Source organism: Verrucomicrobiia bacterium, from assembly GCA_035765895.1.
Taxonomy (GTDB): Bacteria; Verrucomicrobiota; Verrucomicrobiia; order Limisphaerales; family DSYF01; genus DSYF01.
On the sequence record DASTWL010000065.1, the window covers coordinates 1 to 45204 of the forward strand.

General features: G+C 63.2%; 34 protein-coding genes, 2 tRNA genes and 1 other RNA gene. 19 read left to right on the forward strand and 18 right to left on the reverse strand.

Annotated features, from left to right (window positions below; all coding sequences use genetic code 11):
- From VFV96_13180 to VFV96_13220, 9 genes are all read right to left on the reverse strand, one after another.
- Positions 1-1242: glycoside hydrolase family 2 TIM barrel-domain containing protein (locus tag VFV96_13180; GenBank protein HEU5071352.1), on the reverse strand; the 1242-nt coding region annotated here is incomplete at its 3' end.
- Between the two features lie 177 nt (positions 1243-1419).
- Positions 1420-3999 carry a beta-galactosidase GalB gene (gene galB, locus VFV96_13185; protein HEU5071353.1) on the reverse strand — a complete coding sequence of 860 codons (2580 nt, stop codon included), beginning with the start codon at positions 3997-3999 and terminating at the stop codon, positions 1420-1422.
- A gap of 153 nt (positions 4000-4152) precedes the next feature.
- Positions 4153-6384, reverse strand: a complete 2232-nt coding sequence (locus tag VFV96_13190; protein HEU5071354.1) for a hypothetical protein — start codon at positions 6382-6384, stop codon at positions 4153-4155.
- 134 nt (positions 6385-6518) lie between these two features.
- A complete protein-coding gene (locus tag VFV96_13195; GenBank protein HEU5071355.1) occupies positions 6519-6992 on the reverse strand; it encodes a hypothetical protein in 474 nt (157 codons plus the stop codon).
- 282 nt (positions 6993-7274) lie between these two features.
- Entirely contained in the window at positions 7275-10370 is a 3096-nt protein-coding gene (locus tag VFV96_13200) for a rhamnogalacturonan lyase B N-terminal domain-containing protein (protein HEU5071356.1), read from the reverse strand.
- A gap of 27 nt (positions 10371-10397) precedes the next feature.
- Complete coding sequence (locus tag VFV96_13205) at positions 10398-11759, reverse strand: glycoside hydrolase family 28 protein (protein HEU5071357.1); 1362 nt, start codon at positions 11757-11759, stop codon at positions 10398-10400.
- A 29-nt stretch (positions 11760-11788) separates the two neighbouring features.
- Complete coding sequence (locus tag VFV96_13210) at positions 11789-13003, reverse strand: oligogalacturonate lyase family protein (GenBank protein HEU5071358.1); 1215 nt, start codon at positions 13001-13003, stop codon at positions 11789-11791.
- The gene (locus VFV96_13215) at positions 13000-14487 is read right to left on the reverse strand and encodes a sialate O-acetylesterase (protein ID HEU5071359.1); all 1488 of its coding nucleotides are present in this window, start codon (positions 14485-14487) and stop codon (positions 13000-13002) included. The genes VFV96_13210 and VFV96_13215 overlap by 4 nt, the downstream gene beginning before the upstream one ends.
- Before the next feature lie 329 nt (positions 14488-14816).
- Positions 14817-16226, reverse strand: a complete 1410-nt coding sequence (locus tag VFV96_13220; protein ID HEU5071360.1) for a Gfo/Idh/MocA family oxidoreductase — start codon at positions 16224-16226, stop codon at positions 14817-14819.
- A 123-nt stretch (positions 16227-16349) separates the two neighbouring features.
- On the opposite strand from VFV96_13220, the gene metG reads away from it, so the two are divergent.
- Both metG and VFV96_13230 read left to right on the forward strand, forming a co-directional pair.
- Positions 16350-17906 carry a methionine--tRNA ligase gene (gene metG / locus VFV96_13225; GenBank protein ID HEU5071361.1) on the forward strand — a complete coding sequence of 519 codons (1557 nt, stop codon included), beginning with the start codon at positions 16350-16352 and terminating at the stop codon, positions 17904-17906.
- A 6-nt stretch (positions 17907-17912) separates the two neighbouring features.
- The gene (locus VFV96_13230; GenBank protein HEU5071362.1) at positions 17913-19622 is read left to right on the forward strand and encodes a hypothetical protein; all 1710 of its coding nucleotides are present in this window, start codon (positions 17913-17915) and stop codon (positions 19620-19622) included.
- A 92-nt stretch (positions 19623-19714) separates the two neighbouring features.
- Here VFV96_13230 and VFV96_13235 read toward each other — a convergent pair whose 3' ends face one another.
- Positions 19715-20239 carry an ACT domain-containing protein gene (locus VFV96_13235; GenBank protein ID HEU5071363.1) on the reverse strand — a complete coding sequence of 175 codons (525 nt, stop codon included), beginning with the start codon at positions 20237-20239 and terminating at the stop codon, positions 19715-19717.
- Between the two features lie 96 nt (positions 20240-20335).
- On the opposite strand from VFV96_13235, the gene VFV96_13240 reads away from it, so the two are divergent.
- The 3 genes from VFV96_13240 to VFV96_13250 all read left to right on the forward strand — a co-directional run bounded on the left by VFV96_13240 (position 20336) and on the right by VFV96_13250 (position 22461).
- A complete protein-coding gene (locus tag VFV96_13240) occupies positions 20336-21946 on the forward strand; it encodes an oligopeptide:H+ symporter (GenBank protein ID HEU5071364.1) in 1611 nt (536 codons plus the stop codon).
- A 49-nt stretch (positions 21947-21995) separates the two neighbouring features.
- A tRNA-Leu gene (locus VFV96_13245) sits at positions 21996-22083 on the forward strand.
- A 135-nt stretch (positions 22084-22218) separates the two neighbouring features.
- On the forward strand, positions 22219-22461 hold the full coding sequence (locus VFV96_13250) for a hypothetical protein (GenBank protein ID HEU5071365.1): 243 nt from the start codon (positions 22219-22221) through the stop codon (positions 22459-22461).
- A gap of 91 nt (positions 22462-22552) precedes the next feature.
- Here VFV96_13250 and smc read toward each other — a convergent pair whose 3' ends face one another.
- A complete protein-coding gene (gene smc, locus VFV96_13255; protein HEU5071366.1) occupies positions 22553-26323 on the reverse strand; it encodes a chromosome segregation protein SMC in 3771 nt (1256 codons plus the stop codon).
- A 169-nt stretch (positions 26324-26492) separates the two neighbouring features.
- Between smc and VFV96_13260 the strand changes: the two genes are divergently transcribed.
- Positions 26493-28070, forward strand: coding sequence for a family 10 glycosylhydrolase (locus VFV96_13260; GenBank protein ID HEU5071367.1), 1578 nt, complete (start codon positions 26493-26495; stop codon positions 28068-28070).
- A 17-nt stretch (positions 28071-28087) separates the two neighbouring features.
- Here the strand turns inward: VFV96_13260 and rnpB are convergent.
- Positions 28088-28478: RNase P RNA component class A (gene rnpB, locus VFV96_13265), an RNA gene on the reverse strand.
- Positions 28479-28601: 123 nt separating this feature from the next.
- Between rnpB and rpsT the strand changes: the two genes are divergently transcribed.
- The 5 genes from rpsT (at position 28602) to VFV96_13290 (ending at position 32151) form a co-directional block, all read left to right on the forward strand.
- Positions 28602-28865, forward strand: a complete 264-nt coding sequence (gene rpsT, locus VFV96_13270) for a 30S ribosomal protein S20 (GenBank protein HEU5071368.1) — start codon at positions 28602-28604, stop codon at positions 28863-28865.
- A gap of 114 nt (positions 28866-28979) precedes the next feature.
- Positions 28980-29285, forward strand: coding sequence for a FeoA family protein (locus VFV96_13275; protein ID HEU5071369.1), 306 nt, complete (start codon positions 28980-28982; stop codon positions 29283-29285).
- A 3-nt stretch (positions 29286-29288) separates the two neighbouring features.
- Entirely contained in the window at positions 29289-29531 is a 243-nt protein-coding gene (locus tag VFV96_13280) for a ferrous iron transport protein A (GenBank protein ID HEU5071370.1), read from the forward strand.
- 23 nt (positions 29532-29554) lie between these two features.
- On the forward strand, positions 29555-31969 hold the full coding sequence (gene feoB / locus VFV96_13285; protein ID HEU5071371.1) for a ferrous iron transport protein B: 2415 nt from the start codon (positions 29555-29557) through the stop codon (positions 31967-31969).
- Between the two features lie 107 nt (positions 31970-32076).
- A tRNA-Glu gene (locus tag VFV96_13290) sits at positions 32077-32151 on the forward strand.
- A 144-nt stretch (positions 32152-32295) separates the two neighbouring features.
- Here VFV96_13290 and VFV96_13295 read toward each other — a convergent pair.
- Together VFV96_13295 and VFV96_13300 are read right to left on the reverse strand one after the other, a co-directional pair.
- Positions 32296-32625: a hypothetical protein gene (locus VFV96_13295; protein ID HEU5071372.1), complete on the reverse strand. Its 330-nt coding sequence runs from the start codon at positions 32623-32625 to the stop codon at positions 32296-32298.
- A gap of 25 nt (positions 32626-32650) precedes the next feature.
- The gene (locus tag VFV96_13300) at positions 32651-33067 is read right to left on the reverse strand and encodes a PEGA domain-containing protein (protein HEU5071373.1); all 417 of its coding nucleotides are present in this window, start codon (positions 33065-33067) and stop codon (positions 32651-32653) included.
- A gap of 229 nt (positions 33068-33296) precedes the next feature.
- On the opposite strand from VFV96_13300, the gene VFV96_13305 reads away from it, so the two are divergent.
- The 5 genes from VFV96_13305 (at position 33297) to VFV96_13325 (ending at position 39545) form a co-directional block, all read left to right on the forward strand.
- Complete coding sequence (locus tag VFV96_13305) at positions 33297-34601, forward strand: NAD(P)/FAD-dependent oxidoreductase (protein HEU5071374.1); 1305 nt, start codon at positions 33297-33299, stop codon at positions 34599-34601.
- Positions 34602-34610: 9 nt separating this feature from the next.
- Positions 34611-35078, forward strand: a complete 468-nt coding sequence (locus VFV96_13310) for a hypothetical protein (protein HEU5071375.1) — start codon at positions 34611-34613, stop codon at positions 35076-35078.
- Positions 35075-38368: an MMPL family transporter gene (locus VFV96_13315; protein HEU5071376.1), complete on the forward strand. Its 3294-nt coding sequence runs from the start codon at positions 35075-35077 to the stop codon at positions 38366-38368. The genes VFV96_13310 and VFV96_13315 overlap by 4 nt, the downstream gene beginning before the upstream one ends.
- Before the next feature lie 68 nt (positions 38369-38436).
- The gene (locus VFV96_13320; protein HEU5071377.1) at positions 38437-39111 is read left to right on the forward strand and encodes an outer membrane lipoprotein carrier protein LolA; all 675 of its coding nucleotides are present in this window, start codon (positions 38437-38439) and stop codon (positions 39109-39111) included.
- On the forward strand, positions 39108-39545 hold the full coding sequence (locus VFV96_13325; GenBank protein ID HEU5071378.1) for a 3-hydroxyacyl-ACP dehydratase FabZ family protein: 438 nt from the start codon (positions 39108-39110) through the stop codon (positions 39543-39545). Before VFV96_13320 ends, VFV96_13325 begins: the two co-directional genes overlap by 4 nt.
- A gap of 139 nt (positions 39546-39684) precedes the next feature.
- Here the strand turns inward: VFV96_13325 and VFV96_13330 are convergent, their stop codons facing one another.
- On the reverse strand, positions 39685-40938 hold the full coding sequence (locus VFV96_13330; GenBank protein ID HEU5071379.1) for a class I adenylate-forming enzyme family protein: 1254 nt from the start codon (positions 40936-40938) through the stop codon (positions 39685-39687).
- 45 nt (positions 40939-40983) lie between these two features.
- On the opposite strand from VFV96_13330, the gene VFV96_13335 reads away from it, so the two are divergent.
- Positions 40984-41754, forward strand: coding sequence for a hypothetical protein (locus VFV96_13335; GenBank protein HEU5071380.1), 771 nt, complete (start codon positions 40984-40986; stop codon positions 41752-41754).
- Here VFV96_13335 and VFV96_13340 read toward each other — a convergent pair.
- Positions 41733-42125: a hypothetical protein gene (locus VFV96_13340; GenBank protein HEU5071381.1), complete on the reverse strand. Its 393-nt coding sequence runs from the start codon at positions 42123-42125 to the stop codon at positions 41733-41735. The genes VFV96_13335 and VFV96_13340 overlap by 22 nt on opposite strands.
- 20 nt (positions 42126-42145) lie before the next feature.
- Here VFV96_13340 and VFV96_13345 point away from each other — a divergent pair, with 20 nt between their 5' ends.
- A complete protein-coding gene (locus tag VFV96_13345) occupies positions 42146-42826 on the forward strand; it encodes a methyltransferase domain-containing protein (GenBank protein ID HEU5071382.1) in 681 nt (226 codons plus the stop codon).
- Here the strand turns inward: VFV96_13345 and VFV96_13350 are convergent.
- Positions 42804-43559 carry a glycosyltransferase family 2 protein gene (locus VFV96_13350; GenBank protein ID HEU5071383.1) on the reverse strand — a complete coding sequence of 252 codons (756 nt, stop codon included), beginning with the start codon at positions 43557-43559 and terminating at the stop codon, positions 42804-42806. The genes VFV96_13345 and VFV96_13350 overlap by 23 nt on opposite strands.
- Before the next feature lie 10 nt (positions 43560-43569).
- On the reverse strand, positions 43570-44160 hold the full coding sequence (locus tag VFV96_13355) for a hypothetical protein (GenBank protein HEU5071384.1): 591 nt from the start codon (positions 44158-44160) through the stop codon (positions 43570-43572).
- A 100-nt stretch (positions 44161-44260) separates the two neighbouring features.
- On the opposite strand from VFV96_13355, the gene VFV96_13360 reads away from it, so the two are divergent.
- Positions 44261-45204 (forward strand): radical SAM protein (locus tag VFV96_13360; GenBank protein ID HEU5071385.1); only part of this gene is annotated, 944 nt, incomplete at its 3' end.

Here is a 45204-nt window from a genome sequence, read left to right on the forward strand (position 1 = left end):
CTTGCCCACGGTCCAGCAATCGAAGAACTCGTCCATCACCAGCAAGCCCAGCCGGTCGCACAGGTCGAGAAACTCGGGCGCCACCGGATTGTGGCTGGTCCGAATGGCATTCACCCCCAGCTCCTGCAGCCCCTTCAGCCGCCGCTCCCAGACGCTCAACGGCACGGCGGCCCCCAGCGCGCCGCCGTCGTGATGCAGGCAGACGCCCTTGAGCAGCACCTTGCGACCGTTCAGGACAAAGCCTTGCTCCGCGGTAAACTTCGCGTCGCGGATGCCGAAGGCCAGCGTTTCTTCATCGAGCGTCTGACCCGCTGTGTTTACCTGCACCACGGCCGTATGCAAATCCGGATGCGTGACATCCCAAAGCTGCGGCGCCCAAGGCAGCGTCACGTCGAACGACACATCAGCCGTTTTCCCGGCGCGAACCGTCACCAAACCAGAATCACCCGAACACGCGTAACGCCCGTCCGGCGCCGAATGCGGCGGTCCCTGAATCCGGGCGCGAACCGTGATTTCCCGGTCCTGGCCCGACGTGTTGCACACGGTGGTTTGCACCCGGATGACGGCCCGGTTGGTTTCAATGACCGGCGTGGAAATGAACGTGGCGTGATCATCAAAATGCACCGGGTCCGTGGTCACCAATCGCACATGCCGGTAGATGCCCGCGCCGGAATACCAGCGGGAAGCCGGCTGCGCCGACGTGTCGGCGCGCACCGCGAGCAGGTTCGTGGCACCCGCCTCAAACTTGAGCTGCGGCGTGAGTTCGTAGCGAAAACTGACGTAACCGTTGGGACGATGGCCAAGCCGGTGGCCGTTGATCCACACGTCGCTGTTCGCCATGATGCCATCAAACTCGACGAACACACACTGCTTTGCCGCACTGGCCGGCAGGGTGAACGCCTTGCGATACCAACCCACTCCCGAGGGCAGAAAGGCCCCCGCCCCGCCCGTTTTGTTCGTCTTCGCAAACGGGCCTTCGATGCTCCAATCATGCGGCAGATCCAGCGTGCGCCAGGCGGAGTCATCGAACACGGCCGCTTCCGCGCCCTTTGCGTCGCCTTTGAAGAAGCGCCAGCCGGGATCGAAACTCAGGCTGGTGCGCGGCATCGTGGCCGCCGCGACGGCCGCGGATGTTTCGGGCGCCATGTCGTAACCGGAGCCATTCCCGCCGTCGGCCATCGGATTGCGGTTCGTCTGCGCTCTGGCCGCCAGCAGTCCCAGTGAGACGAGCAGCGCCGTCAAAATCCGGCAGTGCAACCGGAATCCCAACCGATTGGGGAAGGACGAAAATCGCCATGTGCCCGGCCCGAGTGGTGTCATTTGCTTCAGAGCCTCGCCACAAAACGCGGGGCTGTCTTGTCACCACTTCTGGCGACAGCGACAAAAGATTTTGCCCGAGCCGGGTCGCAAGCGCTCGCCTCACGGCTTCACGCCACGCAGCGTCACTGTAGCCGGCTTGAGCCCCGCTGATTCCGCAATCAACGTGATCTTGCCGGGCTGGCCAGCCTTGGCGCGCACGATGACGAGCGCGAGCCCGTTGAAAGCCTTGCGCTGCGGTGCCTGGAAGGATTCAAAGCTCGTCGCGTCGCCGTTGTCGGTGGCGACAATCTCACCCGGTCCCTCGACGCGGAAATGGATTTCATTGTTCGCGCGCGGCACCATGAGTCCGGCCTTGTCGGCCACCTTCACCGTGACGAACGACAAATCCCGGCCGTCCGCCGTCAGCTTCGCGCGGTCGGGCGACAGGAGGAGCTTCGTCGCCGGCCCGGTTGTTTTCATCACGTCGGTCGCCCACTTTTTGCCGTTCTTGTAGGCGACAACCTTGAGTTCGCCGGGTTGATAGACGACGTCGTCCCACCGCAGGCGGTATTCGAGCGGCCCCTTCTTTTTCCGGCCGAGCGATTTGCCGTTGAGGAACAGCTCCGCCTCGTCGCCGCTGGTGTAAACGTGGACGGGCGTCACCTGCCCCACGCGTTCGGGCCAGTTCCAATGCGGCAGAATGTGCGCCATCGGGAAGTCCGGCCGCCAGTGCGCCTGATACAGGTAATAGCGATCCTTGGGGAAGCCCGCGAGATCGACGATGCCGAAATAGCTGCTGCGCGACGGCGTGCGAATCCGGCCCAGCTCCTGCAGTTCTTTTTCGGCGCGCGCCTTGTCGGCGGGATTCGAGTAGTTGTTCAGGTTGCTCAGGTCCGCGTTGTAGGGCGTGGGCTCCCCGAGATAATCGAACCCGGTCCAGACGAACTCACCCGCCACGAACGCATTCTTATCCTGCCCGCGAAACTCCGTGTCCGGCGGCATCGCCCAGGGCGGGGCATACAAGTCGTAGGAGCTGACTTGAAAATCCGCCAGGCCCTTGGACTTGTCGTTGCTGACGGGGAAAAAATATTCGCCGCGCGAGCTGACGCACGACGAGGTTTCGCTGGCAAACAGCGGAATGCCCGGATTCGCCGCGCGGAATTTTGCGTATTCGCCGGGTTTGTAGTTGTAGCCGAACACGTCCACAATCTTTTGAAAGCCGTTGTAACCGGCCTCGGTGTGGTTGCAACCCGCCGTCACGGGCCGCGTGGTGTCCTCGCTGTGGACGATTTCCGCCAGGTCGCGGGCCACGTTGAAATGGCCGGGGTTCGCCTGCTCGGGAATCTCGTTGCCGATGCTCCACAAAATCACGCACGGATGGTTGCGGTCGCGCCGGAGCCAGGCCCGCACGTCGGCTTCGTGCCAGTCGTTGTAGAGCAGGTTGTAGTCGTTGCGCTTCTTCCGCATCTGCCACGCATCGAAGGCCTCGTCCATGACGACGAAGCCCATGCGATCGCAGAGGTCCAGCAGCTCGGGCGCCGGCGGATTGTGGCTGGTGCGAATGGCGTTGCAGCCCATCGCCCGCAAAATCTCCAACTGCCGTTGCAACGCGCGGGTGTTGATGGCGGCGCCGAGCGCCCCCAGATCGTGGTGGTCGCAAACGCCGTTGAGGCGCAGCCGCTCGCCGTTGAGCAGAAACCCGTTGTCGGTCGTGAATTGAATCGTGCGAATGCCAAAGGGCGTTTCCACCTGGTCAACGACCTGGCCGCCCTGTTTGACCGTCGTCACGGCGACGTAGCGGTTCGGCTGGGCCACGCTCCACAGCCTGGGCTTGGGAATCACCATGGTTTCCTCCGCCAGCGAAGCTTCGCCCGGTGCGATTTTCAATCCGCCCATAAGCATCGTGGCCACGGCCTTGCCCGTGCGTTTGCCATCGGCGTTCAACGGGTAAAGCGCTGTTTCGACGTCAGCGTCCACGTCCTTGGCGAGGTTGTTCTGCACGTCGACCTTTACCAGCACACTGGCCGAGGCGGCGTTGACCTGCGGCGTGGTCACAAACACGCCCCAATGCCCCACATGCAGGGGCGCCGTCTTGACGAGCCAGACATTGCGATAGAGGCCGGCGCCAGGATACCAGCGGGAGGATTCCGGCGGCGTGTCGAGCCGGATGGCGATGACGTTCTCCGCGCCCGCCTTCACGAACGGCGTCAAATCCACCTGCCACGACGCATAACCGTAAGGCCAGCCGCCCACGAACTGGCCGTTCAACCACACGCTCGCGTAAGACATCGCGCCGTCCACATCGAGGTAGATTTGCTTGCCCGCGTCGGCGGCGGGCAGCGTAAAGTGCTTGCGATACCAGACCGGCCCCCACCACTTCAGCTTGCCGGTTTCACCCGGGTATTCCTGCTGGAACGGGCCTTCAATCGCCCAGTCGTGCGGCAACGTCACGGCGCGCCAGTTGGCGTCCGCAAAGTCCGGCTGCGTGTAGGCCACGTCGGCACCGACATTGCCCTCGGGACGGGTCGCGCGCTGGGCTTCATCCGCCTTGAACGGCGCCGCCGTCGGCAGCAGCCACGGCTTGAGCGTGGCGTAGCTCAGTTGGTTGGTCACGCCCGCCGGATCGTCCTTGGTGAACCGCCAGCCGTCGTCGAAGGAAAGGCGTTCCCGCCCGGCCCAGGCCGTGCACAACCCGGCCATCACACAGGCGAGACTTGGGAAGACAACCAAACGGACGAAAAGCGGGCGAAGGGGATTTGTTGGGCGTCGCATAGTTCGGCCTTTGATGCAGGAATATCGCGCCGAATTCAATGTCCAAGTGTGCTGGACGCGCATGTTCGGTTGGGATGTAGTTCAAGGCGCCCGCCGCAAGCCTTCGGCGCGCACCACCCACTGGCCATTGTCAGGAAAGCCCGGTGCGTTTCGTTGCGGCGCACCGTCCCAACCGGCGGCCATCATGGCGGTGGCGTAAAGCAGGCCACCATTGCCGGGCAGATACAGCGGCAGATTGGGACGCTGATAATTATGGCCGTTGGCCAGGAAATGGTTTTTTGGCGTGTCGAGAAACAACGCATCCAAGGCCCGCTCGGGTTCACCGACGCGCGCGGCGGTCATGGCCAGCACCGGATAATCCCAGCCCCACGTGCTGGGCCAGTCCCACGTCTGCCAAACGCGGTCGAGCGTCGCCCGCATCGTGGCCGGCTGGATCAAATCCGTCGGTGGCAGCACCCCGAGTGCGCATAACATGGACGGATGATCGTGCGTCACCGTGTAAGGCGGCGTTTCAATCGCCGCGTAAACGCCGTCGCGAATTGTAGGTTGCGCCAGGTGCGCCGCCACATCGTCCCATTTGACCTGCGGCGGCAGCCCCAGTTCCCGCCGCCACGCCCGCGCCACGTTCAGGGCCCACTGCCAGTAGGCGAGTTCGTAGGTGGGATTGAAAATCTTCGCCCGGTCCTTCCCGTAACTTTCCTGGGCCGGAATCACCGGCGGCCCGAGCACGTAACGATTCCCTGCCCGGTCCCAGACCGCGTAATCCGCCATGAAATCAGCGGTTTCAAACACGAGGTCGCGATACTTTTCCAGCGTCCGGCGGCCCGGATGCGCGCGTCGCAACAGTTCGGCGTAGAAGATGGGATGCGGCTGTTCCCAGATGAGAAACGCCGCGATGCTGCTGGGCGACTGGTCGCCGGCCGGATCAGTCATCTTCGGCCAGCGCGCGCCGACGTAGCCCTGCGAATGGGCCAGTTCGCGCGCGGCCGGGAGAATCTTCTGATACCACGGCAGGCTGCGTTCGAGCAGGGCCTCGCGTCCCCACAACGCAAAATGCGCGGCGTGCCACCAGTGCATTTCGAGATGCGGTTTGCCGAACCAACTGTTCTCCACCAACCCCGTTTCCTGCGGCGGCATCGAACCGGCGCAGTTGATGGCCGTGAGGTATTGCGACAGCACAATGCGCCGTTCCAGTTCAAACCAGCGCGCGTCCTTGCTGCCCGACAGGTCGATGGCGCCGCCGTCCTTCCAAAACTGCACCCAATGTTTTGCCGCCGCCCGTTTGACCGCGGCGAAATCCGGCAGCCCGCCAATCTTCGGCTGCGGCGAAAACGCGGCCACGAATTCCAGCGCCGTCACTCCGCCCCTGCCGGTCGCGGCTTCCGCTGAGGCGGCCAGGATGAACTCGTGCGAGCCGGCGGTTTCCAGAGTCGCGCCCCGGCTGAACGCCAGCGCGACCGAATACGTCGTCGCGTCCAACTGCCGGGCAAAATCCACGCGCCGGCCATGACGCGTCAGGCGCGTTTCATGCCGCTCCGGATGATTCCAATCGTCCGCATTCAACCAGTCGCCCGCCGCGTAGGGAAAGGCGAGACGCACGCGGAGTTGCGGCGTGGCCAGCAACGGCGACTCGATGCGGACGGCCATCAAGTCGCGCTCCGGATGGCAGACAGTCAGCACGCGCACCGGCTGGCCGTCCAACGTGAAGCGGCTTTCCAGCAAGCCGGACCACAAATCCAGCGTCTGCACCGGGGCGGCCAGGTTCGTGATGGCCACGGGCGAACCATCCGCATGCTGCAACCGCAGACCGATGCGCGCCAGATCCAGCCGGTGCGGGTTGGCCCGCAACCACTGGCTCGCCGCGTGCGCGCGCGAGGATTTCCCGGGATCACTTTCGCCGTCCACCGCGCCGTCGGCATACGGCACCGGCCGGCCGTGGGTGTCGTAATTCACCAGCACATCCTTCAGCGTAAAGTTTTCCGGGTTCGGAAAACTATGCCAGCCCCACTGCGACATCGTGGCCAGGCGCATGCCTTGTGCATGGAACTCCGGGAACGTTTGCAGGCCCGTGATGTCCGCCGTGAAGGCAAACTCGCCGTTGCCGACCGACAACGGCGTGAGCGGATCGGCGCGGGTCAGGACGATGTTGTGCCGCGTAACCAGCGCGTGCCGGTCGATGGGTTCAGCGGAGGCATTGCGGGCCGCGGCCCCGGTGTTGAGGGCGGCCAGGAGAAGAACGAAGGCACGCGTTGCACGAAACGGAAACATGCCGTCATGAGGCCGGGTGAGGCCTACTTGAAGTTTGCCGCGCATGGTTTTCAGACGCACTTAAATCCCTCGTGTTCAATTCACGTGAGACATTTTCAACAGCCTGCCTAGCAGCTCTGGCGGGAGTCTGGGCGAAGGAGCGGCCAGCGCGAGAAGGGGCGAGGGCAGGAAAATCTCAGTCACCGAAGGGGATTAACGCCCATGCTTTTAACACCTTCATCACACACTTCAATCTGAACATCGTAACTATCTATTGCGTTTACGTCCGTTGCTACAAAATGATATTCGTTGCTGACCATGTAACTGAATTTCATGTGGTCAAATACCGCAATGCGTCCGGTATTTGAGTAGGCTAAACCTGACGTAATACCAAATTCTCCGCCTGATAGCATTGTAAGACTTCTGGAGCCTGATGGCTTGCTCACTATAAAAGCGAGGCGGCGCCTGTCTGTGGAAAGAAGCAATCCAATCTTACCGTCGGGCGCCCAACACGATAAATCGAACTCACGCTTCACTTCCTTAGGAACCGACTTTGACTGGTTTGCCTCATTACGATTATTATCAATTGAATTTACTGATGTGCATCCAGAAATGATAAAGATTGCCGATAACAATGCCAACCAGACTTTATCCACCTTCACGATTGCTTTCATGTTAAAAGTATAAAAGAAAATATTCATCTTTGTAGTTATGAAACTAGCCCATTAAGAATTGCTATTGGATACCACTCACCCTGGCGATAAGACGTCTGGCCGTTCACCGCCACTGAATTGGTCACCAGCGCCATCCCCATTACATCCACGACCCCGGCCACGGTCCGATTGGTGTATTGATTGAGCAGGGTCACGGTGTAGTTATTCGTTTGCAGATTCTGACCGTTCTGGTCGCCACCCGCCCGAGTCTGCTGCCGGTTCCCGAGGTCGTCAAAAGCATATTCAATACGGCGCGCGCAGCCGGAAGAACAGGCTGCCGTGGGCGGGGTCGAATGGCAACGTGAACCGGTTCGTTTGCGTGGAGTCGGAGAGGATGAACCAGTTCGTGCCCAAGCCGGCGCCGGGCGCGTTGGTCTGCGCCTGCAAGACCCAGCCGGTATGGTCCGACGGCCAGAGCAACTGCAACTGACCGGCGTTCGCCGTCACGCCCAGTTGCGGCGGACTCGCGGACACCGGGCGGGCGGCGACGGGCGCGGAATCAGCGCTTTCGCCCGCTACGTTGAGCGCCGACACCGTGAAGTAATACAGCGTGCCGTTGGTCAGCGGCGCGCTGACCACGCTGGTTCCGGCCACGTTCGTCAGCGTGGTGTAAGGACCGGCCGGCGCCGGGGCGCGTTTCACGTGGTAACTGGCCGCGTTGGGGGCGGTGGTCCATTGCAGCTCCACCTGTGCATCGCCAGCGAGCGCCATCAGATTCGCAGGCGCGGCGGGCGGAACAGTCAGCTGGGAAATTTCCGCCGCACTCAACGCGCGGTTGTAAATGCGCAACTCATCCACCGCGCCGGCCATGCCGGGATCGCTCCACTGCGACCGGCCCAGGTAGTTCGACACGGTGTTGCCCAAGGTGGAAGGCCGCAGCGTCATCGCGCTGTTCGTTCCCACCGGCGCGCCGTCCACATAAAGGATGCCGACCGGGCCCGTAAGCGTCACCGCCACGTGATGCCAGACGCCGGTCGTCAGCACCGTCGGGCAGTTGATCTGTTCCTCGCTCCCGTTCGAGCGCCGCGTGATTGCATAGCGGACGGTGTTGCCGCCGTAGCTCGCCGGGGTCAGGAACATGTAGGTGCCCGTGCCCGAACCGAAATCGAAGACGCGCGACCACGGGACCAGCGTGTCCAGCTTGACCCACGCGGCGATGGTGAAGTCGTTCAGGTTGCTGACCACGCCCGTCGGCAGGCGCACGAAGCCATTCGCGGTGCCGTCGAGATGAACGGCGTTGCCCGACTTTCCGGCCACCCAATTCGCCCCGGAGCCGAGCGCGGCCGCGTTGGTGCCGGCATCATCCGCAGCCGTCGAGCCGTCGGTCTCATCGAACGTCCAGTGCGCGTAGAGGTCGAACGGGTGCGTGGTCACGACGGATGAATTGCCGCTTTCGCCCGCGACGTTGACCGCCGACACGACGTAGTAATACGGCACGCCGTTCGTGACGGTGGCATCGGTGTAAACGGGCGCCGGCACGCCGCTGGCAATCGTGATAAACGGTCCGCCGGCGGCACCGGAGCGTTTGACGTTGTAACTGGCCGCGGCGGGCGAACCGCTCCACGTCAGGACGACGCGCGCGTTGTCCGGCCGGGCTGCCAGTCCAATGGGCGGGGACGGCGCGTTCGCGACCGGACCGTCCAGTTCGAGGCAGTCGTAAGCCCAGCTCGCGCTCAGCCACGGGCCGAGGTCGCCCGAGCCGCTCACGGGATTGATTTGCAGTGTGTTCTGCCCCACGACGAGCGCGCTGGCCGGAATGTTGAACGTATAGAGGTAATTATTCTCCCGATACGTGCCGACGGTGATGCTGCGCGTCTTAGGCTGCGACGGCGCGCCGGAGTAGGACGAGTTCCAACTGTTGACGGTAATCTGCGGGCGGCCGCCGTTGTAGGCGCAGGTCGTGCCGAGGCGCAAGGTCAGCGGCGTGATTTGATTCGCGGCCAGGTTGAATTGGATGACGGCGGGTGAGTTCGTGCCGCGGAATTGCACGCACGGAAACTGGCTGGCGCTGTTGCTCTCGATGACGAAGGGCCACGGCGCCCAGTTGCTCATCCGCACGTCCGACGGATGCATGGTCGTGAGCCGGTCGGCGTTCAACAGGCCGGCGGGCGTGCCGTCCCATTCGCCAAGCTTCCAGATGAACGTTGGCGCGGGCGCGGTCGAAACGAGATTCAACGTGTTCGTCATCCCCGCGCTCACGCTCACCGGCGCGGTGGCCACGGCGAGTTCCTGTTTGTAAAGCGTCGCCGTATAGGTGCCCGGCAGCATCAACAGCGAAGTGAAACCGCCGTTTGTCCCGGCCACGGTCCAGTATTGCGCCTGCTCGTTCGCGAAGCCCACGACCGGCTGAAAGCCTGCGGGCACGCCAGCGACCGTGCCTTTGACGATGCCGCGGCCGGCGGCGGGAACCCATCCGACCAGGTTCAAGCCGCCGGTTTCGATCCAAGAATAATCCAGATTGGTTTCCGGTAGTCCGCCGCCGGTGAACACCAGCGCATACGGGCCGTTCAGGATGTTGGTGCGAAACGGCTCGGTCTGCCCTTCGCCGTAGTTGATGATGTAGGTGATTTCCTGGTCGGTGCCGCACTGGTTCAACAGGCTGCGATAGAAGGGCCCGCCGGAATCACCTTCGTGACTGCTCCGGTCCATGAAGACGCCGACGTTGTTGCCCGTCGCGCCGATGAAGGCCCAGTCCAGCAGGCGCATGTTGGAATAATGCTTCGAGCGCGTGGTGCCGTCGGCCATGCCGAAGATGTCGCCGGATTCGATGGCGCCGGTGTTGTTGCGGATGTCCGACGGCGGCGGACCGTTGGGCAGCAGGCTGGACGGGATGCGGACGATGAACCGGCACAATGCCTGCGCCTCCGGCTCCTGCGTGAAATGCGTGGCCATGTAGATGACCGGATCGCCGTTCCGCGCCAGGTAGTAATGGGTCAACACGCCCTGCCCGCTGGCGGGGTCGCCGCTCACGACGGTGATTTTGAGGTGGTTCGTGCCGTAAACCGTGGCGCTGACGGTCACGAGGTTGGTGTAGTTGTAAATCCAGTCGAAGCCGGAGTTGATCTGCGAGCCGCGCGACTGGTCCTGATACTCGACGCCGTTGTAAACCAGGCTCATCAGGTCGCCGGCCGACTGCGTGCTCGAACCATTGTCCGTGCGGCGGACCTTGAAGACCAAACCGGCGCCGGTATCCACCTGGTAATAATCAGCCGCCGTGGTCAGCCCAAACGCGGCTCTCACCTCCCCCGAAATCAAAAGACCGGCGGCCAGCGCGAGGACAAACAAAGCCAGCCGGCATCGCCGGATGCTTTCCTGCGCGGTTCGCCACCGTGAACTCATGAAAGCCAATGACACGACGAATGAAGGTTAGTTCACGCCGCGGGCGCTTTGCCGGGGCGATGGGTTGCTCGGGCCGGCGGCGGTGCGCACGGCGGTGTCCTCGGGCGCGCTCACCACTTCGCCATTCACCCGCACGTTGACGAACTTCAGCCCTGTCGCGTGTTCCACGGTGAAGCCGCTGGCCGCGTCGATGCTCACGTTCTCCAGCGTCACGTTGCGGAGCGGGCTTTCGGGAAGGCCCACCAGCCGGCCGGCAGACTGGCAGTGCGTCGCCCTGAGGTTGCGCACGGTGATGTCGCGAAACACCGGCGTGCCGATCTCCGGCGGCACGGGCGTGCGAAATGCCTCGGGCAGCCACGTCTTGGCCAGCGCGTTCATGTTGAAGTTGAACACGGACGCAATCCCGTCCGCCTCGATGTTCTCGTAAACGATGTCCTCCACCACGCCTCCGCGGTCCATCTTCGTCTTGAACCGCACGACTTCCTGACAGCCGTCTTCGGCCCGGCAATCCGACACGCGCACGTGGCGAATCCCGCCCGACGTCTCGCTGCCAATGACGACCAGCCCGGCGGCGTGGCCCACGCGGCAGTTTTGCACCACCACGTTCTCGGTGGGCCGGTTCACCCGCAACCCGTCGGCGTCACGGCCGGCCTTCAAACAAATCGCATCGTCGTCGCAGACAATGTCGCAGTTCGTGATGACCACGTTGCAGGTGGAATCGATGTCAATGCCGTCCGAACTGGCCGCCTTCACGCCGTCGTGGTGGGCCCGCACCTTGAGGCCATCCACCAACACGCCGTCGCAATAGGTCAGTTGCAGGTGCCAGAAGGCGGAATCCTTCATCAACACGTCGCGCACGGTGACGTTTCGCGAGCGGATGATGTGCACGAGCCGCGGCCGGCCAACCTTGAAATGCGGGTCGAGGCCGTCCGGTTCGGCGCGGCGCACGCCCCAGTATTCCTGCCACCAGCGCAGACCCGAGCCGTCGATGGTGCCCGGGCCGGACAACACCAGATTGGTGACCGAATCCGCGTTGATGAGCGCCGCGGGCCATTTCATTTCCAGCCCGGCAATGCGCGTGTTGATCCACGGATAATCGTTCGTATTTTCGGAACCCTTCAGCACGGCGTCCTGTTCCACACACAGGTTCACGCCCGGCTTCAAGAAAATCGAGCCGGTGACAAACGTTCCCTTGGGCACCACCAAGGTGGCCCCACCCGCCGCGGCGCAACGGTCAATGGCCCGTTGAATCGCGGCCGTGTTGAGCGTCCGGCCGTCGCCGACGGCGCCAAATTCGGTGATGCTGCGCCGCGCGGGCGCAGCCGGTGTGGCTCGGGTGCAGCCAGCCAGCAGTCCGCCGAGCACCAGCCCGGCCAACAATCCCTTCACGCTCACTCTGCCAATCATTGCTGCCACTTTCACTTGCTCCCGTTGCCTGCGGTTTGGGCCGGCGCCACTTCGACCGCATAGACCTGCGGCGAACCGTCGAAATTCCCGCGGAACACGATCCACTGGCCATCGGGAGTGAAATGCACATTCGGCTCCAGTTGGTAATTGTGCCCGGCCATGTTGACGAGGTGCTCGCCGCGCAACGTGCCATCGGCCTGCGGCGTGAACAGCCAGATCCATTTGCCGTCGGTCGCATGCGCCACGTTGCCGGGACCGCCGCCATCCCCGGCAAACCGGCGTTGGTCGCGGGAGATGTTGTAGTGCACCGACCATTCATCCCGCGCCAGGGGGTAACGCGTCTCGCGACCGGTGGCGAGATTCACCCCGGCGAGGAAGAACGTCTGGCCGCGCGGCATTTGCAGGTCGAACCACGCCGTCCTGCCATCCGGGCTCCAGAATTCGTGGCCGGCGATTTCCATTGGCATGGTGCGGGAGTGCATGAGGCGGAGTCCGGAACCATCCGTGCGAATCTGCCAGATGCGGTCCACCAGATGCCACGGACCTTCATGACAAAACATCAACAAGGTCGGATCGGTGGGCGAAAACTGCACGTGCCCAAGCCAGCCTTCATACCGGTAAAATGAATGCGTCCGGCCGGAACTCACATCCACCGTGAACAGTTGCTGGGGACGCTTCGCCGCGAAGATCGTGTTGAACCATTCCGATTTGGGCCGGCCGCGCGTCTCGATGCGCGGGCCGGACTCCACATAAGTCCCGGCGAGCAGGGTTTCGTCGGCGTTCAACGTCGAGATGTGCCAGCCCGGCGGCAGCGTGGCGACGACGCGGGTGGCCTTGGTGTCAATGTCGGTGGCGCAAACCTCCCGACCGCGTTGGTAATACACGCGGCGGCTATGCCGGGCTACCACGCCCTGCCCGGCACCCGCCTCAGTCAGCGATTCGAGGCGCAGCGTCTCGAGATCCACGCTGTAAAGGCGGTTGCTGGCGCCCGCCTGGGTGTTCTCAAACACCATCTTGTCCCCCGACGGCGTGAACGCCTCCTGATGAAAGTAGAAACTCTGGCTTTCACCGGGCAGGCGGGAGAGTCGGATGACCCGATGGCCTGTCGCGGGGTCAATCCAGTCATCGCGCAGTCCGGCGGTTTTGTCCGCTGCACCGGTGCGACAGCCCGTCACCGTGATGAGCGCGCTCAGTCCGGCGGCGCCGAGAACAGCGATCGTTTTCACCAGCCGCCTTTCTTCGCCCACGGATTGTCCGTGCGGAACGACGAGGCCGGCAGTCCGGCGCCATTGGCCAGGTTCGGCTGCGCCAGTTCATGCCATCCGAACCGCACCGCTTTGGGCGAGGCGACCGCCGGGCTCGACACCACAACGGAATCGCCGTCAATGCGCGCGTTGGCCGGGACAAACCGGCCGTCTGCTCCCGCGATGGTGAACGAATTCAACGGCTGTCCGTCCCGGGCAACCAGGCCGGCATCGGTCCCGCGAAACCTGACAACGATCCGGTCGGACTGGATCCGCGCGCCATCAAACAGCGGCCCGGTGCAGACGACGTTTCTTTGCCCATAAGTGCGGTTCAATGCGAGCAGTGCCAGGCGCAGGCCCACGTCCTGTTTGTCCGTGGGATGAATGTCCTTCAAATTGTTGACGGTGTCGGTGATGACCGCCATGCCGGTGTGCGGCAGTCGGAGGCAATGCGTCTGCGCTTCCCAAATTTCAGGCAACTCCTCGGGAGAGACAACGCGCGGCGTGGGGCGGTTGCTGTAATACGAGTAAGGCGCGAGTTGCACGTAGTAGAACGGAAAATCCCCCTGCCTCCAGAGTTTGCGCCAGCCGCGGATGAGCGCCTCGAACTTGGCTGCGTAGGCGTCGCCGTCATTGACATCCATGCAGTTGGATTCGCCCTGATACCAGAGCACGCCGCGCAGGGCGAATGGTTTGAGCGGCGCAATCATCCCGTTGTAGAGCACGCCGGGCATCGTGTTGACGAGCTTGTTGGTGCCGGGAGAAAACCCGGCCAGCGACGCCACCGCCGCAACGGAGCGGAAACCCTCCGGCGGCGTCCAGGGCTCCACGCGGGTGCCGCCCCAGGCAGATTCAACCAGGCCGATGGGCACTCCGAGTTCCTGGTGCAGCTTGCGCGCAAAAAAATAGGCCGCCGCCGAAAACTTCAGTGCATCGAGCGAGTTGGAACTGCACACCGTCCAGGTTCCCGCCACATCCGACGCGGGCGTCGCCGCCATGACGCGTTGCGCCTTGAAAAGACGGATGTCCGGGTAAGCATCGCCGGTTGCGAGTTCCGCCTCAAAATTTCCCACCGGCTTCTGACCGCGCTGGAGGCCGATGGGTTTTTCCATGTTGGACTGCCCCGAACAGAGCCAGACTTCGCCGACCAGCAGATTGGTCAGGGTAATGACCGAGCCGTCGCCCGAGATGGTCATTGTTGCCGGCACATTCGCGGTTGTGAGCCGCCGCAATCGCACCTGCCAGCGGCCGTTGGCATCCGCCGTGGCTCGCCGCGTCTGGCCGGCAAAGACCACTGTGACCGGCGCCCGCGGCGTGGCCCATCCCCAAATGGGCACCGGCTGGTCGCGTTGCAGGACCATGTTGCTGTTAATTACATGCGGCAGGGAGAGCGCTGCCCACGCGGAAGCCGCGAGGCCCAGAAAACACAACCACCCCACCGACCGGATCGTAAAACTTCTGCTCATGCGTTTTGATGAACCACACCCGTCGTCCGACAAAATCGCGCTTGGACCAGTGATAAGGCATATCGTGTGCGCGGCTTGGCTCGGCTGTGAAACTAACCGGAAGCGGGGGATTTCGTAGTCGCCAAAATTGGTGAGTGGGTGGGGTATCCGTTCGAGCCGCCTCACGCCCGCGACCTGGCAGCAAAAAAACGGAGCCGGTTCCATAAGAACCGGCTCCAGCATTACCCCAACCCCTGGGGCGACGCGGAGTCACCTTTGGACGCCCGCGTCCCGCCCCTGACACTATTCCTTTCGGCGGCCAAAGGGAGTCGCCAATTCTGGCGACCCGCTCAACCGAGATGCCACGGGGAACGAAATCCGCGGGACAGCAGTTTGGACGCTTCTGGATCGCCGAGAATGACTTCCTTGGCCACGCTCCAACGAATCTTCCGCCCCACCAGCATGGAGATGAGCCCCAGGTGGCCGGGGATGGTCGAGTGATGCGCCACTTCGGCCGGGGTGATCGTGGGCTTCCGGGATTTCACACTCTCGATGAAATTGCGCTGGTGGTTGGATGATTTGATGAGCTTCACCTTGCGCAGTTCGTCCGGCACGTATTTCCAATCCTTCCATTCGGGATTGGAGGCGTCGAAACCGCCGCGATCCACCCAGACCCAGCCGTCGGTGCCGATCCACTTCGTGCCGCTCCGGATGTCCGCGTGTCCGCCGGCCATCGTCATGGTGATGTTCTGCGGGTATTGCAGCTCGATGCGATACTTGGTGCAGGTGTTCCAAACCGCCTTGGGATCGGGAAATTCACCGTGGCCTTCGATCTCGGAGGGCCCGTTGTAATCGAAGCCCATGCCCCAGTGCGCAATGTCGCAATGATGGCCGACCCAGTCCATCAACTGGCCGCCACCCGTGTTGTAATTCCAGCGCCAGTTCATGTGAACGCGCGCCTGGATGTAATCCTCCATCTGCGACGGGCCGATCCAGAAATCGTAGTCCAGTTCCGGCGGCGGCGTGCTGGCGGAAAGCTTCCACGCATCGGTGCCGGGCAGCACCTGCGCCGGGCTCGTGATTTTCTCCGGCAACCCGGACAGCTTTTGCAGGAACGCCGGCTCCGTGCCGGCAAAATCATGGTGCCCCGCGGGCAGACCGACCTCCACGTGCGTGACCTTGCCGATCATGCCGTTGCGGACGATTTCCGCCGCCTTGTGGAAATTGGCGACCGAACGCTGCCACGACCCCGTCTGCCAGATGACCTTGTGCTTGTGCACGGCGCGCACGATGGCCTGCTGTTCGGCAATTGTCTTGGCGAGCGGCTTCTCGCCGTAGATGTCCTTGCCGTGCTTGGCCGCCTCAACAGCCACCAGCGCGTGCCAGTGATCGGGCACGGCGAGCATCACGGCATCGATGTCGCGGCGGGCCATCAACTCGCGGAAGTCATGATACGCGGCGCAATCCTGATTGCCGTAGTGCTGGTTGATCGTGTTGACGGCGCCAGCGAGATGGTTCTTGTCGAGGTCGCAGGCCGCAACCACCTGGCAGTCCGGCAGGTCAAGGAATGCGTGCGTGTTGCTCGGGCCCATCATGCCCCAGCCCACCACGCCCAAGGTGATGCGCTCGGACGGGGCACGGCGGCGTCCGCCCGCGCTGGCGCAACCGGTGAGAATGGTCGGTGCGGCGAGGGCGGCGAGACCGGTGGTGGCGATGAAATGACGACGGCTGAGCTGCTTCCGGGGAGGGAGGTGTTTCATGGTTGCGACATGACGCCCCAAACCCGCCGTTAATTCGAGCAAAAAAATACACGCGCCCGGCGAAGCCACCCCGGCGATTTGCAAATTGGAAATTCCCAATCCGCGCCCTACACTCCGGGCCACATGAACAAGCGGTTTTATTTGACCACGGCGATTGACTACGTGAACGGCGCGCCGCACCTCGGCCACGCCTACGAAAAAGTCATCACCGACGTGATTGCCCGGTCCCGGCGCAGCCTGGGACAGGACGTTTTTTTTCTGACCGGCATCGATGAGCACGGCCAGAAGGTGCAGCAAGCCGCGCAGGCCGAGGGCAAGTCGGCCCAGGCCTACTGCGACGAGCTGGCGGTGATCTGGCGGAGCTTCGCCGGCAAACTCGGCCTGGCCAACGACGATTTTGTCCGCACCACGGAAGCCCGGCACAAACACGTCGTCAGCGCCATTCTCACCAAACTTCATCAACAGGGTGACCTCTACAAGGAAGCTTACCGCGGCTTTTATTCGGTGAAGGAAGAGACGTTCCTGACTGAAAAGGACCGCAATCCGGACGGCACGTGGCATCCCCAATGGGGCCAGGTGAACGAACTGGTTGAGGAAAACTGGTATTTCAAAATGGGCCAGCATCAGCAATGGCTGATTGACTACATCGAGGCCAATCCGCAGTTCGTGCAGCCCGATTACCGGCGCAACGAAGTGCTCGGCTTCTTGAAATCCGAGACGCTCGAAGACTTGTGCATCACGCGGCCGGCCTCGCGGTTGAGCTGGGGCATTCCCCTGCCCTTCGACCCGGAATACGTCACCTATGTCTGGTTCGATGCGCTCACCAATTACATCACCGTTCCCGCTTCGCTCGGCGACCCGGCAATCTGCGGTCCGCTCAACCTGACGCCCAGTCCGGGCCTCGTGCCCGCCTCGCTCTGGCCGGCCGACATTCACGTCATCGGCAAGGACATCCTCAAATTCCACGCCGTCTATTGGCCCATCATGCTCAAGGCCGCAGGACTGGCACTGCCCGGGCAAATCCTCGCGCACGGCTGGTGGCAGAAGGAAGGCGCCAAGATCAGCAAGAGCACGGGCAACATCGTGGATCCCCTCGCCGTCATTGATGAATGGGGGCTCGATGCATTTCGCTTTTACGTGCTGCGCGAGCTGGCCATCGGTCCGGACGGCAACTGGACCGACGCCGGTTTTCGCGCCCGCTATCAGGCAGAACTGGCCAACGGCCTTGGCAATCTCGTCAACCGCTCGCTTTCCATGCTCAAGCGCTATCGCAATGGTGTGGTGCCCGCGCCAGCCGGCGACCTGGCCGCCGACGCAACCAAGGCCGTGGCCGACGTCCGCGCACAATTGCAACAGCACGAATTGCAGGCGGCCCTGCAAAGCATCTGGGGGTTCATCACCCGCGCCAACCAATACGTGGACCAGACGGCGCCTTTCAAACTCGCGAAGGATCCCGCCCAAGCCCGGCGCCTCGACGAAGTGCTCTACAACCTCGCCGAAGCCTGCCGCGTTATTGCCGTGTTGCTGTGGCCGTTCCTGCCCGCCACCGCGACCCGGATTTACGAGCAGCTTGGGCTGGCCGGCGAGCCCAACCAGCTCGCCGCCGCGGCCTGGGGCGTCTTGTCAGGCGGTCACGCCATCGGCGCCCCCGCCCCGCTCTTTCCGCGGAAGGAAGTTTGACCCGGCATGAACGGGTTGCTGGCCATCGCCGTTGCTGCGCTGCTCGCGTGGCCGGCGGCGGCACAACCCGCTCCTCACCTGAACCTCCCGCCACGGCCAGCCGGGGCATTGGGAGGAGTGGAGCTGGCCAATGAAGTCCGCGATCTGGACTTGCCGCAACGCGAAGCCCGGCTCTTTCAGGAAATCACGTCCGGCAACGTGCCCAATGTTTTGCGCACGCTGCAACCAGTGACATTGACCAATGAAACGCGCGGCATCCGGCACGTGCTCACCTGCTGGGTGACGCCGGATTACCTCGCCGTGGGCGACGACACCAACTTTCTGCGCGTGCCATTGACGCCCATGACCGCCCAGCAAATCGCCGACGCACTGGACTGTTCGTTGCCGACGTCCGCGATCGTGGACGCCATCTGGCGCACCGCTGCGGTGAAGCTCGAACCGCAGCCGCTGGCGCCCGGCCCGGCCATGACCACGGTGGCCGCGTTCATCGAGCATCAGGCGCAGATCCAGGCGCAGTTGGGCACCCGCCGTGGCCTCATTGCCGGTCAAAAAAAGGACGTCGTGCTCGCGCCGCATGATCCCAACCGGGTTGCGATTTATGGCTGGCACCGCTTGAACGGTCAGCCCATCCAGCCGCTTTTCACCAAACATGCCGCCACGTGGGCGGATTACAGCCACGGCATCCGGCTCGTGGCGAAGGCAGCCCTGCTCGACGGCCTGCCGGTGCGTTTGCCTGACGTGCTGACGAATGCGCCCCGCTACGCCACCACCTGGCCGCCGGGCACGAAGCCGAATGCCACTAGCACCAACGCACCGACCGTCACAACAACCAATCGTTTTGGTGAACGCGAAAGCGAGTTCACTCTCGATCCGGAGGTGCGTGTCCGTCTCAATGTGCCCGCCGATGCCGCTCCGGCCACGAATGAGTTGCTGGTCCTGTTTGCGCTGCCGAACGGCAACACCATCGAGCAAACTGCGGGCCGCCGGACGCACGACACCAACGAATGGCGTTATGACATTCAACACATCGCGGCGCAGACGCGCTTTGTCCGGGCGACGTTGCCCGGAACGCGCCTGGGCGTGGCTTACCTCGAAGCCGGGGGACTGAGCTGGCCCGCGTGGCGCAAACGACACGGCAACGCAGCGCTCCCCGGCATCGTCCAAGCCGTGCGTTCGGCGTTTTCATCCAACGATGACGGGTTCGTGCTCAGCGCACACAGCGGCGGCGGCAGTTTCATCTTTGGCTATCTCGAATCGGTTGCCAGCCTGCCTCCCGAACTTCACCGCATCGCCTGGCTCGATGCCAACTACGCCTACGACACAACCAAACATCGGGATAAAATTGTCAACTGGTTGCAGGCCGACGCGGACCGCCGGCTGCTGGTATTTGCCTACGAGGATTCCGCGGCGCTGCTCAACGGCAAACCGTTTGTCAGTGCGGCGGGCGGCACGTGGGGACGCAGTGCGGCAATGCGCGAGGATTTCGGCCGCCAATTTGGCTTCATCAGCCGGACCAACGACAGCCAGCGCACGGAATCAACCGCCGATGGCCGCATCGCATTTTATCTGCGCACGAATCCCGAGCGGAAGATCTGGCACACGGTATTGGTGGAACGCAACGGCTTCATCCACGCGCTGTTGGCCGGCACGACGGAGGAGAATCAGGGCTACGCCTACCTCGGTGCACGGGCGTATGCGCAATACATTGCCCCTTGATTTCCGGCCGCTTCCCGGAATTCGGAGTGCCTTCAAATGAATGACGCGAGTCGCTTTGACCTGAATTCAGCCCGAACGTCGCCGCCGGTCACTCAGGCCAGCTTCAGAAAGGCCACTTCGACGATCAAGTCCGACGCGATTTTTTCCAGTTCCGCCTTCAATGCGGCCACGTTGGCGGAGACCGGAACGAGCACTCTGGCCCGCGCCTTGAACAGCGTTTCGCCCGACATCGCGGCGCTGACGCATTCCGTTTCCAACTCCTCAACGTTCACACCGTGCCGGGCCAGGGCGCTGGTGATTTCCTGCACGATGCCAGGCCGGTCCTGACCGATGAGTTCCAGTTGGCGCGACTCGGCGGGAACGGGCGCCGCGGTGGTCTGGTCCGGCTGCACCACGACGGACAGGCCCCGGCTGGCCAGCCCGCTCAGCGCCCGCGTCAAGGCGGCTTCGGCTTCCGCCGGAACCTGCACGCGGAGGATGCCGGCGAACTGGCCGCCGAGGCGTGACATCCGGCTTTCCAGCCAGTTGCCCTGATGCTGACGGACCAGGCGGGCGACGGATTCGACGAGGCCCGGCCGGTCCGGTCCGATGATGGTCATGACGAGCGTGCGTTGCATGCCGTGGTCTTACGCGCTCGCCCGCGGGGTGGCAAGGTGGAAAGAATTCCTCGCGCTCGTGCCACATTTTCGCTAGGCAGACACGCAAACATTGCCATGAACGACGCGAAACCCGCCGCCAACCGCTTTCCTTCCCAGGTCAAATTCATTGTGGGCAACGAAGCCTGCGAGCGGTTCAGCTACTATGGCATGCGGAGCATCCTCACCGGTTACATCACCGGCTCCCTGTTGCAGGGCGGCCTCGGCAAATCGCCGGACGCCGCCACCGAAATCGTCCACGCCTTCGTCTCCGCCAATTATTTCACGCCGCTGATCGGCGCATGGTTGTCCGACAAAATCTTCGGGCGTTACCACACGATTCTCTGGGTGTCGCTGCTGTATTGCCTCGGCCATGGCGTGCTCGCTTGCAGCGATCTCGCGGGCGGCGTGGATGGCAAAATGCTGTGCCTGTGGGTGGGCCTTACGCTGATCGCGCTGGGCTCGGGCGGCATCAAACCCTGCGTCTCGGCGTTCATGGGCGACCAGTTCAAACCGGAACAATCCCATCTGCTGCAAAAGGCCTACGGCGCGTTTTATTGGTCCATCAATCTCGGTTCGTTCTTCTCGTTTCTCGTGATTCCGTGGATCAAGGACTCGCACGGTTACAGCTGGGCCTTCGCCGTGCCCGGCTTCCTGATGGGCATCGCGACGTTCATTTTCTGGCTCGGCACCAAACGTTACATCCGCATCCCGCCGAACCGGGAATTGAAGCACGCGGGCTTTTTCGAAGTGTTCTGGGCCTCGTTCCGCGCGAGCCGGGAACACTCGCTCGCCGCCGGCATCAATTTGCTGGCGACCCTGGGACTGCCGGTGCTCGCCCTGTGCCTCATGACGTGCCTCAGCTTCTCCAGCCAGAACGCCGTGACGAAAGTCGTGGGCTGGGCGGCGCTGGTCTGCATCGCCATTTGGTATTTGCTCGTGCTCGGGCTGAGCCTCTTGCGAAAAATGGAACTGCCCGACGCCTTCTGGCGCAGCGCGTCTGCCCGGCACAGTGAGAGTGAAATCACCGGCGCCCGTTCGTTCAGCCCCATCCTGTTCATCTTCGCCTTCGTGCCGGTGTTCTGGACGCTGTTTGACCAGACCAATTCAACGTGGGTGTTGCAGGGGCAAAAGATGGTGGCCACCACCTTGTTCGGCCTCAAAATTGGCGCCGAGCAGATGCAGTCGGCCAATCCGCTAATCGTCATGATTCTGGTGCCGTTGTTCACACTGCTGCTCTACCCGAGCATCGGCCGGTTGGCCTCACCGCTGCGGCGCATGTCCTACGGCATGTTTTTGGCCGCGGCGTCCTACCTGGTCGTGGCGGCGCTCCAACGCCAGATCGATGCCGGCGCGCATATTAGCGTGCTGTGGCAGACCGTGCCTTACGTCATCCTGACGGCGGCCGAAGTTTTGTTCTCCACCACGGGTCTGGAATTCGCCTTCCGCGAAGCGACGCCGGAGTTGAAGAGCACCATCATGAGCTTCTGGCTGCTGACGGTCACGATGGGCGATTTGTTCGTGGTGACGGTGACCAAGCTCTTCGCCAGCGGCACCGACCACGCCACGTCCGTCAGCGCCGGGCGCTTTCTGCAATACGCGGGGCTCACGTTCATCGTAGCCATTCTGTTCAGCGTCGTGGCGTCGTTCTACCGCTATCGCGACAAGGCCGCCGCCGAGGGGCGCTGAACACTTTCCGCCTTTCCTTCGCCGGCACCGCTTTCTAGGTTGGCTTCAGGCCGGCGTGGCGAAATGGCAGACGCACGGGACTTAAAATCCCGGGACCGTAAAAAGTCGTGTGGGTTCGAGTCCCACCGCCGGCACCAATTCCTCCGTATTATTCACGACAGGTCTTGACCGTGTTTGGTCTTGCAGCCATCGGCCTGCGGCCTAGTTTAAAATCACACCCGGCCTTAAGGCGCCGAAAGTCTCCCCGTCGCCGCCCTGCCAGGATTGAAAGCATGCGCATTCTGCTCCAGCACATCCGCACCCAGCTTTTCTTGAAGAGCCTGGGAAACTGGACAGCCAATCCTTACGAGGCCTTTGACTTCGAGCATTCACAGCGTGCCATCAATTTCGCCGAACATCACCGGCTGCAGGGCGTGCAGATCCTGGTAAAATTCATCGACAGCCAGTTCGATGAAGCCGTGCAGATTCCCGCTGCCAACCCAGCATCACTTCCTTCCCGACAGGGATTGAAGTGACCGCCGGCCTCCCGGACCGGCGGACAAAATCAAAAGGCCGGCTCACCTTGAGCCGGCCTTTTGAATTGAAACCTGCGTCGGGCGCGACGTTTCACTTGGCCATGACGATGTCCACCGTCTCGTCCCGACGGTGCGGGCTGTCTTCTTCGGCCTCAATCGGCGGGGCGGCGGGCGGCGGCACCAGGGGCGCCGCGGCCGAGGCTTCCCCGACGGGTTCATCCTTCTTGTGAAACTTCACGCTGACGATGCGGCTGACGCCGTGTTCCTGCATCGTCACGCCGTAGAGCACGTCGGCCATGCCGATGGTGCGCTTGTTGTGCGTAATGATGATGAACTGCGAGTGTTCGAGGAAACGTTGCAGCACGCGGACAAAGCGGTTGATGTTCGATTCGTCCAGCGGCGCGTCCAGTTCGTCCAGCACGCAGAACGGGCTGGGTTTCACCTGATAGATGGAGAACAACAGTGCCACGGCCGTCATGGTCTGTTCGCCGCCGGACAGCAGCGAGATGCTCTGCAACTGCTTGCCGGGCGGGCGGGCCACGATGTCGATGCCGCTCTCGAGAACGTCGTTTTCATCCACGAGGATGAGGTCGGCTTTGCCGCCGCCGAAGATCTCCGTGAACATGACGCGGAAATTCTCGCGAATCTGGTTGAACGTCGTGACGAACATTTCGCGGGTCTGCACGTTGATGCGACCCAGCACCTCGACCAGTTCGGTCTTGGCCGTGACCAAGTCGGCGTGCTGCTGGCTGAGAAAAGTGAAACGCTGCTCGGTTTCCTCGTATTCCTCGATGGCCACGAGGTTGACCGGCCCCATTTCATCAATGCGCTTCTGCAAGGCTTCAACCTGGGCGCGCACCACCTCCCAATCCGTGCCGAGGCCGGCGGCGGCCACCTCGTCCGGACCGGCAATCTCGACCCGCGCAGGGCCGGAGTCGGCGTAGGTGATCTTGATGGTTTCGCTGCGGACGTCGTCGAGATTGACGTGATATTTTTGCTGGACGCGCTCACGCAGGTTTTGCACCGACATCTGCTTCTGGGCGACCTCCACATCCAGTCCACTGCGCTGTTCCGTCAGGAGGCCCAGTCTGCGGCGTTGCTCCCGCAAGCTTTCCTCGCGGGCGTTGATGTCGGTTTCCTGTGCCTGCTTTTGGGCGAGCAGCGCCGCGGCCTGCTCGTTCACCTGCTCGCGCAGGTGCTGAAGCCGGTCCATCTCGCCGCGTGATTGCTGAATCTCCGCCTCGGCATGTTCCTTGCGCGTGACAAAGGCGGACATTTCGCCCCGGCGCTGCGCCACGAGCTGGGTCAATTCGCGCAGGCGCTGGTCAATGGCGCCGCGTTGTTGACGCAGCGAGCCCAGCAACTGCTCCTCCGCGGCGAAGGCCACCTTGCTCTCGGTCAACGTGCTGTTCGCCGTGTCACGTTCGCCCCGCAGGGTCTCGAGGTTTTCAGTCAACCCCGCCACCGTGGTGGCCCGTTCCTGTTCGCGTGTTTCAAGCGCGGCAATCCGCTCGGCCAGGGCCGCACGCTTTTGCAGACCTTCCTCTTCCTGGGCGGCGAGGCTTTGCACTTCAAAAACGACCGTCTCGATTTTCTGGCCCAGCAGCCGGTGGGAATCCGTCAGCGCCCGAACCTCGCCTTCATGGGTGGCAATGGCCACTTCCTGAGCGCGCAGATCGGATTGGGCCTCCTGCAAGCTGGCCTGCAATTCGGTCTGCTCGCTTTGCAGGGCGCCGCGCTGGCGGCTGGTGGCCTCCACTTTTTCGTGGATCGCCTCGAGCGCCGCCTTCAGTTCGGAAATCTGATTCTTGCGCCCCAGAATGGATTGGGGCGCCTTGCCGCCGTCATTCGTCGAGCCGCCCGTGTAAACGCCGTGAGCACTCAGGAACTCGCCGGTCACGGTCACAAATTGATGCACCCCGTTGCAGGCTTTCCACGCCGTGGTGGCCGCCGCGAGATCCGGCACCACGCGGGTCGCGCCCAGCAGGCGCGCGAGCAGCGGACGGATGGAGGGATCACCGCCGACCACACGCATGGCTTCCAACGGTTCGCCGTTAAGCTGAAGCTGTGGGTCAAATTCCGGAACGCCGGCGCCGCCCTCGCGCGTCAGGGCCAGCGGAGCCACGCTCGCCCGCCCTTTGCGCTCGGAACTCAAGCCCGCCAGGATTTGCTCGGCGGCCTCCGTGTGTTCGGTGAGCACCAGTTGCAGATTCTGGCCCAGCGCCGCCTCAATCGCCGTGACAAACCGGTCGGGAACGTTGAGCCGGTCCGCGAGCGAGCCAAGGACGTGCTCCGACTGCTTGAGCGCCGCCAGGGCGCCCGCGCTGAAGCCTTCGTGGCCCGCTTCCAATTGTTCCAGCACCTCCAGCCGGGAACGGCATTGCGCCTGTTCGCGCAGCAATTGTTCCTGCTGCTGCGAAACCACCTTCAGTTCCTCGTGAATTTCTTTCAGCCGCGCCTGGCGCTCCTCCACCGTGCCCCGGGCGGTCTGCACGTTGAGCTTCTCGGTCTCAACATTCGCCTGAAATTCCCCCAGCCGGAGGCTCAGACGCGTGCGTTCCTCTTCGAGTTGGATCTTTTCCGCGGACAACTTTTCCAGCCGGACAATGTTGCCCTGCTTCTGCAAATCGAGCGCGGTGATTTCGTTGCGCACGCGGGCCAGTTCCTGGGCCGCGCTGAACGCCTCGGCCTGCGCGACGCGCAGGGCCTCCTGCTTGATGCGGAGCTCTTCTTCAATGCCCTTCAGCGCCGCCTGCTTCTTTTCGAGGCTGACGCGGTGTTCGATGAGCGCCGCCTCAGAGGCTTGCAGTCGCTGGCTCAGCGAATCGAGTTCCGTTTGGGCCAATGCCCCACGTTCCTCGGCCTGGTTGATGTCGGAAAGGGCCTTTTCATTCTGGGCGGCGAGTTCGCGCAGGCGCTCCTCGTTGAAATGAATCCGGCTTTCGTGACGGTCGCTCTCGGACTTCAATTCCAGACCGCGCTGTTGCGTGGCGGAAATCTCCTGTTCCAGCTCGGACAACCGTTCGCGCAACTGCCCGATTTCATCCTCGCCGCGCAACACGTCGGCCTGCACCGTCTCGATTTGCCGGCGGAGCTGTTCCGCCGTGTGCGTGCGCTCGGTGATTTCGGATTGCAGGACGTCGAATTCGTGCCGCGCAAGCTGGGTGTCAAGCTGTTGCAGTTCGTTCGCGATGGCTTTGTAGCGCTTCGCCTTGCCGGCCTGACGTTCGAGCGAGATTTTGTGGCGCTTGACCTCCTTGATCAGGTCCTCGACACGCAGGAGATTTTGCTCGGTATATTCGAGTTTGCGCAGCGCCTCCTTCTTCTGGGCCTTGAACTTCGTGATGCCCGCCGCCTCTTCGAAAACCAGGCGGCGGTCTTCCGGCTTGCTCGAGAGCAACTGGGTGATGTTGCCCTGCGCCATGATGCTGTAACTCGTCCGGCCCATGCCGGTGCCCATGAAAAGCTGTTGAATGTCCTTCAACCGGCAGGCCGTGCGATTGATGAAATATTCGCTGCCGCCATCGCGAAAGACTCGGCGCGTGATGGTGACTTCGTTGAAACCAACTTCCACCCCCGCCGCGCGCAGATGTTCATCATCCACGTCGCCGATGGTCAGGGAGACTTCGGCCATGCCGAGCGGCTTGCGGCCGTCGGTGCCGTTGAAGATGACGTCGGCCATTTCGCCGCCGCGCAGGGCCTTGGCAGATTGTTCACCCAAGACCCAACGGATAGCGTCGCTGACGTTGGACTTACCACAACCGTTGGGGCCCACGATGGCCGTCACGCCGGGCAGAAAGTTCAGGGAGGTCTTGTCCGCGAAGGACTTAAAACCAAGAACCGTCAGGTTTTTGAGATACATGATTGGCGGTGACTCAAACAGATGCGCTCCGCAGTGTAAAGGGAAAACCACAATATGCGGGGCCATTGGCGTGGTCGGCGCACAAGTAATAGGTGAGGAACCGGCAGGGCCGCCGGCTTAAAACACCTTTTTGGCGGCCACGAACGATTGATGCCACATCCCAGACTGGATGTCTAGCGCCACCAATGAGATAGTGCGCCACATGTTTCACTCGTTGTGCGCCCAAGCGCTCCTGTTGCTAAGGCCGCCGGCTTCGTTCCGGGGGCGGTTCAAGCGGCTGTCATTGACCGGGCTTGCCCTGTGGTTTGCCGGGTTCGCCCCGGCCGAAAGTTACCGCATCACCGGCACGCTGGCACCGGCCATTCCGCGGGAGTTCCGGGGCATGTGGGTGGCCACCGTGGGCAACTCGTGCTGGCCGTCCAAGCCCGGTCTGACGACGGCCCAGCAAAAGGCCGAATTGATCGTCCTGCTTGACCGGGCCGTCGAACTGAATCTCAACGCGGTCATTTTTCAAGTGCGGCCCGCGTGCGACGCGCTTTACAAATCCGACTTGGAACCGTGGTCGGAATACCTCACCGGCGAACAGGGCAAGGCGCCCTCCCCTTTTTATGATCCGCTGGAATTTGCGATTGCCGAAGCCCACCAACGCGGCCTGGAACTGCATGCCTGGTTCAACCCTTACCGGGCGCGCCACAAAAGCGCCAAATCGCCCATCGCGCGCGATCACATCATTCGCACCCATCCTGAGCTGGTCCGCAAGTATGGCGCGTATTACTGGCTCGATCCCGGCGACCCGGCCGTGCGCGCCTATTCGTTGCGGGTGGTGATGGACGTGGTGCGCCGCTACGACGTGGATGGCGTTCACTTCGATGATTACTTCTATCCGTATGCCGAAAAGGACGCCGCCGGGAATGATTTGCCGTTCCCCGACGACGCCAGCTGGAAAAAGTTCGGCGCGTCATCCGGCTTGAGCCGCGACGACTGGCGCCGCCGCAACGTCGATGAGTTCATCCAGAGTGTTGATCGCGCCATCCACGCGGCCAAACCGCAGGTGCGTTTCGGGATCAGTCCGTTCGGCATCTGGCGCCCGAAAAACCCGCCCGGCATCGAAGGCTTCGACGCCTACGGGAAACTGTATGCAGATGCGCGGAAGTGGTTGCGCGAAGGCTGGTGCGATTACCTGGCACCGCAACTTTACTGGGCCATTGACTCGAAGGCGCAGAGCTTTCCCGTGTTGTTGAACTGGTGGAGCGAACAGAATCCCCGGCGGCGACATCTCTGGCCCGGCCTCAATTCGCTCAAGGTGGGCAGCGGCTGGCCGGCCAGCGAAATCGGACGGCAAATCGAAATCATCCGGAAGCAGCCCGGGGCCGATGGCGAGATTCACTGGAGCGCCATGGCCTTGATGAACAATGCGGCCCTGCGAACGGCTCTGAAGCAGGGTGTCTATCGCGAACCCGCGCTGATCCCGGCCAGTCCCTGGCTTGATGGCACGGCGCCGACCCGGCCGGCGGCATCGGTGCTGATTGATGGCGCCAAGGCCACCGCAACGTGGGCCGCTTCGGGCTCCGAAAAGCCGTGGCTCTGGGTGGTGCAGTCCAAGCAGTATGGTGATTGGAAAACGGACATTCTGCCGGGCCACAAAAGCGCGCTCCATTTTGCCCTGAAACCGGAGCTGGTGGCGGTGACCGCCGTGGATCGCTGTGGCAATGCGAGCCCGTCCGTCGTGTTGCGCCTCGCAAAATGAGCGCCGGACCGGGAGCTGGTTTTGGGAGGGCTGTAAGCCGAATTTTGTCTGCGCCTTGCGGCGGAGAGAATCATTTGTCTCAGCAGCCATACCCGGGACCCGGCTGGTTGCCCAGCCGCGGAACGGGCCGCTCCAAGGTCCCCTATTTGGCCTTGCACCCGATGGGGTTTTCCGTGCCGCGTCGCTTGCGCTTCGCGCGGTGCGCTCTTACCGCACCTTTTCACCCTTGCCCGGCGGATTGCTCAGCCGGGCGGTTTGTTCTCTGTGGCACTTTCCGTCGAACCGTCTTCCGACGGTTCTCCCGCGTGTATCCCAGCCGAACGGGCCTGGGTTACGCGGCATCGCGCCCGGTGGTGTTCGGACTTTCCTCCCCCGACTTGCGCCGGAAGCGATTCTCCGCCCTCCCAAAACCGCCTCACGGTAGCCCGCCCCCGTCCCCGGCACAACTGCGATTCACCCATTCCTGCCGTTGACATTGACGCTTATTCCGCTACCGTCTGCGCCCTTAATTGCAGCGACCGACAGTATTTTATGCCGAATACGAAATCAGCAGAGCGGCGCACCCGCGCCAATGAGCGCAAGCGCCTGAACAATCGCCGGACCATTTCCCGCGTCCGCAAGGCAGAGAAGGATTATCTGGCCGCCGTGGCGGCCGGAAAGAAGGAAGACGCCGTGAAGGCGCTCCGCGCCACCGCATCCGCCTACGACAAGGCCGTCAAGACCGGCGTGGTCAAGCGCGGCACGGCGGACCGCAAAAAGTCCCGCCTGACGCTGAGCCTCAACAAGCTGAAGTAGGCGAATGTTCCGTTTTCACCCTGGGTGGCCGCGGCTGCTCAGGGTTGTTTGTTTGCGGGATTCCTCCGAGATGCCGCTTGCACGCCTGCGCAACCCCGTTTAGCCTGCAGCCCGGTGAGACAGAAGGACAAGAAAAAGGAAGTTGTGCTCGTGGAAGGCCAATGCGTCCACGCTGACACTTGTCCGCTGAGTCACGTGCAGGCCGGCGTAACCGTCTGCATCAAGGAACTCGCCACCGAACCGGACCTGACCAGCCGCCTGCGCGAAATGGGCCTGGGCGAGGAGCGTCAGGTCAGGCTTGTCAGCCACGCGACGAACATCATTTGCGAAGTGTGCAACGCGCGGCTGGGCATCTCCCGGCAACTCGCCGAAAAAATCATGGTCCAACCCATGAACGGTTCGGCCAAATCCAGATCCTGAACCATGACTGACGCCCTCCAACCGCTGAGTGCGTTGGCGGTCGGAATGCCGGCCGTCGTCGCGGAAATCAAACTGCCCGCCGCCTCCAAAGCCCGTCTCATGGAAATGGGCCTGTTGACCGGCACCCCGGTCGAACTGGTGCGCTTTGCCCCGCTGGGCGACCCGATCGAGATCAAGGTGCGCGGTTACAACCTTTCGCTGCGCAAACATGAGGCCGAGCTGATCCTCGTCCGCGCCAAGAGCTGAAACGTTTTGCCTTGGACGCTGCGATGAATGCTCCGACGCCAGACGGAACCGCCCCCCGCCCTTCGCCACTCCACAACGGCCCGCTCTACATTGCGCTCACGGGGAATCCGAACTGCGGCAAGACCACGCTGTTCAACGCGCTGACCGGCCTGCGCGCCAAGGTGGGCAATTACGCCGGGGTCACCGTCGAACGCAAGGAAGGCAAGCTGCTCGGCGCCCCCGAAGGCGCAGACCTCCGCATCATCGATCTGCCCGGCACCTACAGCCTCGCGCCGCAATCGCTCGACGAACAGGTTTCGCGCGACGTGCTCCTGAACCGCCTGCCGGAACTGCCTCCGCCCGAACTTGTGGTCGTGGTAGTGGACGCGTCCAATCTTCAGCGCAACCTCTACTACGCCACGCAGGTCATCGAACTGGGCAAGCGCACGATTCTCGCGCTGAACATGGTGGATGTGGCCGAAGCCAACGGCCATCACATCGACGTCGTGGCCTTGTCCGAACAATTGGGCGTTCCGGTCTGGCCCATCGTGGCCAGCGTTGGCACCGGTATTCCGGAATTGCGCTCGGACATCGTCCGGACGTTGCGCCAGCCCGCGCCCGCCGCGGCCAAAAAATTCTGCCCGCTGCCGGCGATGCTGGAGCAGGAGGTGGAAGCCCTTGCCGGACGCCTGCGCGAATTGCAACCCACGGCGCCCGCCCAAGCCTGGGCCGAAGCCTTGCTCGTGCTGACCAACGAGCGCGTTCTGGCCGCCATCGGCGACGGTTATCCGCCCACGCTCCACGCGGCGGTGGCGGCGGCGCGCGAACGCCTCGACAAGGCTGAACTGGACTGGCGCAGCGCCGCCATCGAAGCGCGCTACGCGTGCGTTTCGGAAATCCAGGCCGGCGTCACGACGCAGGTCACGGTCAGCGGTGAAACCTTGAGCGACCGCCTCGACCGCGTCCTGACGCACAAGGTCTGGGGCACGCTCATTTTCGTGGCGATCATGGGACTGATGTTCCAGAGCATTTTCACCTTTGCCCATTATCCGATGGACGCACTGCAGGCGGTTGTGGATTGGGCGGCGGCCCAGGTGAAGAACACCATTCCGCCCGGCGAACTGAACAGCCTGCTGTCGGACGGCGTCGTGGCCGGTGTTGGCGCCGTGATCGTCTTCCTGCCGCAGATTTTGCTGCTCTTCCTGTTCATTGGCTTTTTGGAGGACACGGGCTACATGGCGCGCGCGGCGTTTCTCATGGACCGCCTGATGAGTCGCGTTGGCCTGCACGGCAAGAGCTTCATTCCCATGCTGAGTTCCTTCGCCTGCGCGATTCCCGGCATCATGGCCACGCGCACGATTGAAACGCCCAAGGACCGTCTCGTAACCATCCTCGTCGCGCCGCTGATGAGCTGCTCGGCGCGGCTGCCGGTTTACACCTTGCTCATTGCCGCGTGCATTCCGAACATCAAGGTGTTTGGCGTGCTCCGGCTCGCGGGCCTGACGATGCTGGGCATGTATTTGCTCGGCATCATCGTAGCCTTGTTGATGGCCTGGTTCTTCAAGAAAACCCTGCTGCGCGGTGAAACGCCCATGCTCATCCTGGAACTGCCGCCCTACAAGATGCCGCTGTTCAAAGTGGTCCTGCGCCACATGTGGGACCGGTCCAAACTGTTCCTGCGACGCGCGGGAACGGTCATTCTCGGCATCAACATCCTGCTCTGGTTCCTTGCCACGTATCCCAAGAACGCCACCGTGGAGAAAACGCTGGAAGGTCAGCGCCTGGCTGTGGCGACCAGATTGTTTCCGGACGTAAAGGACGCAGCGCAACTCGCGCGCAAGGCGGATGAAGCGCTCACGTTTGAAGTCTCCGAACCCACCAACGCGCTCAACCTCGCCATGGGCGCAAAAGCGGTGCACCCCCCGGCCAAACCAGACCAGCCGCCGGCCATCGTCTATTTTTGGTCACGTTCGCAGGTTGAAGACCTGGAACATCTCAAGGAACTCAGTCATAAACTCGCGGGCGAGCAGTTGCGGCACAGCTTCGCCGGCCGCATCGGCCGCCTGATCGAACCCGTGATTGCGCCGCTCGGTTTTGATTGGAAAATGGGCATCGGCATTGTCAGCTCGTTTGCCGCGCGCGAGGTGTTCGTCAGCACCATGGCGACGGTTTACAATGTGGGACAGTCCGCCGACGAGGACACCACCACGAAGAACCTCGCGAAGACCTTGCAGGCGCAGCAGCACCCCGATGGCACGCCGATTTACACCACCCTGACGGGTCTCACGCTGATGGTCTTCTACGTGTTCGCGCTGCAATGCGTCAGCACCGTTGCCATTGTCCGGCGGGAGACGAACTCCTGGAAATGGCCGTTCATTCAGTGGCTTTACATGGGCCTGCTCGCGTGGGGGCTGGCGTTTGCCATGCGGCACATCGGCCTCTGGCTGGGCCTGCACTGAAGTGGTGGGAACGGGAGCTGCGCTGGCACCGCCGCCGACAAACCGTGCCCGCCGCAGGATTTTTTCGTGACAAGTGCGGCGTCATTCCTATGATGTCGGCCCTTTGCGACCCTATGGTCTAGCGGTTAGGACACCTCCCTTTCACGGAGGTAGCCCGGGTTCGAGTCCCGGTAGGGTCGCCAACATTTCTTCCCCACCTATTCTCAAGGATGACGCATTTCGCCAGCGGCCTCTGAGATTGAGATAAAGCGGACAATCGAAAAGCCCATGCCCGCTGGCCGGATCCAAAGTTGTTTAACGCGGGTTCGCGTGTCCGTCTCCGACCCCTACTTTATCAAGGCACGCTTCATTACAATCTCGTCACCGGTCATGCCTGCGAATTCATATCCTTCTTTGGCAAGTCCGTTCATCACGAGATTCATGTAAAATGCATGCTCGTCCACTCGATCCGGCCGCCTTGCCTTCCGCAGTTCAACGCCCACGTGCTCTACCTGTCCGCCGGGCCGTATTATGTGAGTGTTGTCTTTACCGTCCCAGCGAATGGTAACGTATTCAAAGCGCGGCGCTGCGGGAACGTCAGCAGCAGGCAAGCGAAACAGGCAGAACGCCACAATTGAAATCGCCGTGAGCAGGAGAAGCGTCTTATTTGGTTTCATGGGAATGTCGCCTTATCAGGGTTGTTCAGTATCGTGGTTTCAGATCAATGGAAAAGCCACTGTTCTGCTGTTCCATGTCAAAAAAGATGTGGCCGGGGATCCGATCTTCCTCGGAAAACCACCCCCCGGTGCGAAACACCTTGGTTTGCGGATACTGGTTGGTTGAGACCGGAAACGCGCGGATGACGTAGTCATGGCTCCCAAAATTGTGGAATGTGCCATCGCGATCGCCATAGATGGTCAAAATCAGGGGCGTCTTGCCAATGTAGTCATCGTTCACTTCAATGCGGGCACCCGGAGTTGAAGACTCAACCTCCACCTTGTAGGCGATTGTTCCGTCAGGGCCTCGGTCTGCCTTGGAACCCGCACTCGTGGCACACCCGCAAAAATCTGGCGCGATTGCCAATGACGCCAATCCGACACAATAAAAGTTGATGTTCATGATGGTCCTTCTACCCCTGTCATTGAAGTCGAGAAAGCGAAATCAAACCGTTTGAACCCATTGAAAATCATACGCGATCAACCATGACTCGCGCACCCGCGGATATTTCCGCAAGGGAATCGGCCAACAGTGCGTTGGGAAAAGCTTGGTCCACTGCGGCCTTCCGCTTTAACTGCACTCGCTGCCGCCGGCCTTGCCTTGCCCGGCGCATTTACCTAGTTTTTCGCGCATGACCAGTGACAGTTTTGACGTGATCATCATCGGCGGCGGTCCGGGCGGCAGCAGCACGGCCTCCTATCTGACCCGCGCCGGACGGCGGGTGCTCCTGCTCGAAAAGGAGGTTTTCCCGCGCTTCCACATCGGTGAATCGCTGCTGCCCTACAACCAGCCCATTTTGCGCGAGCTCGGCGTGCTGGATGAAATTGCCGCCGCCGGTTTTCCGCGCAAAACCGGCGCCCAATTTCGCCTCGGCAACGGCCGCGGCTCCACCCAGTTCGTGTTCGCGCAAGGCCGTTTCACGCGGGAACCGGAAACCGTGCAGGTCGAGCGCGCCGTGTTTGATCACATCCTGTTGAAGAACGCGCGCAAACTGGGCGCGGACGTGCGCGAAGGCTGGAGCGTGCAGCGCTTCACCTCCCAACCGGACGGCGTGTCCATCGAAGCGCGCGATCCCGCCGGCACTACACGGCAGTTTCAGGCGAAGTTCCTCGTCGATGCCAGCGGTCGGGCCAACCTGACGGGCAATCAGGAGGGGCTGCGCGAAATCCATCCGAAACACCGCAAGCTGGCCATCTTCGGTCATTTCACCGGCGTCGCCCGCGATCCCGGCGAACGCGGCGGCGACACCATCATCGTGCGCCTGGACAACAAATGGTTCTGGGTCATTCCGGTTTCGGCGGAAAAGACCAGCGTTGGCCTGGTCATCGACAGCGACGAGTTCGCTGCGGCCAACCAGCCGCCCGCCGACCTGTTCCAGCACTGGGTCAAACTCAGTCCGCCCATGGCCCAGTGCATGGCTGAAACGAAATTGCTCGGCACCATCCAAACCACCAGCGACTTCAGCTATCACAACCGGCAGTTCACCGGACACCGGCTGCTGCGCGTGGGCGACGCCGCGGGGTTCATGGACCCGATTTTTTCTGCGGGCGTATTTCTCGCCATGTGGTCGGGCAAGCTCGCCGCTGAAGTCATCACCGAAGCCATCGCCCGCAACAACGACGGCCGGCGCCGCGCGCGGCAATACGAGAAGCGTCTGCACAAGGCGATGCGCTTCTACTGGCGCATGGTCGAGAATTACTACACGCAGCCCTTCATGGAACTGTTCCTCCAGCCGCGCAACCATTACGATCTGCCGGCGGCAGTCAACGCGATGCTGGCCGGCGAACTCGAAGCCGGCTGGTCGGTGCGCTGGCGGCTCGAATATTTTTTTCTGCTCGTGAAATTGCAGTCCCGCTGGCCGCTGGTGCCGCGCCTGTCGTTTGCGCTCGGTGTGCCCCGCAAACCGGTCAAGGTTGCCCCCAAGGCGGCCGCCTGAACTGACCGCATGCGCCGCCGCTTTCCCTGGGCCGCCGGCCCGCTGCTGCTCGTCCTGCTCGGCGCGGGCTGCCGCACCACGCACTGGCTTCCGCCAGCGGATTTGGAGGCCCCCGGCTGGACGGTGCAGCCGGGACAGGCCGTCTGGAAACCCAGCCGCTCCCGCCCGGGGCTCGCGGGCGAACTGCTCCTCGCCACCCGCACGAACGGCGACCTGTTCGTGCAGTTCGACAAGATCCCCTTCCCGCTCGCGACGGCGCAAATCACGGGTGATGAATGGCAGATCCGTTTCGGCACGGGCAAATACGCGTGGCACGGTCGCGGCGAACCGCCCGCGCGTTTTGTGTGGTTCCAATTGCCGCACGCGTTGGCCGGCGAACCGCTGGCCGCCCATTGGAAATTCACGCGTGACGGCAACGCCTGGCGGCTGGAGAACCAGCACACCGGCGAAGCGTTGGAGGGCAGCCTCGCGCCATGAAAAAAGCGCGCTGGCATTGGGCGTGGCTATGCTTGCTGCTCCCGGCTCTCGCGGGCTGGCTGCACCTGCGCTTCGACGCCGAAGTTCTGGATCTGCTGCCTGCCCAAATCCCGGCCGTCGAAGGGCTCAAGCGTTACCAGGAACATTTTGCAAATGCGCAGGACCTGCTCGTCACGCTCACGGCCGCCGATGCCGCCACCGCCGCGCACGATGCCCAGACATTGGCCGAAGCACTCGGAGCCCACAGCAATCTCGTCGCGAACGTGACCTGGCAGGCGCCCTGGCTGGAGCATCCGGAGCAGGCGCCGGAGCTGGTGGCGTATCTCTGGTTGAACCAGCCGCCGGAGGTGTTTCGTGCGCTGACGAACCGCCTCGCCCCCGCCCACTGGCCCGCCATTCTCGACGCCACGCGCGAGCAACTGGCCACCACGCTTTCGCCCACGGACATCGCCCAGCTCAGTTACGATCCCTACGGTTTCACCCGGTTGCCGGACAACGTGGCCGGCATGGCGCCGAACTTTGCGCAAGGGCAGTCGTTGTTCGCCTCACCCGACGGCCAATTCCGGCTGCTGTTCGTCCGGCCGCACGGCGAACTCAAGGGCTACCGTGAATGCACCGCGTGGTTGAACGACGTTCGCCAGATCACCGACGACGCCCTGTCGCCGGCCGAACGAGCCGGAGTGAAAATCGCCTTCACCGGCCGGCCGGCGTTCGTCGCCGAAATTTCGGCCAGCATGCGGCGCGACATGATTTTGTCCTGCGGCGGCACGGCCGTAATCATCGCCATCCTGTTCTGGTTCGCCCACCGGCGGTGGAAACCGATGCTCTGGCTGCTGACGCTGCTGGGCATCATCCTCGCGCTCACGCTCGGGCTGGGCGGATTGTTCTTCGGCACCATTCATGTCATCAGCATGGGCTTCGCGGCAATCCTGCTGGGCCTCGCGGTGGATTATGCCGTGGTGCATTACCAGGAGGCGATCGCCCATCCGGACCTCAGCGTGCCGCAAATCCGCCGGGCCATTGCGCCAAGCATTTTTTGGGCGGCCATCACGACCATCGCGGCCTTTTTCGTCCTGAATTTCGGCGGTCTGCCCGGGCTGGCGCAGCTCGGCTCCCTCGTCGGCATCGGCGTGGCACTCTCGGCGGTGGTCATGATTTTCGCGTATCTGCCGCCGCTCTTTCCGGAACGCATGCACGGCGGAACAGCCACCTCGACGGCATCCGTTGCGGCTTCCGCAACGCCGGCCCGCGCGTTCCTCGTCGAACGCACTGCGGTTTGGATCACGGCGTTGTTGCTGGTGGCGTGCGGACTGATTCTGGTCACGGGATTGCCGGCCGTTTCTGGCAGCGCCGACACGCTGCAACCGCGCGACAGCCAGGCTTACGCGGCGCTGAACGAAATGAAGCGCCAGCTCGGCCAGACGCAGGACCCGCTCTGGGTCGTGGTCGCCGGACAGACGGAAAGCGACGTGGCCGCGAAGCTCGACCATATCCAGCCGGTGCTGGAAACGGCCGTGTCCAATCAGTGGCTAACCAGCTTCACCTTGCCGCAATCGCTGTGGCCGCATCCGGCGAATCAGGCCGCCAACGCCGCCGCGGCCCGTCCGCTCATCGCCCAGCGGGCGGCGTTGCGCGACGCCCTGCTGGCCGGCGGATTTTCCGGCGACGCCATGGGCCTTGCGGATTCCGTGCTCGACACCTGGCAACGCGCCGCCGCCACCAACGTGTTCTGGCCCACCAACGCGCTGTGCACCTGGGTGCTCGACAAACTCGTCGCCCGCAGACCGAACGAACTCCATGCCGTTGGCATTCTGTTTCCCGCCACCAACGCACCGCCCGACGCCTTCCGCTCCCTCGCAGCCGCTTTGCCCCACGACGGCGTGTGGTTGTCCGGCTGGGAACTGCTGGGCGGCACGGTGCTCGACGTGGTGAAGGCCAACCTGTGGAAGCTCGTGCTGCCGATGGTGGCGCTTGTGCTGTTGTCACTCTGGCTCGCGTTCCGGCGGCCGGCGGAAATTCTATTGAGCCTTGGCTCCCTGCTGTTCAGCGGCGTGCTGCTGCTCTCGGTCATGAAACTCGCGGGCTGGTCGTGGAACGTGCTCAATCTGATGGCGCTGCCGCTCATTCTCGGCACCGGCGTGGATTACGGCATCTTCATGCAACTCGCGCTGCGCCGGCACGGCGGGGATTTGCGCGTCGCCCGGGCCTCCGTCGGCCGCGCGCTGCTGCTCTGCGGCGGCACGGCCATCGCCGGCTTCGGCATGCTCGGTCTGTCGAGCAACGCCGGCATGGCCAGCCTCGGCCAGGTCTGTGCCGTGGGCATCGCCGGCAACATGCTGCTCGCCGTATTTCTGCTGCCGGTGTGGTGGCGCAAATTCGCCCCGATGAACGTCCCGGCGCAGGCGCTGCCGTCCCGGCCTTCGACCTTCTATCAAGCCCGGGTGTGGGCGGCGGGCGTCACGCTCTGTCGCTGGCTGCCGCCCCGCCTGACCGAAACCGTCGCCCGCGCGGCGGCGGGAACGTATTACTGGCTCGCCCCGCACCGTCGCGAAGTCGTGGCCCAAAATCTTCTGCCGCTCGTGAATCACGACGTCACGCAGGCACATCGCCTGGCGCGCCAGTCGTTCTCGGCGTTTGCGACAAAGCTGGTTGACCTCTGGCGCTACGAGGGCGGCGAGGCCGTGGGACGCCGCTTCGCCACCTGGAGCGGCTGGGAACATTTTGAAGCCGCCGCCGCGCGCGGTTGCGGCGTGCTGCTGGTGACGCCGCATCTGGGCAACTGGGAACTCGGCGGACCGTTCATGATCGAGCGCGGCCAGAAATTGCTGGTGCTGACGCAGGCCGAACCCGACGCCCGGCTGACCCAACTACGCCAGGAATCCCGCGCCCGTTGGGGCATTGAAACCCTCGTCGTCGGTGCCGATGCGTTCAGCTTCATCGAAATCATCAAGCGCCTGCAGGAGGGCGCGAGCGTGGCGTTGCTGGTGGACCGGCCCGCGCCCCAAACCGGCGTGACGGTGGAACTGTGCGGCCAGCCGTTTCAAGCCTCGATTGCCGCGGCGGAACTGGCCCGCGCATCGGGCTGCGCCATCGTGCCCGTTTACCTCGTGCGCGAGGGCCGTGACTACACGGCGCGCATGCTGCCGGAGGTGCGTTACGACCGGGCCGCCATCGGCAATCGCGCCGCGCGCATCCAGCTCACCCAGGAAATCATGCGTGCGTTGGAGCCGGCCATTCGCCAGCATGCCGCGCAGTGGTATCATTTCGTGCCCGTATGGAAGAAGGAATGAGTGCGTCCCGAACATCCAAAGTTCAGCCTCCGACCACCCGCATCCGACGCTCACGGTTGGCTTCGCGGTTGCAGGTTCGCTGCGGGCTGCTGGTTTTTTCCCTGCTGCTCTCCGTCTTCGACGCCCGCGCCGCGGACACCAACTCCGTCCTCAATGGATGGCTCGCCGCGCAGACGAATCTCCAGAGTTGGAGCGCCGACTTCACCCAGACCCGCACGCTCAAGGTGCTCACGCGCCCGCTCCTCGCGACCGGCCACCTGTGGTTCGCGCCACCCAACCGCTTTCGCTGGGAATTGCAATCGCCCTCCCAAACCATCGCGCTGCGCGACGCGGATGAAATGTGGGTGATTTATCCGAAGCTCAAGCGCGCCGAGCGTTACCCGGTCAACGCCAAGTCCGCCGGCGAATGGCGCGACGCGCTGGCGCTGCTCGAAGCCGGTTTTCCGCGCACGCGGGCCGACCTGGAAGCGCGCTTCAAAATCCGGTCGCTCACGGAAACCAACGGCACGTGGCAGTTGGAACTGCAGCCGAACAGCGCCTTTGCGCGCAAGCTGATGCAAGAGGTGGTCATCGGCCTGGCCACGAATGATTACACGCTGAAGTCCACGGAAATGGTCTTCGTGGACGGCTCGCGGATGCGCAACGACTTTACGAACGGCGTCATGAACTCCGGCTTCGACGCCTCGGTTTTCCAATGGAAACCGACGCCGGAATTCAAGGTGGTCGAACCTCTGGGCCAATGAACCACGACGACTTGCAGGCGGCCCTGCGCGCGCTCCCACATGGACCGGAATTCCGGTTTGTGGACCGCATCACGCGGTTGGAACCCGGGAAGGCGGGCGCCGGCGAATACACCGTGCGCGGCGACGAGCCTTTCTTGCGCGGCCATTTTCCCGGCGATCCGCTGATGCCCGGCGTGCTGCTTGTGGAAGCGGGCGCGCAACTGGCCGGCGTGGTCGCCCAGTCTGATCCAATAGTGGGTCCCCTGCCCGGCCTGAAGTTAACGGCGTTGCGGACGGTAAAAATTCTCGGCGCCGCGCGCCCCGGTGAGGTGCTCCACATCGAAGCTGTGGTGAACGGACGGCTGGGCCATTTGATTCAGGCGCAGGCCAAAGTGACCGTCGGTGGCGTGCTCTATCTGTCGGCGGAGATCACGTTGGCGGGAACGACGGCTTGACCGAAAACTTTGGATTGCGGCTTAGTGGCCCGCCTCGGTTTGATTGTCGGTTCGAGCCTAAAACGTGTTCCGAGCCCACACAGTTACACTCACCCCGTCCGCCACCCCGAGACAAGGCCACTATGATTTTGGTTCCGGTTCAACGTGCCAGGTAGCGTCTCCGCCATTCGGCGCGCGAGATTTTGCCGCGCTGGTTGGCAGACAGTGAAGCCACGAACTGCCATTCGCGCGGCACCTGCCAGGCCGGCAATTGCGCGAGCAGGAATTGCCGCAGCTCCGTCACGGTCGTGTCCCGGCTCACCTGCACACAGGCCACAATGTGCTCGCCCCGGTCTGCCGCCTGGCTCGCAACGCCAAAGACGAGGCAGTCGCGCACGGCCGGGTGCCGGCTCAACACCTGCTCGACCGTGGCAGGCGAGAGTTTGCGGCCCGCGACGTTGATCAAATCGCTGGCCCGTCCGCGCAGGAAAACCTGGTCACCGACCAGTTCCACCAAATCGGACGTGACAAATTCGCCGCGCCCCAGGCCTGCAGCGGGTTCGGGCCAATACGTTTCGCCCACGGCCGCGCTGCGAACGGTCAGGCAGCCCGTTTCGTTCACCGACAGCGTCACGTTACGCAGCGGCGTGCCGGCCAGCGCGTCATCCGGGCGCGGCGTTTCGCTGGCGTCGTAGGCGATGCCGCCGCATTCGCTGGAGCCGTAAAAGTTGTGGAGTTTGATGCCGGTTCCGGCAAACACGGCGCGCTCCAGCGTCGTGGGCAACAGTGCGCCGGCCGAAATGGCGAGCCGGATGCCGGGGTTGAGCGCTCCGGCCTCGTGCCACGCCCGCCACAAGGCCGGCACGGCGGCGACGGTGACCGCCGGGTGCGCCGCGACCGCCTGGCGCAGGGCTTCGGGAAGTGGCGCGGGAACGAGCACCAGCGGAATGCCGTGCAGGAGCAGCGGCAGCACGAGATTGGAGAAACCATAGGAATGCGCGAGCGAAATGAGGCCGAGGTTGGGCCATTCCCGGCGCAGTCCCATGGTGGCCACAATGTTCGCGGCGTCTGCCGCCAGTTGCGCGCCGGTGAAGCAAATGCACCGCGTGGCGCCGGTCGTGCCCGAAGTGATTTTCAAATGTTCGCAACCCGCGGGCAACGCGCCGATGGCCGGCGGGGTTTGCTCCGTTTCCAACGGACACGCGGGTTTCCCCCGGCGCCACGCAGCCAGCAGGGTGAAAATGAATTCCGGCTGGTTCCCCTGCGGATAGACGACCGGCGCGTCCGGCACCAGCCAGGTTTCGCCCAGGCGATGCAGCTCGCCAAAAGTCCAAAGCCGTTCGCCGGCCAAATCGCGCAGGGCGATTTCGTCCCGAAACTGGACGGCGATGCGGCCCCAGCGTTCGTAAAGCATTGTCAGCTTAGTAAGGCACTCCTAACTTGGCGGGCAAGTGAATTGATGCAAGCCGCCGACGTCATCGCCCGCCCTGCTGCCGCCGCCCCCGTTGGGGAAGCGGCGCGCCCGCGCTTCCTGTTCGCACGCGACAGCTTCGCCTTCGCCAACGAATTGTTCTGGGCGTATCAAGTGGACGCCGCGACGGACCGGATGACGTTTTCCCGCCGCGAACCGCGACCGCAATACGCGCATCGCTGCTTCGTGCTCACCCGCGCGGCCCGGCAGTTCTTTTACCACGCCGAATTCGATGCCACGATGACGGCGGTGGATGAGCAGACGTATCGCTGCAAGATTCGCGCGGTGGTTTCGCGCAGTCCGCGGGTGCCCTGCCCGGTGGAGGACCGCGTGAAGATTCCGGGCTTTGGCGGACTGCGGGATTTCAGCCATGCGTGGGAAGCGTTGCTGAAGGCCGAATGCGGCGGCGCATGGCGCTCCTACGTGCTGCGCAGTCATTGGCGGATGATTTTTCCCATTTCACGGTCCCATCAGGCGCGCACCGCCGCACAGCTGGCCGCCGCGCTTGACCGCGGCGTTCCGCCGGTCATTCATCTGGTGCGCTTCCCGAAGCTGACCATCAATCACGGGATGATTTTAACCGGTTGCACCGCCACCGCCGCGGGCCTGTGCTTTGATGCCTATGATCCAAACGATCCCCAGGCACCCACGACCGTGTCGTTTGACGCGGCCGCGCGGACCTTTTCCCTGCCCGCGAATGCGTATTGGGCCGGCGGCCCGCTCGACGTGATTGAAATCTACCGCAACTGGTTTTTGTGATCCGGCCCGGGCGGCGGTTCGGCCGGTGGCCGTTTTTTGGGCGGACGCAGAAACGCCGAGCCGAAAAAGACGAGTCCGCAAAGGTTGATGCCCGCGATGTAGCCGATCTTGTAGGCGCGCCCGTTGTTGTTCGCCGCGTAGATGTCCACGTCCTTGCCGATGAGCAGGCTGGGCAGCGCCATCGGCATCAAGGCGCCGTGCGCCATCCCGAGACCGAGCCCGGCCTGCACATCGCGCGGGAAAACCCGGGGCGACGCCCACGCGTAAATCCAGCCGAAAAGGATGCCCACGATGACAAGCGTGACGGCTTTGCGGACAATCGTGAGGAGCGGGACGCCGAAAATGGCGGGTGAGGCTTGAGTTGCTGGCATGTTTGCTCTATTGCGGGAGCATGTTTTTGGGTCCGCGCTCCACGCAAGCAGAATATTTCGACCTGCCGGGGCGGTCCGAATCCGAAATGCTCGCCGCCCTCGCCGACCTGGACCGCGTCAACCGCTTCTTTCTGTTCGCGAAACCGTTTGAGGAAGTGCTGCCCCGCTGGCTCGGCGAGCAACGCTGCCGCCACCTGGAATTTCTGGACGTCGGCGCCGGCTCGGGACTGCTGGGCCAGACGTTGTCCCAGTGGGCCAAGACTCGCGGCTGGAATTGGCACTTTACCAATCTGGATTTGCATCCGGTTGCGCCCCATCTGCGTCACGGCGCCCGCTGGGTCAGCGGCTCGGCGCTGGACCTGCCCTTTCCCAACGACAGCTTCGACGTCGTGGTCGCGTCGCAAATGACCCACCACCTGACGGATGGTGAAGTCGTGCAACATCTGCGCGAGGCGTGGCGGGTTGGCCGCGAAGCGGTCATGATTTCCGACCTGCACCGCAACGCGGGGCTGTTGGCGATGTTGTGGCTGTCCACGCGCCTCTTCGGCTTGTCGCAGCCCGTGCGGGAAGACGCGCTGACCTCGGTGCGGCGCGGTTTTCAGATCGATGAATTACGTTCGCTGGCGCAGCAGGCCGGACTGGACGGGGCGCACGTGTGGCTTTACTACGGCACACGGATCATTCTGCAGGCGCGGAAGTAAGCAGCGGCGCCGGAAGCGTCGCACTGACCGGACTGGCCGGGCGCGGTTGATTCCACCACCAGCGCAACCAGCGCCACGTGTCGCGGAGCGGACGGATCTTGCTGCCGGCGCCACGATAAATCACCTGCACCGGCACGAAACGCACGCGCTCGCCGGCCCGCAGAAATTGCACCAGGAATTCCGATTCGACCTCGAAACGGTCGGCTTGCAGCGGCAGCTTTGCCCAAACATCCAGCCGCACGAGCCGGAAACCGCACTGGGAATCCAGGAGCCTTTCGCCGGTCAATCGGGACAGCCGGCGCGTCAGCCAGCGGTTGACCCAGCGGCGCACCGGCGGGATGCGGTCCGGCGCATGGAAGCGGTTGCCCACAATCAACGCCGCGCCGTCGCGGTCGGCGCAGGCCAGGAATGCCGGAACATCCGCCGGCGCGTGCTGCCCGTCGCCATCCAGGCAGAGCGCCCACGCATGGCCCCGTTCCAGCGCCTTCCGCAGGCCGGTGCGCAACGCGGCGCCCTTGCCTTGATTTTCGGGGTGCCGCACAACACAGGCACCGGCGCGGGCGGCGGCGCGGCCGGTTTCGTCGGTGGAGCCGTCATCGATCACAATGACGGACGGCAGGACATTCTTCAGTTGGGAAACCAGCCCACCGATGTTGGCGCCTTCGTTGTAGCAAGGCACCACGAGCGCACATTGGCGGGCCCAACGCGCGGGGTCTGAGGACGACAATTCCATCCGGCGGCGGTCAATCCACGCGGTCAATGTGCAGGTCCGAACGCGTCACCTTGCCGGTCTCGGCGGAAACAAAGACGTCGCCCACATCAACGCTTTTCATGGGATTGCTCAACTTGCTGGCCCACAGGCGGACCTTCCAGACCGGGCCCTCGTCGCTGTTTTCAAGCCAGAGTTGCGTGGCGGTCAGCTTGAGCGGCTTCAGCAACGGCTCGGCAGTCGCCATGCGGATGGCCGCGTCGGAGTCGGTTTTCAGCTTGTCCTTGTCGAGCATCTTGTTGCCGCCGGTGACCGGTTCGAGCATCCGCCACGGCCGGGACACCTTCAGCTTTTCGCCCGCGCCAAACTTGACTTCCGTGGCCTTGAACGCGGCGTCGGCATCGTAATAGACGACATACCAGATGGTGGGCGTGAGGCTGCCGATGGATTTCTCCGAGCGAATTTGCACGACCTTGTCGCGACAGTCCTTGCCGACGTAGTCGTTGCCCTTTTTCACGAGCTGAAACGCCGTGGCTTCGCCGGCACGGACGTTCGTCAAGCCGCCCGCGACACCAACCAGGGCCACCAGCACGAGTGATTTCAACCAGCAACAAATGCTTTGCATCCGCCCACCATAACGAATCCCGTCGCGCGCTGCAATCCGCCGCTGCGGGCGGGACGGAAAATGCGTTGATTTGGGCCTGCTGGCTTACTCTAATGAGTTCGTGACGGAGCTTCATTACCATCCAAGCGCGGCGGATCTCGCGGCGGACGGCGCCGGACATTCCGCACTGCTGGATCGGGCGGCCGCGGTCACGCGTGCGACGTTTGGCCGCAGCGTGTTCGTGCGCGCCGTGGTCGAGATTTCCAACTTCTGCCGCGAGCAATGCGCGTATTGCGGCATGCGCCGGGACAACCACGCGTTGGCCCGCTATCGCGCCCAGGCCGACCAACTGATCGAACTGGTTCTCTCGCACCGGCCGGAGTGCGTCACGGACATCAACATCCAGGCCGGCGAAGATCCCGTAGCCGTGCGCGACGTGGCGATCCCGCTGGTCCGGGCGATTCGTCAACATACTTCGCTCGGCGTGAGCGTGTGTCTCGGCACGCTGAATGCCGAACTCTATCATGAGTTGCAACGGGCCGGCGCGAGCATCTACATCATGAAGTTCGAGTGCGCGAACCCGGAGCAATACGTGCGCTTCCAGGCGCCCGGAACCTTGACGGAACGCCTCGCCCACATCCGACTCCTGGCGGAAAGCGGCTGGACAGTGAGTTCCGGCTTCATCGCGGGCCTCCCCGGCCAGATGCCGGCCGATCTGTTGCGCAATTTGGAGCTGGCCGCGTCGCTGCCATTGCACGGTTGCAGCGTAAGCCCGTTCATTCCCGGCGAAGCAACGCCGCTGGCGACCGCACCCCGCGCGAATCCGAACTGGACGTTGAATTGCATGGCCGCGTTACGCTTGAGGCACCCGCAGTGGGTGATTCCGGCCGTGAGCGCCTTGAATCTGGCGGAAAAGGACGGTTACCGCCACGGCCTGCGCGCCGGCGCGAATCTGGCCACGATCAACCTCACCCCGGAGGAAGTGCGGGAAAACTACGTCATCTACAAACGCGAACGCTTCATCATGACCACGGAGCGGGTCTTGAACGCCATTGGCGCCGAGGG

Coding starts and splice junctions, on each gene's coding strand:
- galB (HEU5071353.1), bottom strand. CDS start 3,999: ATGGCCGGGTTGTGCACGGCCTGGGCCGGGCGGGAACGCCTTTCCTTC.
- VFV96_13190 (HEU5071354.1), bottom strand. CDS start 6,384: ATGCGCGGCAAACTTCAAGTAGGCCTCACCCGGCCTCATGACGGCATG.
- VFV96_13195 (HEU5071355.1), bottom strand. CDS start 6,992: ATGAAAGCAATCGTGAAGGTGGATAAAGTCTGGTTGGCATTGTTATCG.
- VFV96_13200 (HEU5071356.1), bottom strand. CDS start 10,370: ATGAGTTCACGGTGGCGAACCGCGCAGGAAAGCATCCGGCGATGCCGG.
- VFV96_13215 (HEU5071359.1), bottom strand. CDS start 14,487: ATGAGCAGAAGTTTTACGATCCGGTCGGTGGGGTGGTTGTGTTTTCTG.
- VFV96_13220 (HEU5071360.1), bottom strand. CDS start 16,226: ATGAAACACCTCCCTCCCCGGAAGCAGCTCAGCCGTCGTCATTTCATC.
- metG (HEU5071361.1), top strand. CDS start 16,350: ATGAACAAGCGGTTTTATTTGACCACGGCGATTGACTACGTGAACGGC.
- VFV96_13230 (HEU5071362.1), top strand. CDS start 17,913: ATGAACGGGTTGCTGGCCATCGCCGTTGCTGCGCTGCTCGCGTGGCCG.
- VFV96_13235 (HEU5071363.1), bottom strand. CDS start 20,239: ATGCAACGCACGCTCGTCATGACCATCATCGGACCGGACCGGCCGGGC.
- VFV96_13240 (HEU5071364.1), top strand. CDS start 20,336: ATGAACGACGCGAAACCCGCCGCCAACCGCTTTCCTTCCCAGGTCAAA.
- VFV96_13250 (HEU5071365.1), top strand. CDS start 22,219: ATGCGCATTCTGCTCCAGCACATCCGCACCCAGCTTTTCTTGAAGAGC.
- smc (HEU5071366.1), bottom strand. CDS start 26,323: ATGTATCTCAAAAACCTGACGGTTCTTGGTTTTAAGTCCTTCGCGGAC.
- VFV96_13260 (HEU5071367.1), top strand. CDS start 26,493: ATGTCTAGCGCCACCAATGAGATAGTGCGCCACATGTTTCACTCGTTG.
- rpsT (HEU5071368.1), top strand. CDS start 28,602: ATGCCGAATACGAAATCAGCAGAGCGGCGCACCCGCGCCAATGAGCGC.
- VFV96_13280 (HEU5071370.1), top strand. CDS start 29,289: ATGACTGACGCCCTCCAACCGCTGAGTGCGTTGGCGGTCGGAATGCCG.
- feoB (HEU5071371.1), top strand. CDS start 29,555: ATGAATGCTCCGACGCCAGACGGAACCGCCCCCCGCCCTTCGCCACTC.
- VFV96_13295 (HEU5071372.1), bottom strand. CDS start 32,625: ATGAAACCAAATAAGACGCTTCTCCTGCTCACGGCGATTTCAATTGTG.
- VFV96_13300 (HEU5071373.1), bottom strand. CDS start 33,067: ATGAACATCAACTTTTATTGTGTCGGATTGGCGTCATTGGCAATCGCG.
- VFV96_13305 (HEU5071374.1), top strand. CDS start 33,297: ATGACCAGTGACAGTTTTGACGTGATCATCATCGGCGGCGGTCCGGGC.
- VFV96_13310 (HEU5071375.1), top strand. CDS start 34,611: ATGCGCCGCCGCTTTCCCTGGGCCGCCGGCCCGCTGCTGCTCGTCCTG.
- VFV96_13315 (HEU5071376.1), top strand. CDS start 35,075: ATGAAAAAAGCGCGCTGGCATTGGGCGTGGCTATGCTTGCTGCTCCCG.
- VFV96_13325 (HEU5071378.1), top strand. CDS start 39,108: ATGAACCACGACGACTTGCAGGCGGCCCTGCGCGCGCTCCCACATGGA.
- VFV96_13330 (HEU5071379.1), bottom strand. CDS start 40,938: ATGCTTTACGAACGCTGGGGCCGCATCGCCGTCCAGTTTCGGGACGAA.
- VFV96_13335 (HEU5071380.1), top strand. CDS start 40,984: ATGCAAGCCGCCGACGTCATCGCCCGCCCTGCTGCCGCCGCCCCCGTT.
- VFV96_13340 (HEU5071381.1), bottom strand. CDS start 42,125: ATGCCAGCAACTCAAGCCTCACCCGCCATTTTCGGCGTCCCGCTCCTC.
- VFV96_13345 (HEU5071382.1), top strand. CDS start 42,146: ATGTTTTTGGGTCCGCGCTCCACGCAAGCAGAATATTTCGACCTGCCG.
- VFV96_13350 (HEU5071383.1), bottom strand. CDS start 43,559: ATGGAATTGTCGTCCTCAGACCCCGCGCGTTGGGCCCGCCAATGTGCG.
- VFV96_13355 (HEU5071384.1), bottom strand. CDS start 44,160: ATGCAAAGCATTTGTTGCTGGTTGAAATCACTCGTGCTGGTGGCCCTG.